Source organism: Acinetobacter sp. YH12252 (assembly GCF_013417365.1).
In the GTDB taxonomy this organism is placed as follows: Bacteria; Pseudomonadota; Gammaproteobacteria; order Pseudomonadales; family Moraxellaceae; genus Acinetobacter; species Acinetobacter towneri.
Map to the genome: position 1 here is coordinate 1 of NZ_VPEA01000011.1, position 57,671 is coordinate 57,671.

General features: G+C 40.2%; 48 protein-coding genes, 1 rRNA gene and 5 pseudogenes (1 of these 54 running past the window's edge). 35 read left to right on the forward strand and 19 right to left on the reverse strand.

Annotation, left to right across the window (positions count from 1 at the left end):
- The first annotated feature begins 4 nt into the window (after positions 1-4).
- A 5S ribosomal RNA gene (gene rrf / locus FTV28_RS10680) occupies positions 5-119 on the forward strand.
- Between the two features lie 158 nt (positions 120-277).
- Here the strand turns inward: rrf and FTV28_RS10685 are convergent.
- Positions 278-829, reverse strand: a complete 552-nt coding sequence (locus FTV28_RS10685; RefSeq protein WP_096902336.1) for a lytic transglycosylase domain-containing protein — start codon at positions 827-829, stop codon at positions 278-280.
- A 324-nt stretch (positions 830-1,153) separates the two neighbouring features.
- Between FTV28_RS10685 and FTV28_RS10690 the strand changes: the two genes are divergently transcribed.
- The 7 genes from FTV28_RS10690 (at position 1,154) to FTV28_RS10720 (ending at position 6,621) form a co-directional block, all read left to right on the forward strand.
- A complete protein-coding gene (locus FTV28_RS10690) occupies positions 1,154-2,746 on the forward strand; it encodes a Na/Pi symporter (protein WP_179990432.1) in 1,593 nt (530 codons plus the stop codon).
- Positions 2,747-2,863: 117 nt separating this feature from the next.
- Positions 2,864-3,331: a Cys-tRNA(Pro) deacylase gene (gene ybaK, locus FTV28_RS10695; RefSeq protein ID WP_004973860.1), complete on the forward strand. Its 468-nt coding sequence runs from the start codon at positions 2,864-2,866 to the stop codon at positions 3,329-3,331.
- Positions 3,332-3,570: 239 nt separating this feature from the next.
- The gene (locus tag FTV28_RS10700) at positions 3,571-3,744 is read left to right on the forward strand and encodes a hypothetical protein (RefSeq protein WP_179990434.1); all 174 of its coding nucleotides are present in this window, start codon (positions 3,571-3,573) and stop codon (positions 3,742-3,744) included.
- A gap of 250 nt (positions 3,745-3,994) precedes the next feature.
- Positions 3,995-4,411, forward strand: a complete 417-nt coding sequence (locus tag FTV28_RS10705) for a YeeE/YedE family protein (RefSeq protein WP_004973854.1) — start codon at positions 3,995-3,997, stop codon at positions 4,409-4,411.
- Entirely contained in the window at positions 4,412-4,828 is a 417-nt protein-coding gene (locus FTV28_RS10710; RefSeq protein ID WP_004973852.1) for a DUF6691 family protein, read from the forward strand.
- Position 4,829: 1 nt separating this feature from the next.
- Positions 4,830-5,696 carry an MBL fold metallo-hydrolase gene (locus FTV28_RS10715; protein WP_004973849.1) on the forward strand — a complete coding sequence of 289 codons (867 nt, stop codon included), beginning with the start codon at positions 4,830-4,832 and terminating at the stop codon, positions 5,694-5,696.
- 163 nt (positions 5,697-5,859) lie between these two features.
- Positions 5,860-6,621, forward strand: a complete 762-nt coding sequence (locus tag FTV28_RS10720) for an alpha/beta fold hydrolase (protein ID WP_104851942.1) — start codon at positions 5,860-5,862, stop codon at positions 6,619-6,621.
- A gap of 206 nt (positions 6,622-6,827) precedes the next feature.
- Here the strand turns inward: FTV28_RS10720 and accC are convergent, their stop codons facing one another.
- The 5 genes from accC to FTV28_RS10745 form a co-directional block, all read right to left on the reverse strand.
- A complete protein-coding gene (gene accC / locus FTV28_RS10725) occupies positions 6,828-8,195 on the reverse strand; it encodes an acetyl-CoA carboxylase biotin carboxylase subunit (RefSeq protein WP_004973841.1) in 1,368 nt (455 codons plus the stop codon).
- A gap of 17 nt (positions 8,196-8,212) precedes the next feature.
- Complete coding sequence (gene accB / locus FTV28_RS10730) at positions 8,213-8,635, reverse strand: acetyl-CoA carboxylase biotin carboxyl carrier protein (RefSeq protein ID WP_004973838.1); 423 nt, start codon at positions 8,633-8,635, stop codon at positions 8,213-8,215.
- Positions 8,636-8,651: 16 nt separating this feature from the next.
- Positions 8,652-9,107 (reverse strand): type II 3-dehydroquinate dehydratase, encoded by a 456-nt coding sequence (aroQ, locus tag FTV28_RS10735; protein WP_096902340.1) that lies wholly within the window; start codon positions 9,105-9,107, stop codon positions 8,652-8,654.
- Between the two features lie 966 nt (positions 9,108-10,073).
- The gene (locus FTV28_RS10740; RefSeq protein WP_104851943.1) at positions 10,074-11,480 is read right to left on the reverse strand and encodes an ATP-binding protein; all 1,407 of its coding nucleotides are present in this window, start codon (positions 11,478-11,480) and stop codon (positions 10,074-10,076) included.
- A complete protein-coding gene (locus tag FTV28_RS10745; protein ID WP_004973833.1) occupies positions 11,477-12,145 on the reverse strand; it encodes a response regulator transcription factor in 669 nt (222 codons plus the stop codon). The genes FTV28_RS10740 and FTV28_RS10745 overlap by 4 nt, the downstream gene beginning before the upstream one ends.
- A gap of 170 nt (positions 12,146-12,315) precedes the next feature.
- Between FTV28_RS10745 and dsbD the strand changes: the two genes are divergently transcribed.
- From dsbD to dsbG, 3 genes are read left to right on the forward strand one after another with little or no spacing between them, the layout of a single operon-like run.
- Complete coding sequence (gene dsbD / locus FTV28_RS10750; protein WP_179990436.1) at positions 12,316-14,379, forward strand: protein-disulfide reductase DsbD; 2,064 nt, start codon at positions 12,316-12,318, stop codon at positions 14,377-14,379.
- A complete protein-coding gene (locus FTV28_RS10755) occupies positions 14,376-15,206 on the forward strand; it encodes a TlpA disulfide reductase family protein (RefSeq protein WP_104851946.1) in 831 nt (276 codons plus the stop codon). The genes dsbD and FTV28_RS10755 overlap by 4 nt, the downstream gene beginning before the upstream one ends.
- A 60-nt stretch (positions 15,207-15,266) precedes the next feature.
- The gene (gene dsbG, locus FTV28_RS10760) at positions 15,267-16,025 is read left to right on the forward strand and encodes a thiol:disulfide interchange protein DsbG (protein ID WP_004973828.1); all 759 of its coding nucleotides are present in this window, start codon (positions 15,267-15,269) and stop codon (positions 16,023-16,025) included.
- Between the two features lie 109 nt (positions 16,026-16,134).
- Here the strand turns inward: dsbG and FTV28_RS10765 are convergent, their stop codons facing one another.
- Positions 16,135-16,764, reverse strand: a complete 630-nt coding sequence (locus tag FTV28_RS10765; RefSeq protein ID WP_179990438.1) for a class I SAM-dependent methyltransferase — start codon at positions 16,762-16,764, stop codon at positions 16,135-16,137.
- Between the two features lie 30 nt (positions 16,765-16,794).
- Positions 16,795-17,142 carry a carboxymuconolactone decarboxylase family protein gene (locus FTV28_RS10770; RefSeq protein ID WP_004973824.1) on the reverse strand — a complete coding sequence of 116 codons (348 nt, stop codon included), beginning with the start codon at positions 17,140-17,142 and terminating at the stop codon, positions 16,795-16,797.
- A gap of 295 nt (positions 17,143-17,437) precedes the next feature.
- Here FTV28_RS10770 and FTV28_RS10775 point away from each other — a divergent pair, with 295 nt between their 5' ends.
- The gene (locus FTV28_RS10775) at positions 17,438-19,645 is read left to right on the forward strand and encodes an OsmC domain/YcaO domain-containing protein (RefSeq protein ID WP_179990440.1); all 2,208 of its coding nucleotides are present in this window, start codon (positions 17,438-17,440) and stop codon (positions 19,643-19,645) included.
- A 180-nt stretch (positions 19,646-19,825) separates the two neighbouring features.
- Here the strand turns inward: FTV28_RS10775 and FTV28_RS10780 are convergent, their stop codons facing one another.
- The 3 genes from FTV28_RS10780 to FTV28_RS10790 form a co-directional block, all read right to left on the reverse strand.
- Positions 19,826-20,140 (reverse strand): DNA-binding transcriptional regulator, encoded by a 315-nt coding sequence (locus FTV28_RS10780; RefSeq protein ID WP_179990442.1) that lies wholly within the window; start codon positions 20,138-20,140, stop codon positions 19,826-19,828.
- A gap of 415 nt (positions 20,141-20,555) precedes the next feature.
- Positions 20,556-21,851: a Y-family DNA polymerase gene (locus tag FTV28_RS10785; protein WP_167846009.1), complete on the reverse strand. Its 1,296-nt coding sequence runs from the start codon at positions 21,849-21,851 to the stop codon at positions 20,556-20,558.
- Positions 21,852-21,893: 42 nt separating this feature from the next.
- Entirely contained in the window at positions 21,894-22,508 is a 615-nt protein-coding gene (locus FTV28_RS10790; protein ID WP_179990444.1) for a LexA family transcriptional regulator, read from the reverse strand.
- Between the two features lie 198 nt (positions 22,509-22,706).
- Between FTV28_RS10790 and FTV28_RS10795 the strand changes: the two genes are divergently transcribed.
- From FTV28_RS10795 to FTV28_RS10805, 3 genes are all read left to right on the forward strand, one after another.
- Positions 22,707-23,288: a hypothetical protein gene (locus FTV28_RS10795; protein WP_179990446.1), complete on the forward strand. Its 582-nt coding sequence runs from the start codon at positions 22,707-22,709 to the stop codon at positions 23,286-23,288.
- Positions 23,289-23,380: 92 nt separating this feature from the next.
- Positions 23,381-24,568, forward strand: a complete 1,188-nt coding sequence (locus FTV28_RS10800; RefSeq protein ID WP_179990448.1) for a phosphotransferase enzyme family protein — start codon at positions 23,381-23,383, stop codon at positions 24,566-24,568.
- A gap of 54 nt (positions 24,569-24,622) precedes the next feature.
- Complete coding sequence (locus tag FTV28_RS10805; protein WP_179990450.1) at positions 24,623-24,904, forward strand: hypothetical protein; 282 nt, start codon at positions 24,623-24,625, stop codon at positions 24,902-24,904.
- Between the two features lie 311 nt (positions 24,905-25,215).
- Here the strand turns inward: FTV28_RS10805 and FTV28_RS10810 are convergent, their stop codons facing one another.
- Positions 25,216-26,220, reverse strand: a complete 1,005-nt coding sequence (locus FTV28_RS10810) for an ABC transporter substrate-binding protein (protein WP_179990452.1) — start codon at positions 26,218-26,220, stop codon at positions 25,216-25,218.
- A gap of 10 nt (positions 26,221-26,230) precedes the next feature.
- A complete protein-coding gene (locus tag FTV28_RS10815) occupies positions 26,231-26,809 on the reverse strand; it encodes an ANTAR domain-containing response regulator (RefSeq protein WP_070154220.1) in 579 nt (192 codons plus the stop codon).
- A gap of 503 nt (positions 26,810-27,312) precedes the next feature.
- On the opposite strand from FTV28_RS10815, the gene nirB reads away from it, so the two are divergent.
- The 5 genes and pseudogenes from nirB to FTV28_RS13610 all read left to right on the forward strand — a co-directional run.
- Entirely contained in the window at positions 27,313-29,859 is a 2,547-nt protein-coding gene (gene nirB / locus FTV28_RS10820; RefSeq protein WP_218944942.1) for a nitrite reductase large subunit NirB, read from the forward strand.
- A gap of 24 nt (positions 29,860-29,883) precedes the next feature.
- Positions 29,884-31,494 carry a nitrite reductase small subunit NirD gene (nirD, locus tag FTV28_RS10825; protein ID WP_179990454.1) on the forward strand — a complete coding sequence of 537 codons (1,611 nt, stop codon included), beginning with the start codon at positions 29,884-29,886 and terminating at the stop codon, positions 31,492-31,494.
- 179 nt (positions 31,495-31,673) lie between these two features.
- Positions 31,674-32,570, forward strand: a pseudogene (locus FTV28_RS10830) (molybdopterin-dependent oxidoreductase); the annotation flags it as partial.
- A gap of 2 nt (positions 32,571-32,572) precedes the next feature.
- A pseudogene (locus FTV28_RS13605) lies at positions 32,573-32,653 on the forward strand (hypothetical protein); the annotation flags it as partial.
- Between the two features lie 126 nt (positions 32,654-32,779).
- Positions 32,780-33,028, forward strand: a pseudogene (locus FTV28_RS13610) (integrase core domain-containing protein); the annotation flags it as partial.
- Positions 33,029-33,075: 47 nt separating this feature from the next.
- On the opposite strand, the gene cynS reads toward FTV28_RS13610, so the two are convergent.
- Positions 33,076-33,525: a cyanase gene (gene cynS, locus FTV28_RS10840; protein ID WP_096902358.1), complete on the reverse strand. Its 450-nt coding sequence runs from the start codon at positions 33,523-33,525 to the stop codon at positions 33,076-33,078.
- Positions 33,526-33,809: 284 nt separating this feature from the next.
- Here cynS and FTV28_RS10845 point away from each other — a divergent pair, with 284 nt between their 5' ends.
- Positions 33,810-34,619, forward strand: coding sequence for a formate/nitrite transporter family protein (locus tag FTV28_RS10845; RefSeq protein WP_008303564.1), 810 nt, complete (start codon positions 33,810-33,812; stop codon positions 34,617-34,619).
- A 51-nt stretch (positions 34,620-34,670) separates the two neighbouring features.
- On the forward strand, positions 34,671-36,395 hold the full coding sequence (locus tag FTV28_RS10850; RefSeq protein WP_179990458.1) for a bifunctional protein-serine/threonine kinase/phosphatase: 1,725 nt from the start codon (positions 34,671-34,673) through the stop codon (positions 36,393-36,395).
- Between the two features lie 204 nt (positions 36,396-36,599).
- Here the strand turns inward: FTV28_RS10850 and FTV28_RS10855 are convergent.
- Positions 36,600-36,788, reverse strand: a pseudogene (locus tag FTV28_RS10855) (IS110 family transposase); the annotation flags it as partial.
- Between the two features lie 203 nt (positions 36,789-36,991).
- Between FTV28_RS10855 and FTV28_RS10860 the strand changes: the two are divergent.
- Positions 36,992-38,167 carry a Fic family protein gene (locus FTV28_RS10860; protein WP_104851951.1) on the forward strand — a complete coding sequence of 392 codons (1,176 nt, stop codon included), beginning with the start codon at positions 36,992-36,994 and terminating at the stop codon, positions 38,165-38,167.
- Positions 38,168-38,308: 141 nt separating this feature from the next.
- Here the strand turns inward: FTV28_RS10860 and FTV28_RS10865 are convergent.
- A pseudogene (locus FTV28_RS10865) lies at positions 38,309-39,366 on the reverse strand (transcriptional regulator).
- 233 nt (positions 39,367-39,599) lie between these two features.
- Positions 39,600-40,574 carry a lipoyl synthase gene (gene lipA, locus FTV28_RS10870; RefSeq protein WP_131261973.1) on the reverse strand — a complete coding sequence of 325 codons (975 nt, stop codon included), beginning with the start codon at positions 40,572-40,574 and terminating at the stop codon, positions 39,600-39,602.
- 342 nt (positions 40,575-40,916) lie between these two features.
- Between lipA and FTV28_RS10875 the strand changes: the two genes are divergently transcribed.
- The 6 genes from FTV28_RS10875 to FTV28_RS10900 are packed head-to-tail and all read left to right on the forward strand — an operon-like array spanning position 40,917 to position 47,740.
- Positions 40,917-41,879, forward strand: coding sequence for a thiamine pyrophosphate-dependent dehydrogenase E1 component subunit alpha (locus FTV28_RS10875; RefSeq protein ID WP_131261972.1), 963 nt, complete (start codon positions 40,917-40,919; stop codon positions 41,877-41,879).
- A gap of 15 nt (positions 41,880-41,894) precedes the next feature.
- Entirely contained in the window at positions 41,895-42,914 is a 1,020-nt protein-coding gene (locus FTV28_RS10880; RefSeq protein WP_131261971.1) for an alpha-ketoacid dehydrogenase subunit beta, read from the forward strand.
- Position 42,915: 1 nt separating this feature from the next.
- Complete coding sequence (locus FTV28_RS10885; RefSeq protein WP_131261970.1) at positions 42,916-44,451, forward strand: 2-oxo acid dehydrogenase subunit E2; 1,536 nt, start codon at positions 42,916-42,918, stop codon at positions 44,449-44,451.
- An 11-nt stretch (positions 44,452-44,462) separates the two neighbouring features.
- Positions 44,463-45,863: a dihydrolipoyl dehydrogenase gene (gene lpdA, locus FTV28_RS10890; RefSeq protein WP_131261969.1), complete on the forward strand. Its 1,401-nt coding sequence runs from the start codon at positions 44,463-44,465 to the stop codon at positions 45,861-45,863.
- 11 nt (positions 45,864-45,874) lie between these two features.
- The gene (locus FTV28_RS10895) at positions 45,875-46,660 is read left to right on the forward strand and encodes an acetoin reductase (protein ID WP_075166716.1); all 786 of its coding nucleotides are present in this window, start codon (positions 45,875-45,877) and stop codon (positions 46,658-46,660) included.
- 21 nt (positions 46,661-46,681) lie between these two features.
- Positions 46,682-47,740 (forward strand): 2,3-butanediol dehydrogenase, encoded by a 1,059-nt coding sequence (locus tag FTV28_RS10900; RefSeq protein ID WP_004281883.1) that lies wholly within the window; start codon positions 46,682-46,684, stop codon positions 47,738-47,740.
- A gap of 310 nt (positions 47,741-48,050) precedes the next feature.
- Here the strand turns inward: FTV28_RS10900 and FTV28_RS10905 are convergent, their stop codons facing one another.
- On the reverse strand, positions 48,051-48,287 hold the full coding sequence (locus FTV28_RS10905) for a VF530 family DNA-binding protein (protein WP_003651786.1): 237 nt from the start codon (positions 48,285-48,287) through the stop codon (positions 48,051-48,053).
- A 466-nt stretch (positions 48,288-48,753) separates the two neighbouring features.
- Between FTV28_RS10905 and FTV28_RS10910 the strand changes: the two genes are divergently transcribed.
- On the forward strand, positions 48,754-50,079 hold the full coding sequence (locus FTV28_RS10910; protein ID WP_179990460.1) for an ISNCY family transposase: 1,326 nt from the start codon (positions 48,754-48,756) through the stop codon (positions 50,077-50,079).
- A 147-nt stretch (positions 50,080-50,226) separates the two neighbouring features.
- Entirely contained in the window at positions 50,227-51,561 is a 1,335-nt protein-coding gene (locus FTV28_RS10915) for an ISNCY family transposase (RefSeq protein WP_179990462.1), read from the forward strand.
- Positions 51,562-51,751: 190 nt separating this feature from the next.
- On the opposite strand, the gene FTV28_RS10920 is transcribed toward FTV28_RS10915, so the two are convergent.
- Positions 51,752-52,210 carry a DUF2147 domain-containing protein gene (locus tag FTV28_RS10920; RefSeq protein ID WP_096902547.1) on the reverse strand — a complete coding sequence of 153 codons (459 nt, stop codon included), beginning with the start codon at positions 52,208-52,210 and terminating at the stop codon, positions 51,752-51,754.
- Positions 52,211-52,630: 420 nt separating this feature from the next.
- On the opposite strand from FTV28_RS10920, the gene FTV28_RS10925 reads away from it, so the two are divergent.
- The 4 genes from FTV28_RS10925 to FTV28_RS10940 form a co-directional block, all read left to right on the forward strand.
- A complete protein-coding gene (locus tag FTV28_RS10925; protein ID WP_131261380.1) occupies positions 52,631-54,490 on the forward strand; it encodes an ABC transporter ATP-binding protein in 1,860 nt (619 codons plus the stop codon).
- Positions 54,491-54,717: 227 nt separating this feature from the next.
- On the forward strand, positions 54,718-55,746 hold the full coding sequence (locus FTV28_RS10930; RefSeq protein WP_096902549.1) for an AraC family transcriptional regulator: 1,029 nt from the start codon (positions 54,718-54,720) through the stop codon (positions 55,744-55,746).
- 71 nt (positions 55,747-55,817) lie between these two features.
- Positions 55,818-56,192: a glycine cleavage system protein GcvH gene (gcvH, locus tag FTV28_RS10935; protein ID WP_104851960.1), complete on the forward strand. Its 375-nt coding sequence runs from the start codon at positions 55,818-55,820 to the stop codon at positions 56,190-56,192.
- A gap of 294 nt (positions 56,193-56,486) precedes the next feature.
- Positions 56,487-57,671 carry the 5' portion of an MFS transporter gene (locus FTV28_RS10940; RefSeq protein WP_131261381.1) on the forward strand. It continues 6 nt past the right edge of the window, so the window shows 1,185 of its 1,191 coding nt (coding positions 1-1,185); the start codon lies at positions 56,487-56,489; its stop codon lies beyond the right edge, outside the window.

Here is a 57,671-nt window from a genome sequence, read left to right on the forward strand (position 1 = left end):
TTGTGCTGGCGACCATAGCAAGAGTGAACCACCTGATCCCTTCCCGAACTCAGAAGTGAAACCTCTTCGCGCTGATGGTAGTGTGGGGTTACCCATGTGAGAGTAAGTCATCGCCAGCTCATTATTCGAAACACCCTCAACTAGCGTTGGGGGTGTTTTTTTATGTAGAAAAGAAAATATTAAGAAGAAAAGTAGAAAAAGAAAGGAAAATAAAACCATCTGAGGATGGCTTTAATTCAACGGGTATTGGCTACTTTATTAAGCTAGTAAGTCAAAATTAAAGTGCATCTTTTAAGTTTTTTTGGTGCTGTTTGACTTGTTTTGCGTAGCGTTTACCTTGCTTTTTCATTTTTCGATTACTATTGTAGCCAGTAGGTCCCACATTGTAATAGGCCAAAGCTTTAGGCCATTTACCCGACTGATTTTTATAATGATTTAAAATAAATGTACCACAGTTGATATTGGTATGTTCATGGAATAAATCGCCAGGACAAGTCTGCTGCCAATAACGTGGAATAATTTGTGTGAACCCAACTGCACCTGAAGGTGAAACAGCATAGGCACGATAATTCGATTCTTGTCTAATAACTGCAGCGACAAGCAGAGGATCAACATTATGTTGTTCTGCACTTTGTACAATGATTGGTGCTACACGATTTGCTGTATCAGGATGCACAGCATAAGCCTTTTGGATCCCTGTAGAAAGTTTAGCTGAGCGTTTTGCAAGAGAACCACCTCCTAGTGGAGAGCAAGCTGCTAGCGTTAAAACAGTACAACCAATACTGAATATTTTTATAGATGGATATTTTCTAAAAGTATTAAAAATCATATTAAAACTATATCTGTCATTTTGGCGTATGTGAGTATATATACTGATTTTGAGGTGAGCGATTGACCTAGTCAAGCCATTCACAGATTTGAATTGTATCGTGTCAGCATAATACAGAGGTTTCGTTTTGTTTTATCGAATGATTGGATAAACCAATGGAGTCCGATCTATCCTTAGGTTTAATAATATGTCAAATTGATGACAAGTTTTTTATTTAATATAAACTATTGGAATAGAACAAATAAACTGCAATTTTAAGATAAAAGTACGTACAATATCGGCTTTTTAGCACTTTGAAAATTGCTTATTGCACAGGGAGTAAGTGTGTTAGAAGTCTTTGTACAATTATGTGGTGGTATTGGTCTATTTTTGATTGGTATGACCATGATGACAGACAGCTTAAAAAATATGGCAGGGGAAACTTTGCGTATTTGGTTGTCTAAATTTACAGGCTCACCCATTAAAGCTGTGCTTTCAGGCATCGGTTTAACCTTAATTGTACAATCTTCTACAGCAACGACTTTAGCCACAATTGGTTTTGTCAGTGCGGGTATTCTTACTTTTGCTCAGGCAATTGGTGTCATTATTGGCGCGAATATTGGCACAACCAGTACGGGTTGGATGGTGGCATTTTTAGGTGTTAAATTTTCCATCACCAGTTTTGCATTACCTTTGCTGGGTTTGGGTGCAATGCTCAAATTATTTAGTCAGGGGCGAGTTGCATTATTTGGAATGACATTGGCAGGTTTTAGTCTGATTTTCCTTGGCATTGATATGTTGCAAGTTGCCATGTCAGGTTTTGCTGAACGTGTCGATTTATCAGTGTTTTCAAGTAGATCTTTGATTGCGCAACTCAGTTTGATTTTGGTCGGTATTATCATGACCATTCTGTTGCAATCTTCAAGTGCTGCAATTACCGCGACCTTAGCAGCATTGGCCAGTGGTGCGATTGATTTGCAACAGGCTTTAGGTTTGGTGATTGGACAGAATATTGGTACGGTGGCGACAGCCATTATTGCTGCAATTGGTTCAACTGCAAATGCCAAACGTACTGCAGCGGTTCATGTGATTTTTAACATCATTTCAGCCATTTTTGCTTTTATTATTTTAAAACCGTTATTTCTTGAGCTAACACAAAATCAACGTCTTATGGCAACATGGGACAATGTGGTGATTGTTGCTGCATTTCATACAGCATTCAGTATTTCTGGTACTTTGATTATTTTGCCTTTTATCCGTCAGTTCGAAAAACTGATTATGAAAATTATCCCAGATCAAACTCAATCGGTTTTATGTTATCTCGATCAAGCGAGTTTATCTGTGCCCGCCTTGGCTATTCATGCTGCATCAAAGGTGATTTACCATAGTTTGTATGACGTTTTGGTGATGCTAAAACTGGCTATCCAAGAGGGAAGATTACCTTCAAAAGTACGTTTATTACATCTAGATGAAGTACTCATTCAAGTCCAACGCTATTTGGAAGAAATGTCGATTTCAGAAAATGAAGCCGATCAACAGCGTTTAATGGCGATGCTTCGTTTGATGGTGTATTTACGTGTTTTACGAAGTGATTTGGAAAATATTACTTTAGCAAAAGAAATACGCACCCAACCTGCAATTTATCAAGTTGGCTTAGATTTTGTACAAATTCTTGATGAACATCTAAAAGAAATGGATGATTTTGATGTGCATAAACATGTACTAAGTCTAAATACCGAATTATCTAATTTGAAAAAATGGACAGAAGATCAACGTGCCGAAAACCGTGAAAAAGTGCTGCAATATATTGCCGTGAATCAGCTCAATGCTGCGACAGGTTTAGAGTTGTTGGCGGCACAACGTTGGTTGGATCGCGTGATTGCGCATGCACAGCGCTTAGCTAACGTGTTAGTTGAAAATTCACGTAAACCAAGTTAATGATTCTAGGCTATTTTTTCGATAGTTACTTTTATATTTAAAAATGGCCTAAGCGAATTCACTTTTAATCTCAATCAAGCGTATAATTTGAGCATCGTTTTTTACAGTATTTTTTCAATGACTCCAGCAGCTAAACTTTTAAAAGCCAAGAAAATTCAATTTTCTATGCATGAATATGAACATGATCATAATGCTAAAAGTTTTGGTTTAGAAGCTGCGGAGAAGTTAGGCTTAGATGTCACAGAAGTATTTAAAACTTTATTGGTCAGTGATGATAAGCATTATTTTGTGGCGATTTTACCTGTCCATTACCAATTAAATCTTAAAAAAGTTGCGGCTGCTTTTCAGTGTAAAAAAGTACACATGGCTGATCCTAAAGATGCTGAGCGTTTGACAGGTTATTTGGTTGGGGGCATTAGTCCAATTGGGCAGAAGAAACAACTGAAAACAGTGATTGATGCATCCGCTCAACAGCTTGCAACTATGTATGTGAGTGGAGGGAAGCGGGGATTAGATATTGGTTTAACACCAAGCGATTTGGCAAAAGTTTTAAATGCTAATTTTGTAGATATTGTAGATGCATGATATGTTGAACTTTATATTGTTTTGAGTCCAAAGCACACAGATGCTTGTTCTTGTATGAATGTAGCAACTATTCCTATTCGTTTCATCTCAGTGATTCTTGTTCTAAGCGACCATTTAATAACAAAAAAAGTTATCTTTAAGCAATAAATAGGGTAATTAAAAACTCGTATTGATGATTTTTTAACAAACTAAATTTTATGTTATATTAGTGAAAGTTAAGAAATTCTGAGAGGTGCAGTATGGGTAAGCGTCTTAAAGACTACACAATCGAAGATCGAAAAGCTCGTCCAATGTGTCCAGCTAAACCCATTGACTTTGGTGATGATGAGACTACCAATCGCATTATGTTAGATGCTGCTAAACGTGTAATTCGTAGGCATAAAAAAGAACTTATTGCGCTTGCTCAAAAATGAGTCTAATGACCTCAACTTTTGTCGTTGCTGTCTATTTTGATATATCTTTATTACGTTATGAGGCAGTCATTTAGAATGACTAAATTTTCTGCCTCATGACTTAATATCAGCCAAAAACTTGCGAGATATATCTCTCACGTCGCAAACATAGACGAATAGTCGGATGAACTTTACAAAACTTACAAGAGAATAGTTGAATAATAATTACAATAATATATTATAAAAACATATATTGTTTTGGGTGTTCAAAATGCATGATTATCTGCTGGCATTAATCGGTGGTGGATTACTTGGTCTTGCAGTCGTGGGCTATTTATATGTTCATGGTCGTATTGCAGGCATTAGTGGTTTACTGGCTCAAGTGTTAAATCCGCAAACGCTGTTCAAAACGCCTGCATTGTGGTTTGTGTTAGGTATTTTCATTGTGCCTTTTTTCTATGGCATCGTGGCTCAACCTAAAGTTGAATTGAATGCAAGCCCATTGATGATGATTGTGGCGGGATTATTGGTTGGTTTCGGTACTCGTTTGGGTTCGGGTTGTACCAGTGGTCATGGTATTTGTGGCATGAGTCGTTTATCTAAGCGTTCCATTGCAGCAACAGCTACCTTTATGTTAGCTGGCTTTATTACCGTTTATGTTATCCGCCATATCACAGGAGCATTCTAAATGAAAAATTTCTTAGCCTTTGTTTTCGGTGGTATTTTTTCAGCTGGATTGATTCTTTCTGGTATGTCGAATCCTGAAAAAGTTTTAAACTTCCTCGATCTTTTCGGTACATGGGATGCAAGTCTGGCATTTGTTATGATGGGTGCAATTGCGGTTGCCTTTATTCCATTCCAAAGAATTATGCGCCAAGCTGAACCAAAAACCATTTTAAATGAACCAATTGATTTGCCTAAACAAACTCAAATTGACTCTAAACTGATCACAGGTAGTTTTATTTTTGGTATCGGTTGGGGCGTTGCAGGAATTTGTCCAGCGCCAAGTCTAACCTTGATTGGTTTAGGTTATTATCAAGCAATCTATTTCATTGTTGCAATGTTGGTGGGGATTCTCATTCATCGTAAGGTTGCAGGAGCATAAGATGCACGCAGATATTCAGCATTTTTTTGATGAAAATACTAATACATTCAGTTATGTGGTAAGTGATCCTGTAACGCGTCAATGTGCCATTATTGACAGCGTGTTGGATTATGACCCTGCATCTGCGACTACTTCAACAATTCATGCCGATGAAATCATTGCTTACATCCAAAAAAATGAATTAACGGTTGAATGGATTTTAGAAACGCATGTGCATGCCGATCACCTGACAGCTTCTCAATATTTAAAAGAGCAGTTGGGTGGTAAAATTGCCATGAGCCATAAAATTTCGATTGTGCAAGAAACATTTAGTGCTATCTATAACTTGGATATCAAGTATTTCAATTCACATCAATCATTTGATTATCTGTTTGACGATCATGAAACTTTTACGATTGGTGAATTACAAGCCTATAACATCCCTACACCGGGGCATACGCCTGCTTGTTTAAGCTATGTGATCGGTGATGCTGTATTTGTAGGTGATACTTTGTTTATGCCTGATTATGGTACGGCACGTTGTGATTTCCCGAAAGGCAGTGCAGGGCAGTTGTACGATTCTGTGCAAACGCTATACGCATTGCCTGAAGAAACACGAGTGTTCTTATGCCATGATTATCTACCAGAATCACGTGAACAATATGAACATGAAACACTGCTCAAAACTCAAAAAGAGCAGAATATTCATATTCATACAGGGGTAAGCAAAGCTGAATTTATTGAGATGAGAACTCAGCGTGATGCTACTTTAACGATGCCTAAATTGATTCTGCCATCAATTCAAATCAATATGGACGCAGGTAAGTTCCCACAACCTGAGGCCAACGGCATTCGTTATTTGAAGTTGCCTTTGAATTATTTTAAATAAAATTTTAAGAAAAGTTCATCTTGTATGTTATTGCTTAGGTTTATACAAATAGCCTAAGCAATATTATAAGTTTCACAATAAAAAGCACATATAAAATTTGATTTATAAACTCAAAACTCATTAAATAGATTAATCATTTGTATTCAAGTTTAGAGTCTATTTTATGTTATTAAATTATCAAATCACGCAAAATCAGCCTGAATCTACGTTGCCATCTTTGGTTTTTATTCATGGTTTATTTGGTAGTTTGAGTAATTTAGGCATGCTCGCACGTGCATTTCAAGAACAGCGCACCGTAATTCAATTAGATGTGCGCAATCATGGTAAGTCTGCGCATTGTGATGACATGAATTATGCAGCAATGGCACAAGATGTTTTAGAAACGTTGAACAGCTTGAATATCGAACAGTTTTCTGTGGTTGGGCATTCAATGGGCGGTAAAGTTGCAATGACTTTAGCTCCTCTGGCTGCTGGGCGTTTACAGCAATTGGTTTTATTGGATATTTGTCCTTTTGCTTATCCTGAAAATCGTCACGATCAAATTTTTACAGCCTTGTTTGCTGTGCAAGATGCACAAGTTGAAAGTCGCCAAGCGGCAATGGAAATTATGCGTGAGCATCTTCAAGAAGAAATGGTTGTGCAATTTTTGATGAAGTCATTTAGCAAAGGGCAATGGTTATTTAACTTAAATGCGCTACATGAACATTATGCCGAAATTTTGTCATGGCAGACGGTGCATAGTGATGTCAATACTTTGTTTATTCGTGGCGGTAATTCACCTTATATTGAGTTACCTGAGCATTATGCCGCTATTCAAGCACAGTTTCCTCACGCAAAAGTTGAAACAGTCGCTCATGCAGGGCATTGGTTGCATGCCGAAAAAACCGCAGAAGTATTGGCATTCATGACTGAGTTTTTAGATTAATCTTGTCTAGTATTTTGCATCATTCGATGATCTAAAATGATCTCAGTTTTTAAATCAATTTTTAAACCAATACTCCATTTGGAGTATTGGTTTTTTATTCATACTGATCTGCATAGATGAACGGTTTAGCTTTTATTCTCAACAATAAAAAAGAGCTGACGTTGAATCATCAGCTCTTTATTTTAAACTTAAGCAACCTTAATTACTTATGCTTTTTCTTCTTCATTGCCAGCAAGTTGCTTTAGCAAATGCTTTTCAAGATAGTGAATATCCATTGCTTGTTTGCAGAAGTTTTTATCTTGCAGAATCAAGTCTTTGTGCAAAGGAATGTTGGTTTTAATTCCTGTTAAGATAGTTTCATCCAAGGCTTGACGCATACGCGCAATACTGGTTTCACGATCTTTACCATGCACAATCAGTTTAGCAATCATTGAGTCGTAATACGGCGGAATGCTATAACCTTCGTAGATGTGTGAATCTACACGAACACCTGCACCACCTGGGGCATAGAAGTGTTCAATTTTACCTGGTGAAGGTACGAAGGTGGTTGGGTCTTCTGCGTTAATACGACATTCGATTGCGTGACCACGAATTTCAACCTGATCTTGCTCAATGTCTAAACCTAGACCTGCAGCAATACGCAATTGTTGTTCAATGATGTCGATACCTGTCACCATTTCAGTTACAGGGTGCTCAACTTGAACACGTGTATTCATTTCAATGAAGAAGTATTCGTCATCTTCAAATAAGAATTCGAAAGTACCTGCACCACGGTATTGCATTAACTTACATGCATTAACACACGCTTCTAAAATATCGGCACGTGCTTGTTCTGGTAAGTTAGGTGCTGGCGCTTCTTCAAGAACTTTTTGGTGACGACGTTGTAAAGAACAGTCGCGGTCATAAAGGTGAATCGCGTGACCATTACCATCAGCCAATACTTGTACTTCTACGTGACGTGGCTTTTGTAAGAAACGTTCCATATAGACCGTGTCATCACCAAACCACATTTCTGCATCACGTTGAGCCGCTTGAACTGATTCAAGCAGGGTGTCTACGCGCTCTACAATACGCATACCACGACCACCACCACCAGCAGCCGCTTTTACAATGAGCGGGAAACCAATTTCTTTGGCTTCAGCTAAAGCATTGTGTGGTGTAACGGCGTGTGCTGAACCTGGTACAGTTGGTACGCCAGCTTTACGCATTGCAGTAATTGCAGAAACTTTGTTACCCATTAAGCGAATATGCTCAGGGCGTGGACCAATGAAAATGAAACCTGAACTTTCTACAATTTCAGCAAATTCGGCATTTTCGGCAAGGAAACCATAACCAGGGTGAATGGCATCTGCACCTGTAATTTCTGCTGCAGTAATAATTGCAGGAATATTCAGATAACTTTCACTGCTCGCACCCGGACCAATACACACGGCTTCATCACAAAAGCGTAAGTGCATCAGGTCTTTATCGGCATCTGAATAGATACCCACGGTTTTGATCCCTAAAGTTTTGCAAGCTCGGGTGATGCGCAGGGCAATCTCACCACGGTTTGCAATTAAAACTTTTTGCAACATTGTGAATCCCCGAGGTCTTAAGCGCGGTAGCGGAAGAGTGGTTGACCAAATTGAATCACTTCGCCATTTTTAACTAGAATTTCTTCAATCACGCCACTTTGAGTTGCTTCAATTGGGTTCATGATTTTCATTGCTTCAATAATACCAAGCGTTTCACCAGCAGAAACAGTTTGACCCACTTTAATAAATGGTGCTTCACCTGGGCTTGGTGCTGCATAGAACACGCCAACCATTGGAGAAGTTTCAACTGCACCACGTGGTGAAGATTTAGGTGCAGATGGTACTTCTGCAGAAGGTGCAGGCATTGCAGGAACTGCTGCCGCTACTACTGGACTGCGACGAGTTAATGCAATCGACTGATCGCCTTCTTTAACTTCAATCGCTTGTAAGTCAGATTCAATCATCAAGTCGATGAGTTTCTTGATTTTACGAATATCCATGGACAGTATTCCTAGTTTAAGATTGTGTAGTAGGTTGAATTTTTTCAAGAACAAAGTCGAGTGCTGCGGCATAGCCTTTTGCGCCTAAACCGCAAATCACACCAATGGCTTTGTCTGATAAATATGAATGATGTCTAAACGCCTCACGTGCATGCACATTCGACAAATGGACTTCAAGAAATGGAATAGCGACCCCTAACAAGGCATCACGTACCGCAACAGAGGTATGCGTTAATGCAGCAGGGTTAATAATGATATATTGTGTGCCATCTAACGCGGCTTGATGAATTCGGTCTACAATTGCGCCTTCCCAATTACTTTGGAAAGTATCTATAGAAATTGATGCTTTTTGCGCTTGTGAAATGAGCTGTTGATTTATATCCTCAAGAGTGAGGTAACCATAAACTTCGGGTTCACGCTTTCCTAGCAAATTTAGATTCGGTCCATGAATAACCAAAATGGTCGAACTCATTCCGCTTGCTCCAATAAATAATTGCAATAATACTTTGCAAGATGTCTGCAAAGTTTGCTAATTATGGCATAAAATTCCACATTTTTTTTGTAATTTGTTTAATTTGACGTAGAAAGCGTGTGCCAAAATGAGGCTCTATAATGAAAACTTTGCAGGGAATTCGCAATGTTAAAAAATTACATTTTTAGTTTTTTTTGCTGATTTTTATATTCTAAAACAACTGACCAAATCTATTCATTTGTTTTCTGTAACGACTGATCAAGCGAGTGACTTGAACTGGTTTGATTCGGAATGTCAAAGCCAGAAAACAACCAACATCAATATCGCATTTCTTTATAGCATGATATTTCGTTGCTGTTTATAAAAAATGGCGATTCCATTTTTTCAGTTCATTCAAAGTAGATGACCACACAAACTGCAGTGGATCATCTAATACGTTTTGTGATCATCGTTCAAGTGGTTATGGATTCGATAGAAAGATCATTTCGATAATAAGATATTTTAAAAATTCAACTTTATTTAAATAAAACATGAGCTTAAATGGAATGCTTTGATTGATATATTTATCTATATTTTAGTCTGGAATAGATGCTCCTACGCTGCGTATTATATTTTGAGTGGGGTGCTGTTGGTTTTATGTACACTTTAATTAAGTTGTAGATTGATCACAAGACCAAGCACATGCACGATCTGCACGGATATCTACCTCATTTAAAAATATGACGTGGTATCGAACAAAAAAACGGTGATGAAAGTTTCAGCAATTTTTTCTAGCCAATGTTCTTCTACTCAATAGCCCGCAGCATCTACATCATAGATAAAATTTTAGAACGCATTGACCTTTTATTTCAAAAATCACCTTAAAAATGGCGTTATCGTAAAGTAGAGCAATATGTTCGGTATTGGCAAAAGTTAAGTGATCTTGTTCTGAATCTTGCTTTATTTGCTGTTAAAGCTCAGAAAAGCTTAATCCGTCTGTTGTTTCTCTGTTGCAGAAGGTGCTGCATCAAAACTGACAATCACTTTTAAACCTTGCGGTTGGTTAGCCTGAAATTGAAGTAGGTAGCCATATTGCTCTAATAATACTTTGACTAGAGTTAGACCTAAGCCATAGCCTTGTTTATGCGCAGATTTACGCCAAAAACGCTGAGTCAGAATGGTAAAATCATCTTCATTCAGGCTTTTGCCTTGGTCTGCAATGATCAATTGCAGGTCTTGCATATAAATTTGAATGTTTGGCGCATCCTCTGCATGCAAATAAGCATTTTGAATCAAGTTTTTCAGTACCATGTGCAACGCAGGCGCTGGAATATTAATGTGTTGTGCTACCAAACTCGCCCAATCAATCTGTAATTTCGCTGATAAATTGGGATATTCCACAGTCAGTTCCGACAAGACTGTTTCTAATACGCTACGCATATCTGCATGGCTATGTGCCGCTTGAATACCTGCTTCAGTTTGACTGAGCAATAACAGTTGTTCCAAAAGTTGTTGATAACGTTGGATGCTGCGTTCTGCGTGTTTTAAATTGTCGATGACTTTGGCTGTATCTTGGGCAGATGCGGTTTGATTCAACATCAATTGGCTCAGTTGCACATGCGTTTTAATAGCCGTTAACGGCGTGCGCAGTTCATGCGCAGCAAATGCACTAAAGTTTTTTTCGTGTTCCAGACTTTTATGTAGGCGTTCAATCAGCATCAATAAGTTATCGACAAAAGGCTGAATTTCTTTAGGAATTTTTTGTGATCTCAGTTCAATTAAATAACGAGAAGCTTCATCTAAAGATTGTTTTTTCTGAATTAAGTGGCGGGTGATGTGATCGAGCGGTAAAAACTCCAGACGGATAATCCACAAAATTAGCAAAATACAAATAATCAAAGTAAGCAGTAAAGGAATCAGTACCGACTGTAAAATTTGTTTAAGTAGGTTTTGCCGTAACTGAATTTTTTCAGCCACCACCACCTGAACTTCACCTTCACGCAGTACATAACTACGCCATTGCAGTCCATTTTCTGTCCATGTGCTGAAACCGACTTGTTGGTTTTTTAAATTTTTCGGTGCGCCTTGAGTGCGTGCAATCACATGCTGTGGTAATGAAACATCGGCACGGAAAATAGAGACTTCACAAGCAATTAAACTATGTAGCAAGGCATTTTCTGATTCGGCATGCAAACTTTCTGTGAGTTGTTCTAGGGGCAGTTGCTGAATCAGGCGGGCGACCATACGGGCTGAGGTAGAAAGTCGTTCATCCAGCGTATTTTGTAAGCGTTGTTCCAAGTCATGGTAGAGCCATGCAAAGACAATCACCCACAGCAAAATAAATGCACAGCTGATGGTCGATACCAAACGCCATTTCAGACTGTAGTTTTTCATGTCAGCAGCTCAGGTTTAAAGATGTAGCCGACACCACGCACCGTTTGAATAAAATAGGGGTGGATTTTATGCCGTAAATGGTAGATATGCACATTTAAGGCATTGCTTTCGATACTGTCTTGAAAGCCATACACTTTATCTATCAGTTCTTCATTTTTTAAGATTTGGTTCGGATGCCGTAAAAAGGTTTCCAATAGGCTATATTCACGGCGTGAAAGCTGAATGTTTTGTGAATGCCAACTGACTTCTTGTGTATCGAGGTTCATGTGTAACTGACCACTTTGCAGTTGGTTCGATGAATAACCACGATGACGGCGGCTTAATGCATATACACGGGCAATCAGTTCATTTAATTCAAAAGGTTTAGTTAGGTAGTCATCTGCTCCTAAGTTGAGCGCCTGTACGCAGTCTTGAGTATGATTCCGCGCGGTTAATACCAATACTGGAATATGAATGGCATCTTTACGCCAGTTTTCGAGTAACTGTAAACCATCTTGGTCAGGCAGACCTAAATCGAGCAGGCACAGATCTACCGCACTATGACGTATGAAGTAATCGGCATCGCGCGCGTTATTCACGTGTTCGACTGAAATACTTAAAAATTCGAGTGCTGCCACAATACTTTGGGCAATATAAGGATCATCTTCCACCAAAACGACGAACATATTTGCTCCTATACCACAGTCAGCCCAATATATGACACATCTCGATCACGCCACAAATTTAGATTAGGCACCTACAATGCTCAAGTTTACAAAGAAAAATCTTTATTAATGTTCTCTTAATCTACACTTACCGATAATACAGTCAGTTTTTTAATTTTTAGTATAAATACATGATTTTTATTCGCGTCATTGCTTATTTTGTGTTGAGTCTGTGTGCGGTGTGGGTCAATGCTGCCAATGAATTTTTAGCGTCCGATCAAGCTTTTAAGTTTCAGGCGACGTCATTGTCTGAACAAACGGTTGAACTGAAATGGGATGTCGCACCGCATTACTATTTATATCACGATCAATTCAAAGTCAGTCAGGCTCAAAAGCCGCTTGCTTTTAAATTGCCTGCAGGGCAGGAAAAAGATGATCCGACTTTCGGGCTGACACGTGTGCATTATGGGCAAGTGACAACACAGATTCAGGTGAAGCCTAATCAGCAATATCAAATTACTTGGCAAGGCTGCGCTGAAGATGGTTTGTGTTATCCCGTACAGCGTAAAACGATTCAAACCGATGCCGATGGTTTATTGCCACAGCATAATTTAAGTGCGGGCAAAGGTAATTTACTTCAGCAACTCAATCAGAATAATCAGGCTGCTTTAAACACTAACTTAAATGATGCAGATAAGCATCAAGCCAATGGTTCTAGTACACAAAAACAAGTTACGACAACTGCAAATACTGTAACGACAAAAGAACTCAAACTTGAACAGCAAACGCTAGAAAACAAAGCACAGCTTGCTGAAAATGCGGTTGCTGTAACACAAGCTGATCCTAAACTTACCCCTGAACCAGTAGAAAACGTTGATTTAGCAAATTCCTTAGAGATTGAAAATACAGATATGGCGTTGACAGACAATACATTCGCTGCATCAGCCAATTCAAGCAATACGGAAACAGCCAGTAGTACGAGTCTGAATCAGCAATGGAACAATGATCAATTTTTCCTGAATTTATTGTCTGGGCAAGGGTTGTTACTGAATGCGTTTATCTTTTTAGGTTTTGGGGTATTACTGGCTTTTTTACCGTGTTCATTGCCGCTGATTCCAATTCTTTCTGGCATTTTGGTGCAGCGCAATACAGGCTATAAAGCGGCAGCAATTGCGATCACCTTTATCGTCAGTATGGCGCTAGTCTATGGCTTGATGGGCGTTGTTGCGTCACACATTGGTTATAGCGTACAGCGTTGGTTCCAAAATCCCGTAGTGATTGCAGTTTTTGCTATGTTGTTTGTGCTCTTTGCTTTAAACCTGTTTGGACTGTATCAGTTGTCATTACCACAAGCAGTGTTACAGCGTTTAGATCGTATTCAGCAATATCAAAAAGGCGGTACTTTATTGGGTGCGGGCGTTATGGGGGTGATTTCTGCACTGATTGTCGGGCCATGTATGAGTGCGCCTTTAGCGGGAGCATTGCTGTACGTCTCACATTTGGATCAAGCAGCATTGGGTGGTTTATATTTGTTCCTGCTCGGTTTAGGTATGGGAATTCCTTTACTTATTACCAGCGTGTTTGGCGCGAAATATTTGCCAAAGCCAGGTTTGTGGATGGAACGGCTAAAATTTAGCTTTGGTTTTATCATGTTGGCAATGGCTTTGTATTTTGCTCGTCCGCTATTTTCTGTGACTTGGTACTATGTTGCTTTTGCTGTGGTGTTATTTGCCTTCGCTGCATATTTAATTGCAATTTTGCGCCACGTGTTACATCGTCCACAGCGTTTTTCGTTATTGGCTTTGGCGGCAATAATCGCCAGTAGTGGAATTTGGCATGTCAATCAGAGTATTGCCAGTGTCAATGCGCAGGTACAAGCAGACCAATTACAGCCATGGATCAAAGTACGCACAGAACAAGAGTTGAATGCAGCTTTGGCCGCACATGCTCATCAAAAGATTGTGATTGATGTCTATGCCGATTGGTGTGTGGCGTGTCAGCCGATTGAGCGTGATGTGATTCCTCGTACCGATGTGCAAGATGCTTTAAAGCATGTGGTGTGGATTAAACTCGACTTAACTGAACAACATCCCTCACAAGACGCCTTATTGATAAAATGGCAGATTTTAGGGCCGCCAACGTTGTTATTTTTGGCAGATCCACAACGGGAACAACGTGAATTGCGTCTAACAGGTGCTTATAACGCAGCGCAATTGATTCAAAATATTCATCAACTGCAAGAGGCTGCGCCATGATTCAATCCGCAGTCTTGCAGTTAGGCATGTTGATGATTCCATGGCCATTGGTGTTTTTATTGCTAGGACTGATTGTCGTCTTTGCAATGGGTAAATTTTTTCAGCGTCGTTATACATGGAATGCACAGACTTGGACAGGTTATCAGGATGCATTATGGAATGCGCTGTGGATTGGTGCTTTAGTTGGGCGGGCAGTTTTTGTGTTGCAGCATTATGAGCTGTACTTTGCCAACCCGATTGATATTTTAAAAATTCAGGACAAAGGCTTTCATCTGATTGCCGCAGTTATGGCAGGTGTGGCGTGGTTTGTCTGGAAAAATCGCGCTATTCAACGTGTTGTTCTGGCATGGGCAGTTGCGCTCTTTATTACAGTACAAGTTGTAGGTTGGAGTCTTATCCAACCTTTGCAGACGCAGCATGCCTATCCCAATCTAGTATTGCACAACCTAGCGCAACAACCTCAAGATTTAGCTCAATTTTCAGGGCAGCCCACGGTGATTAATCTCTGGGCGACTTGGTGTCCAGTTTGTCATCGTGAAATGCCTGTTATGCAACAAGCACAGCAAGATTTCCCTGAGGTCAATTTTGTATTTGCCAATCAAGGCGAATTTGCAGCAGAGATTCAAGCCTATTTACAGAAACATCGATTTCAGTTTGAACACGTGTTATTAGACCCTGCAGCTCGTTTAGGACAACACTTCAATATGTTCGGTTTGCCAAGTACTTTGTTTTTTAATGCACAAGGAGAATTGGTCGATCATCACATGGGTGAATTGACCAAGCCGATGCTGCAGCATTATCTGAAAAAAATACAAGCGAATCCATAAACGCGCTCTTAACGATTTGAAAGAAAACCCGCCGTGAAGCCAAAATTAAGGACAATCAATATGACATCAAACATCAAAAATAACATGCTGAAACTGGCGATAGGTATGAGTCTTGCCAGTAGTGTGAGTATGCTGCAAGCACAGGACAACCTCAAACAGCACATTGAAAAAGAAGGTTTTAAGTTTGTGCAACAAATTCAAGCACCTGCACAAATGACAGGTTGGGCAGGGCATATTGAACAAAGTCCTGCGACAGTGTTTATTTCCAATGATCAGAAATACTATATTGTAGGCACTTTGTTTGATGCACAAGGCAATAATTTAACCGTCGATGCTTTAGACCGTTATGTGAAAAAGTCGGTACTTGAAGATGTGTGGCAAAGTCTGGAACACGCTACTTGGATTCAGGATGGGCAAACCAGTGCTGAAAAAATTGTCTACGTGTTTTCAGACCCGAATTGTCCGTATTGCCATACCTTTTGGAAGCAGGCACGTCCGTGGGTAGAATCTGGCAAAGTTCAGTTAAGACATATTATTGTGGCGGTGATCCGACCTGAAAGCAAAGGGCAGGCCGCGACTTTATTAATGGCGAAAAACCCACAGCAGACCTTTAATGCGTTCCATCGTCAATACGGACAAAAAAAGCTGATCGAGCAAAAAACTGTGCCTGTACATGTAGAAAAAACCTTAGAACAGAATCAGGCACTGATGGATAAATACGAGTTCTTTGCCACACCTGTTGTGCTTTGGAAAAATAAACAGGGCGAATTACAGTCGGTACAAGGAATGCCAAAATCTATGAAAGATGTGTTTGAGTGATTTTAAAAATTTCCGAGCAAATATCTAACTGAATATTCAAATCTAAAGCGCAAAAAAGCTTGCTCTAATTGCATTGGAGCAAGCTTTTTGATGTAAAAGATTCAGTCTTTTATTTCTGAATACGAATCGCAAATTGAATGACGTGGGATTTGCCCTGATGCAGTTTGCCTTCTGAGCGTTCTACATCGCCCACAAAGAAATGAATCAGATGATCGTGTTTAAAATGGCTTAAAAACTCGATAGGATCGTACAGCATTTCTACTGCACGTGGGCCGCCCGTTTTATATTCTAGCTGACGAGTAGAATACAGCTCACCAACAAATAAACCGCCGTTGACCAAAGTTTCGCGCACGCCATTCAATACTTTTTGCTGTGTTTCAGGGTTAAAGTGACCAAATACACAAATCACGTTGTCATATTGATTGGCTTGCCAATCCACCTGACTTAAATCTTGCTTTCGTGTATTTAGGCTTAAACCACGTTGCTGTGCATAGCCTTGAGCCTTATCTAAAGCAACTTGCGAGTAGTCCCATAAATCTGCTTCAAATGCTTGCTCATTGGCTTGTGCCAAAGCGGCCAAATATAACAAGTTACGACCTTCACCTTCGGCCAAGCCCAAAGTTTTGCCGTGAATAGACAGTTTTTGCGTAATGTCCTGAATGAACGCATTGGCTTGTTCACCATAAATATGGTCATGTTGGCTGTAGCGTTCATCCCATTCATTATGGATATTTAACATAGTTTCGACTCGGTAAATAATTTGATGCTGTTATTCGGCTGTAGATGGAGAAAACTCTTTAAATGCTGCCACGGCGTTTGCGGCATACATGAGTGATGGGCCACCGCCCATATAAACAGCAATACCTAAAATTTCATTCAATTCTTCAAAAGTCATGCCCATTTTGACCAAAGTTCTGACGTGAAAACCGATACAACCATCACAGCGTTGTGCCACACCAATTGCAAGCGCAATAAACTCTTTGGTTTTGGCATCAATTACGCCGTCTTTCATTGCAACTTGTGATAGGGCATTAAAGCTTTTAAGTAAATCGGGAGATTGTTCTTTAATGGATTTGATATTAGACGAAATTTCAGCAGTGAGTTCGGTATATTTCATGTTGTTTCACCATCAAGCAGATTAGAACCTAAAGACAATATACCATACATTTAAATATATTATGTTTGTATATATTAATTTAGCAACTTTGCTTAAATTCAGTAAATCTGTATTTATAGCATTATCAATTCACCTAAATCACTTTATAATGTTGCCGCATATTCTGGAGTCGCTGTTAAATAGTTGCGATGACTTCAAACCTCATTTTTTAAGTCTTATTCTCCCTCTTGATTCGGCTTATAAATCAATATTTTATAATTTTGTGTCTGAGTAGGCACATACAATAGGTGCCTGCATGGAAATTAAAGTCAATTATTTAGACAACTTGCGTCTTGAAGCTAAATTTGACGATTTTACCGTCATTGCCGATCAGCCCATCCGTTATAAAGGCGATGGTTCTGCGCCAGGCCCATTTGATTATTTCCTTGCGTCATCTGCATTGTGTGCTGCGTATTTCGTGAAGGTTTATTGCCAATCACGTGATATTCCAACCGATAATATCCGCTTATCTCAAAACAATATTGTCGATCCTGAAAACCGTTATAAACAGATTTTTAAAATTCAGGTGGAATTGCCTGCAGATATTTCTGAAAAAGACCGTCAGGGGATTTTACGTTCTATTGACCGTTGTACCGTAAAGAAAGTCGTGCAAACAGGCCCTGAGTTTGTGATTGAGCAAGTCGAAAGCATTGATGCCGATGCACAAGCTTTGCTGATGCCGAACTTGACTTCATCTCAAGCGACTTTTATTGCTGGTAAAGATTTACCGCTTGAAGAAACTATTGCCAATATGTCGGGTATTTTGGCAGGTTTGGGCATGAAAATTGAGATTGCCTCATGGCGTAATATCGTGCCAAATGTCTGGTCATTACATATTCGTGATGCGCAATCGCCAATGTGTTTTACCAATGGTAAAGGCGCAACCAAAGAAAGTGCATTAGCATCTGCTTTGGGTGAATTCATTGAACGTTTGAACTGTAACTTCTTCTATAACGATCAGTTCTGGGGTGAAGAGATTGCCAATGCCGAATTTGTGCATTATCCAAATGAAAAATGGTTTAAGCCTGGCCCAAATGGTGAATTGCCTAAAGAAATTTTAGATGAATATTGCTTAGAAATTTATGATCCTGAAGATGAGTTGCTGGGCACACATTTATATGACACCAACTCAGGCAATACTGAACGTGGTATTTGTTCATTGCCATTTGTGCGTCAATCCGATGGTGAAACGGTATATTTCCCATCAAATTTAATTGAAAACTTATATTTAAGTAACGGGATGAGTGCAGGTAACACGCTTGCAGAAGCTCAAGTGCAGTGTTTATCTGAAATTTTTGAACGTGCAGTGAAGCGTGAAATTATTCAGGAAGAAATGAGCCTGCCTGATGTACCGCAAGAAGTTTTGGCAAAATATCCAAGTATTGTGGCAGGTATTCAGGCTTTAGAAGAACAAGGTTTCCCAGTATTGGTGAAAGATGCGTCTTTAGGCGGTCAATTCCCTGTCATGTGTGTGACCTTAATGAACCCGCGTACAGGCGGTGTTTTTGCTTCGTTTGGTGCACATCCAAACTTTAAAGTCGCTTTAGAGCGCAGCTTAACTGAACTATTGCAAGGGCGTAGTTTTGAAGGTTTAAATGATTTACCACAGCCGACCTTTAGCACGAATGCGGTAACTGAGCCGAATAACTATGTTGAACACTTTATTGATTCTAGTGGTGTGGTGTCTTGGCGTTTCTTTAGTGCGCAGGCAGACCATGAATTTGTAGAGTGGGATTTCACCAACAATGGTCAATATAGCAATGTCGAAGAAGCTGAGGCTTTATTTGCGATTTTAGAAGAAATGGGCAAAGAATCTTATATGGCGATTTATGAACATTTAGGTGCGATTGCTTGCCGAATTTTAGTCCCTGATTATTCAGAAGTGTATTTGGTAGAAGACCTGATTTGGGATAATACCAATAAAGCTTTGCTGTACCGTGAAGACATTTTAAATCTGCACCGTTTGGATGATGAGCAACTTGAAGCTTTAGTTGAGCGTTTGGAAGAATGTGAGCTAGATGACTATACCGAAATCAAAACCTTAATTGGCATTGAATTTGATGACAATACCGTTTGGGGGCAGCTCACCATCCTCGAATTAAAATTGTTGATTTATTTGGCATTAGAACAGTTTGAAGAAGCTAAAGATTTAGTCGAAGCATTCTTACAATACAACACCAATACCGTAGAACGTGGCTTGTTCTATCAATGTATGAATGTCGTGCTTGAAGTTATTTTAGATGATGAAATGGATATTGCCGATTATGCTGTCAATTTCCGCCGTATGTTTGGCAATGAACGTATGGATGCAGTCATGGGTTCTGTTGAAGGCACAGTACGTTTCTATGGTCTAGCCGAAACCAATATGCAGCTTGAAGGTTTAGATCGTCATTTACGTTTAATCGACAGCTACAAAAAACTGCATAAAGCACGTGCCAAGTTTGTTGGGCTGAATAAAGACTAATCTTGCAGAAGTAGAACGCTGTTCTGATTTGAATCACCGTCCAAGAAAAAGACTCGGCTTTAAAAGTCCGAGTCAGGTATTATGGCAACAACATGGTGTTGCATTTCAAATGCTATCTAAGATTTGCTGTTGCTATAGGAAAGGCAAAATAATAACCCTCGTTGTTGAGGGCTATTTCATTTAAGCGAGATGGTCACGAACAAATTGAGGATCTAAAATAAACAATTTAATCAGTGATTGAGCTGCTCCTGAAGGTCTTCTAACACCTTGCTCCCAAGATTCCAATGTACGTTTAGAGATACCTAAAATTTTAGCAAATTGATCTTGAGTGAGTTCAGACTTTCTTCGTGCTAAAGCAACATCTGTTTCATTGATCACAGTTTTTCTTGCTGCATTATTAGCAAGCATTTGTTTAACGCCTTCTAATAATTCAACATTTAAGTCTCGTTTTGCTTCTCGAGCTTCCAATCCTTTGTCACTTAATAAACGACTCATTTCAGTAACTCCGCTAATTGTCTAAGTGTCTTTTTCTCAAGTTGGGTAATTGTGTCTTTACTATATAAGGTCAATAACCAAATTTCGCCATTTGCTAAACGGTTGTAATAAATTACACGAACACCACCTTGTTTACCTTTACTCTTTCCACCCCATCGAATTTTACGAACGCCGCCAGTACCAGGTTCTACATCTCCTGCTGTAGGGTTCTCGGCAATGAAAATTTTAAAGTCATTGTATTGTTCTTCAGTCCAATAGTAGGGATATTCATTGGTAAAAAAGTAGTCTCACAGATGGTATACATCAAACACCTTTATACTACTTTGTAGTGTTTAATTGTATACTACTTTGTAGTACTTTTAAGCATTAAATTAGGTCTCATATTGTGAGCTTTTTTAGCCCAATCAAATAACTGCTAATCACCAAGCGCCAATAAACCTTCCCAGCTAAAATAATTCGGGCTTAAATGGCTGCGCTGCATCGCCCAAGTTCGATCTTGCAATTTACATGCTCCAATGGCGAGTTTTTGCACACCAAATTTATTTTTCACGGTATCCAACACTTGCTGTAATTGTTCCTGTTTTTCAATGGCGTCAGTATCTGTAAGCAGGTCGTGAATATAGCTTTGTTTGGGTTCAAGTCCCGTTAAAATCACACCACATTTTTTAAAGGCAATCCCTTCCTGAAATAGCGTTGTCACATGCTTCATCATGGCTTTGTTCATGAGCAAAGCAGAATCTGTTGGCTCATTGAAAGCAATAGTGACCGATTGATTGTAAAAAACTTGGCGCGGATCAAAACGGTTAGATTGCGCAAAAATGATCATACAACCACATAAACTTTTTTCAGCTCTGAGCCTTTGCACAGCAGATTGTAAATAATCGCTCAAAGCTTCTGAAAGCGCATGAATATCTGTTACACGCTGCCCAAAAGAACGTGAGCTGATGATTTGCTGCTTACTTACGGTATTGTGCTCCAGTTCAATACATGCTGTACCTGTGAGTTCAAGAATGGTTTTTTTCATCAAAATAGAAAATTGGCGCTCCATTTGGTCTGGATTGCTTGTTGCTAGATCAAATACAGAACGGATACCCAATGATTGTAATTTTTTAGCGTTTTTGCGTCCCACACCCCAGACTTCAGCGGCATCAATGTGTTGAAACAAGGCTTCTTTGCTGCATAAATCCATATCCAGTAAATTACATACGCCGTTGAAATAGCGGTTTCGCTTAGCAAGATGATTGGCTAGTTTGGCTTCAGTTTTACTTTGACCAATACCAACACAAACAGGAAGAGCCAGCCATTTCCACAAGGTTGTTTTAATTTCCTGTGCAAGTGCGTTTAAATCGCGCTGAGAATATGAACTCAACTCAATAAAAGTTTCATCAATCGAATAAATTTCAACATCTTTGGCACTGACAAATTCTTGAATAATATTATTAAAACGTCTGGACATTTCTGCATAGAGCGCATAATTACTTGAAAAGACCGCAACATCATGTTGTTGAATTAATTCTTGAACTTGGTAAAAGGGCACAGCCATTTTAATGCCAAGTCGTTTGGCTTCTTCGGAACGTGACACCACGCAGCCATCGTTATTGGAAAGCACCACCACAGGACGATGATTCAGGTGTGGTTGAAACAACCGCTCACAGCTCACATAACAATTATTAATGTCAATGAGCGCAAAAACTTGCTCTAAAGCTTTCATGACTATTCTACTTATTCGGCTTTTTTATGCGTTATTGTGGGTTTAAACCATCAGGTTTTTTAAATTCCACGTGACCACGGCAAACACTTCAAAAGTTTGCCCATCTTTCAGGTAAATGCTGTCGTAGTCGGGGCTTTCTGCCTTGAGCCAAGCTTCGGGCAAAGTGGCAGGGTCGTAGTCTTCACCAAAATGTTCGGCCAATTCACTTTTAGACATTTTGGCTGTAATCATCAAGCGTTTAATAGTCAGGTCTTTTTGGTCGATTAATGCAACCACAATGCTGCGGTGTTTGGCTTCTTTACTGCGATCTACCAGTACAATATCGCCGTATTCAAGCCCTGCATTCACCATAGAGGTGGTGCGAACTACATTTAAAAAGGTCGCATTTTCATTAGAAATAAGATATTCATTCAGATCAATATTTTTATCAATATAGTCTTGAGCAGGCGAAGGAAAACCTGCAGGAATGGATTCTATCGTTACGGGAAGATGCAGTGTTTTTCTTTTAGCAAGCGCTTGAAAATCATGCTGATTCAGCAATTCAATTTGTTCAAGCAGGGCATTCAGGCTAGGGCTGGGTTTACCATCCGCACCCATGATTTTTTGTAATGACGCCCAAGCAGCGTCAGAGAAGTAAATAGGTAACTTCTTAGACATGAGATTACTCCTACGCAACGAGGCGTGTTTGAAGTGAAATTTGATGTTTTTATAGCATAGCTGAAAATGTGATTAAGATTCAATCTACGTGGATAATTGATTGCTAGATATAGATCACACTCTACGATTGCATAGCTATACAAACACAAGCCTTTCCGTTAGGATTTTTCTATCGCAGCAGCATATTTAGAGATTGGCATGCATATTGTTGAAGACATTTATTTAACGAAAGAAGAAGTTGAATCTTTACTGTTGGGATTAATTAATTCACAACTTGAACCTGAGTTTTTAATGAAGGATTTCATTAAACATCAGGTTTGGTCTTTGGCTGAATATTTTAAGCAAAATACTGAACATGAAATTGACTTTGCGCAAATCAGTTGCCCGATTAAAGTCAAAGCGGAATATCAAAATCATCGTTTAAAACGTCATTTTCTGGTTGAGTTTCATCTGACCACCACACCTTTTTTTAATTATGAGCCAGAAGAAAATAGCGTGGCTTACTCCTACATGATGAAAGATTTTTATCTGACCGATATTATTTTTTATGATGCCTATACGGGTGAAAATTTGCAGGCTTGGATGCAAAGAAGATTCGTGATTTTGCAGGGTGAACGTGAAATAGAAGTGAATTCATTGTCATGGTATGCAGATTACAATTTACCGCAAGTTACGCAAAATATGGTGTCTTTTGTGAGTGAAGCCGCTTATGACACGGGTTTAGATCAGATTGTAGATGAAGTCAATTTACGTTTACGACAAGCCAAAACAGTTAATTAAATAGATAATATTCATCTAAAAAATGGTTGTTTGAGATGGATGATGGGAAATATACGATTACACAATACTGATCAAGTTAAGGAATATCTAAAATGACCACAATCACACATGATTTAGGTCATGGCATGGGGAATGACTGGGAACATAAAGATTGGGCACATCTGACTGTCTCAGAATTACACAACCTGCAACCGTATTACCCATGTTTGCAAGGGAATATTCAAATTTTGTGGTGCAGTCCGCGCCCATTTTCATCTGCCGCAGTGATTGATGTCACGCAGGATGCAGTCAGTACAGATAAAATAGGAAGTCGCTCGTATTTCATTAAACGCAGTCATCGTTCATTTCGTAATGCGCAAGATATTTTGCAAGAGCATGCTTTTTTGCGACATTTAGCCAGTAAAAACATTCCTGTTGCGACATTAATTGCCTCGAATTGCGGACTGACCGCTTTAGAAATGGGCGACTGGACTTATGAAGTCTACGAAAAAGCAGCAGGTTTTGACTTATATGTCGATCAGCAATCTTGGACGCCGTTTTTCTATACAGAACATGCTGCAAAAGTGGGAAGTTTGCTTGCCAAATTGCATGTCGCCATGCAGGATTTTCCTGAGTTACATGGCAGATCGGCGCGTTATTTGGTATCGAATCAGCAGCTTTTAGAAAGTGAAAATATTGTAACGGCTATTCAGCAACGTATTCAAAATAGCCCTGAATTGAGCCGTTATTTTGCCGATAAAAACTTAGACGCCGTTTTTTTAGAGCGTGTATCTCAGACGCATCATAAAATTAAGCATATATTGCAGCAGACCACTAAAATTTGGACGCATAATGATTTGCATGCTTCCAATCTGTTTTGGTCTGCGCAAAGTGCCGATGCCAATATTACAGCGGTAATTGATTTTGGTTTATCAGATCGAAATTCAGCGCTTTATGACCTTGCGGTCACGATTGAGCGTAACTTTATAGATTGGCTGGCTTTAGAACATACATCACAAATCAATATTGACGAAGCGGGTTTAAGCGCGTTTTTACAAGCGTATTTTGCAGAAATACATCCACAACAAGACTTTAGTATTTTGCCAGAGTTGCTAAAAATTGTGCATTTGGATTTCGCATTTTCAGAGCTTGAATATTTTGTCGGAATTACCCAAAACCTGAAACATGCCGATACTGCTTATTATGATTGGATTGTTGGGCATGTAAATTGGTTTTTTGCAGAGCAAGGACAGCAATTTACCCAGACTTTTACTCGATTAATTCAACGCGAATTGTCATAATCTGCACAACTAAATGCCTCAAGCATCACTACTTATTTTAATGCAAGGTTTCGTATGTACAATCGTAAATTCAAACAGAATGTATTAACTGCGTTTTTAAAAACCATCATTCTGTCACCGCTGTGTTGGGCACCTTTGGTTTATGCAGAAAATGGCGTTCAACAACTTGATACGATTGTCATTACAGCCAATGAAACAACGCCGTACTTAAGTTCTACAGTAAAGACTGAGGGCTTGGGTACAGATCGTCTACAAAAAGCGCCTGCCTCTATTTCTGTTATTACTGCAGATGCGATTGTCGATCAATTTAATTTATGGTTTGAATGTACAACATAGCTCTGCTGCTGGAACAGGAGTACATTTAGAAATATTTCAACTGCCAATCATCACTATAACTGCTGAAAAGCAGGATGAACGTCATTCTCCATCTCAAGCGATTACACAGTTCAACCACAATTGACTAGGTCTTAATTGAGAAGTGTCCGTTTTAATTGGGGGCTATTACACAACATCAATTCACTGACAACCTAAGTGTTAATGCTAACTGAACCGTACTGGGTTTACAACAGGCATTCAGCTAAATAAAACGTTAAATCTAAAAGACCCAAAATTTTTCTGGGTCTTTTTTTATGAGAATAGATAATATTTTAAACAACGGTCACTTCTTGCTGATAAATACAGGATTGCGCAATCTGTTTTTTTTTGGCTGCGGTCATTTCAATATTTTCCCATTTATCCATCTGCTGCAGGAGCCAGATAAAATCATCGACTTTCGGTTCGGCACTTTCCCCAACAAAATTCCGGATGATATTCTTAATCTTATAAAAGTCATAGACATGCCGCTGGGCGGAACATTCAAACTGAATAATCTGATAGTCTACCAGCATGTCCCATACTTCTGATAAATCACTGCACTGCTTTAAATCATCCTGCGCTTTTTGTACTGCCTTGACCACTGCCTCTACGGTAAATGGATGCTGTTCTGCCCATTCCTGGGTCATGGCTAAGACTTTATCGGCAACTTTTGGAATGACATTCTGGCTCGCCGCAACGATAAAACTATAGCCTTCAAGTTTGGCCTGAATATTCCAGGGTTCTCCCACGCAAAAACCATCAAATACCTGTTCTGCGATTCCTTTTACCATGGAAGGCGGTGGAGAGGTCATCAGCTGGATATTCTTGGCCAGTTGTAGATCGGTTAGCGCCAACCATTCTTTTAAGCAGTAATGGTGAATCGAATATTTATAGACATAGGCCAGATTGATGGGATGATCCTGTTGTAAAGCCAGTACCAGTTTCCTTGAGGTACTTTTTTCATCATCCCCTGGCTGGATGCCGAGTTCATAACACAGATCTTGGCGCAGGCTAATAAAAGCCTGATTCACGCTCAGTACTAGAGGGGTTTGCAAAGTTACCTGTAACTGGTCTGTGCCCAAGGCAGCAGCGGGCAACATGGCGGACAGACAATGTGCAGCATCCAGAAAGCCATAGGCCAGACGGTCACGCAAACTTGACCAGGAGGCTTCACGGATTAAATTGATGGTTAATCCTTGCTCGGAAAAATACCCCTGTTTTTCGGCCCAGAGAATGGCAACACAATCAAGTAAAGGAATATAGCCAATATTGAGTTCAGTTTTTTCTAATGTGGACATATGCTTTTCCTTATTGGCCCAATAACAGCTTCTGTGCATCCAGTAAGCGTCTAGCCATTTCACCAATGGTAATCCGGTGACTCATGGCATTTTTACGCAATAAAGCAAAGGCTTGTTCTTCCGTTAAGGCATGTAGCTGGATGAGCAGTGCTTTGGCTTTATCAATATCTTTACGATCAATCAGCTTGTCCTGGGTTTCTTTTAAATCATTCAGCAGCTTTTTATGCTTGCGAAACTGTTCAATTGAAATTTCCAGAATGCTTTCTAGTTTGGTGGGATCAATACCATCGACAATATAGGCCGTGATTCCGGCATCAATCGCACTCTTGATGGTGTCTTTATTGGAGTTCTGGGTAAACAGCACGGTCGGGAGTTCATATTGGCTGACACAACTTTCAATAATATCCCGATGCGGATGATCCATATTCAACAGGATCACATCTGCATGAATGCCTTTGACATGTACCATATTCAGGTCATTCAGGATTAAGCAGGCCACCACCTGAAAATCATGTAAAAGCAGGGATTCCTGGATGAATTGGGCACGCTCCAGATCATCATCAATAAGAGCAATTCGTAATTTGGACATGGAATATTTTCAAGTAAGGCCTAAGGAATATTCAAGCAGGATTAAAGCAAAAAACATGCCATTAAATTGGTGCATAAAATTTCGTTTTTCTGTTCAATTTAGTGCACAGCTTTAGGGATTTCAGCTGATAGCTGATCAAAATGAAGCATTTAGGTAGATCATCTGCCTGAAACAAGGCATTTTTCTATTAAAAAAGTTGGCACGGTTTCTGCATTTATTAAATCGTCAAAGATGACTTTCAATACTAACAACGGCCAACGATGTCCGTTCTGATCGTAATTGCATTTTCAAAAAATGTGATTGGTATTTCGTTCAGCACAGGATAAATGACATGGTCAGTTGTTCAGCAATACAAAACGCACAAGCGTTTCAACCCTTCCTCCAGCATTACAAAGTGCTGGGTCGCGGTATTTACAACATATTCAATCAGCAGACATATCAATGCCTAGACGTGATATGTGGCTTTTTATCATCTTTAAAAAAACAATAGTTGGAGTGCAGATATGAAAATTCTCATGATTGGGCATGGCATGGTGGGGCATAAATTCATCGAATCTGTACTGGAACAGGCCGGTGATGACATTGAGCTGACCATTTTGGCAGAAGAGCCACATTTAGCTTATGACCGGGTACATTTGACCGAATATTTCAGCGGCAAGTCGGTCAAGGATTTGAGTCTGTGTCGTAGTGATTTTGCCGATGCTTATGGCATTGATTTGCGACTTAATACTAAAGCGGTTGAAATTGATCAGCTCCATAAAACCGTCACCACCAGCCAGGGTGATGTGCTGAGTTTTGACAAGTTGATTCTCGCTACCGGTTCTTATGCCTTTGTGCCACCAATCCCGGGCAATGACCGTCAGAATTGCTTTGTTTATCGTACCATTGAAGATCTGGATGCCATTCGTGCAGCCAGTCTGAATGCCAAAACTGGCGTAGTGATTGGCGGCGGCTTGCTAGGGCTGGAAGCAGCGAAAGCCCTGCGAGATCTGAATCTGGAAACCCATGTCGTAGAATTTGCTCCGCGTCTGATGGCGGTGCAGATTGATGATCTGGGCGGCCAGATACTGCGCTCTAAAATTGAAGACCTGGGTGTCAAGGTACATACTCAAAAGGCCACGTCAAGTATTGAAGATGGTGACAGCACTCAGCATGTAATGAAGTTCGGAGATGGTTCGGTGCTTGAAACCGATATCATCCTGTTCTCGGCCGGCATTCGTCCGCGTGATGAACTGGCGCGCCAAAGTGGTTTACTGATTGGTGAGCGTGGCGGCATTATCATTAATGATTATTGCCAGACCTCACATCCGGACATTTATGCCATTGGTGAATGTGCACTTTGGGACAATAAAATTTATGGTCTGGTTGCACCAGGCTATGACATGGCGCGGATCGCGGCAAAACATGTCCTAGGCCAAGAAAGTCATGCATTCGCTGGTGCGGACATGAGTACCAAGCTCAAACTGATGGGCGTGGATGTTGCTTCTATTGGTGATGCACATGCCATGTCCCCAGGTGCTTTGAGCTATTTCTATGCTGATGAAACCGCGCAGGTTTATAAAAAAATCGTGGTGTCAGCAGATAAGACCAGGCTGCTGGGCGCGGTGCTGGTGGGCTGTGCCAAAGAATATAGTGATCTCCTGCAAATGATGCTGAATGGTCTGGCTGTACCGGAGCAACCGGAAAGCCTGATCATGCCGGGCTTTGATCAGTCAACCTCCAAATCAGGTGGCAGTGGCATCGATTTATTGCCTGACAGTGCGACCATCTGTTCATGTAATAACGTTTCTAAAGCTGATATCTGTTCAGCCATTGATGGCGGTGCAACTTCATTGGGTGCATTGAAAAAATGCACGCAGGCTGCAACTGCGTGCGGTGGCTGTGCGCCACTGGTAACGCAGGTTCTCAAATCTGAATTACAGCGTCAGGGTGTCACGGTGAACAATCACCTGTGTGAACACTTTGCCTATTCACGTCAGGAACTGTATCACCTGGTACGCGTGCATGAGATCAAGACATTCTCTGACCTGATTCAGCAACATGGGCACGGCATGGGCTGTGATATCTGCAAACCGACTGTAGCCAATATTCTGGCATCCTGTTGGAATGACTTTGTCCTAAAACCTAGCCATGCCGGTTTGCAGGATAGCAACGACTACTATCTCGGCAATATCCAGAAAGATGGTTCTTATTCGATTGTGCCACGTGTGGCAGGCGGCGAAATTACCCCGGATGGCCTAATTACCATCGGTCAGATCGCCAAAGATTATGGTCTATATACCAAAATCACAGGCGGACAACGAATTGACATGTTTGGTGCACAGGTACATCAGCTGCCTGAAATCTGGGAAAAACTGATCAATGCCGGTTTCGAGTCCGGACATGCCTACGGCAAATCCTTACGTACGGTGAAATCTTGTGTGGGTAGTACCTGGTGCCGTTTCGGAGTCGATGATTCTGTCGGCTTGGCGATTTTCCTGGAGAATCGTTATAAAGGCCTGCGTTCACCACATAAAACCAAAATGGCAGTATCTGGCTGTACCCGTGAATGTGCAGAAGCACAGAGCAAGGATGTCGGTGTCATTGCCACCGAAAAAGGCTGGAATCTATATGTATGTGGCAATGGCGGTATGAAACCGCGCCATGCTGAACTACTCGCCTCGGATCTGGATACTTCCACACTGATCAAATATATCGACCGCTTCTTTATGTTCTATATCCAGACAGCAGATCGTCTGCAACGCACCAGCGTATGGCGTGACAATATGGAAGGTGGGCTGGACTATCTGAAAGATGTCATTGTGCATGATTCACTGGGTATTGCTGCTGAACTGGAAAGCCGTATGCAGCATGTGATTGGCACTTATCAGGATGAATGGCGCACCGCGATTGAAGATCCTGAAGTACGCAAACGCTTTAAGACTTTTATCAATGCCAAAGCAGCTGAGCAGAATGACCCGAATATTCAGTTTGCGCCTGTACGTGGCCAGATTCGTCCAAAGACAGAAGCTGAACGTGATTTAAACCGTATTCCAGTGGTTGAAGCCTAAATACCACAGTCAGGGAGAATGAAAATGACAATTTTAAAAGACATAAACGAACTGAACTGGTACGAAGTCTGCAATCTGGATGAGATTACCCCGAATACCGGTGTGGCAGCCCTGATTGAAGATCAGCAGATTGCAATTTTTCGCGTGGGTCAGGAACAGCGGGTGTATGCGCTCAGCAATCAAGATCCATTTAGTCTGGCCAATGTCATGGCACGTGGCATTCTGGGTGATCTGCAAGGTGAGCGTGTAGTCGCATCCCCAATTTATAAGCAGCATTTCAGTCTGGTGACCGGCCGTTGTCTGGAAGAGCAAGACCAGAAATTACTGGTATTTCCAACCCGAATTGAAAATGGCAAAGTTCTGGTGAGTCCGACTCCACAAAAGACCTATATTTCCAGTAATGGTCAGAACACAGAGCGTTTAAAACTGGTACTGGTCGGAAATGGGCTGGCGGGCATGCGCTGTCTGGAAGACTTGCTGGATATGGCGCCAGATCGTTATGACATTACCGTGATTGGGGAAGAGCCATGGGGCAATTACAATCGGATCATGTTGTCACCGGTATTGTCTGGTGAGAAAAGCTTTGCAGAAATTATGCTGCATTCAGCCGACTGGTATGCCGAAAAAGGCATTCGATTCATCGCTGGAGATGCTGCCAGCTCTATCGACCGTTCACGTAAGCAGGTTCATACCGAAAAAGGTGAAATCGTTGCTTATGATCGTCTGATCCTCGCTACTGGTTCCAAACCCTTTATACCACCAATTTCAGGTGCTGAACTTGAAGGCGTGATTAGCTTCCGGGATATTCAGGATGTTAACCACATGCTGGATTACTGCAAAACCAAGCAAAATGCCGTCGTGATTGGAGGTGGGTTGCTGGGTCTAGAAGCAGCTTATGGACTGAAGCAGCAGGGGATGAATGTAACTGTGCTGCATCTGATGGACCGTATTATGGATCGTCAACTGGATATGAAAGCCAGTCAAATGCTGAAAAAATCAATTGAAGATAAAGGCATCCGAATCATCACTGAAGCCAACACCGAAGAGCTGCTCGGTATAGACGGCCACGTGACTCAACTGCGTTTAAAAGACGGGACAGTGCTGGATGCTGATTTGGTAGTTTTTGCCGTCGGGATTCGACCAAATAAAACTCTGGCTGAACAGGCTGGCTTGCGCTGCAATCGTGGAGTACTGGTGAATGACACCATGCAAACCTATGACCCGAGTATTTATGCAGTGGGTGAATGTATTGAGCATCGTGGTCAGACCTTTGGATTGGTTGAACCCCTATGGGGACAAGCCTTTATCTGTGCGACGCATCTGGCTGAACATGGCCGACTGACCTTTAAGGCACCGACTGTTCCGACCCAACTCAAGGTCAGTGGATGTGATGTCTTCTCGGCCGGAAATTTTGAACCTCAGGATGATTTTGAAGATATCGTGCTGAATGATGAAAAACGTCAGATTTATAAACGGATCATCATCCAGCAGGAAAAAGTCATTGGTGCGGTGCTATTTGGCGATACTGAAGATGGGGCTTGGTATGCAGAACTGATTGCGGACCAGACACCAATTAGCAATATCCGCAGCAAACTGCTTTTTGGTCGGGATTTTGCATTCAAAAAGGCAGGGTAATCGGATAAATCTCCTCCAACTCCTCTTGGATAAAGGGAACCTCCCTCCTTTGCTAAAGGAGGGTTGGGGAGAATTAAAGCATTTGAGACATAGAAAAAATTTAAATCAAACCTGTAAAAGCTAGATATCAGAGATTTGGTGAAACAAGTGAATTTGGATGATTAAGGAGCACAGCAGCAATGAATAGTATTCCGGTTATGGAACTACATAGCTCTACTGAATCCCAAATAAAAACTACTCAGACGACCTGTCCTTATTGTGGGGTAGGCTGTGGCGTCATTGCGCACGTAAGCCAAACCCCGACGGGTGAAAAGGTTGAGATTGAAGGCGATGTTCAGCATCCGGCGAACTTGGGCAAGTTGTGTATTAAAGGCAGTCATCTTGCCGATACACTTAGCCTAAAAACCCGGCTTCTGCATCCGATGACAGGTCGAAATGAACAGCGGCAAATAAGTACTTGGGATCATACCATTTCAAGTATTGCCAATAAATTTCAGCAATGTATTGATCAGTATGGGCGCGACAGCATCGCCTTTTATGTCTCCGGCCAGCTTTTGACTGAAGACTATTATGTGGTGAACAAATTTGTAAAAGGTTATCTCGGTACTGCCAATATTGATACCAATTCAAGGCTGTGCATGTCATCTGCTGTGGCAGCACATACCAGCTACACAGACTTTGAGCAGACAGAAATGGTGGTTCTGGTGGGTTCCAATACTGCCTGGTGCCATCTGGTGCTTTATCAGCGCATCATGAAAGCCAAAGAAGAGCGGGATTTATTTGTAGTGGTGATTGATCCACGCTTTACTGCAACCTGTGAAGCGGCAGATTTACACTTACCCATTTTACCAGGTCAGGATGTCGCGCTGTTTAATGGCTTGTTGCAATATCTTCAGCAAAATAGCTATACCGATCTGGATTTTATTACCCAACATACTCAAGGTCTGGAGCAGGCACTTGCCAGCAGCTCAACAGAGTCATCGATTGAAAGCGTGGCTCAACGAACCGGGATTACTATTGAAAAATTAACCTTATTTTTTCAGAAATTTGCCCAGATCGAAAAAATCATGAGCCTGCTATGAGCCGCACTGGATTATCTGCCCATCTCAGTACACATCGTGCCGAACCGTATTGTGAAATTCATTCGAATGATGCACTGAAATACGGGATTCAGGATGGTGAGCTGGTCGAAGTTCGTTCTGAATGGGGACAATGTAATGGCCTGCACAACGTATCAACTTCTGAAGCCTTGTTGCTTTGTGAAAGGTGGCATTATCCTTATAGGGTATGTCCTTCTATGACAGATGGCGCACTTGCGAAACAGTGTTTCTCATACCAGAATGCATTAGCAGAGCGGATTAATGGAATATTAAAGCAGGAGTTTTTAACTACACGATGTCAAACCATGAAGGAGTTAGATCACTTAATTGCGGAATCTATCATGATTTATAATTGCTATAGACCAGATTTAAGTTTAAATATGAATACCCCGAATCAGACGTATGAGCAAACTAAAACCGAGCTAATTGCTTAACTCGGTTTGAAGTGGAATACTGTCAATCTATTTCAGGACAAGACAAATTAATAGGTTTTATAAGGTAAAAACTTGCCAGACAATACGACATTTACCCGGTCACCATTCGGATTTTCTTCGCGTTGGATATCCATACTAAAATCAATAGCACTCATGATCCCATCTCCGAATTCTTCATGAATCAGTTCTTTAATGGTCGAACCATAAACACTCACTACTTCATACCAGCGATAAATTAAGGGATCAGTAGGCACGCTGGTCGGCAATGAACCTTTGTATGGCACGATTTGTAGCCATGCGACAGCTTCATTACTTAAGCCAAAAATCTGACCGATTTTTTCTGCCTGTTCTTTATTAAAAGCCATCTGACCTAAACATGCAGCGGTTACCCATTCTTTAGAAAGTTCTATTTCTTTGGCGACATCTGACCATTTAATTGATTTTAAAACTTTCGCTGAAATGATCATGTCAGTTACTTGTTGACGATGGGTAATCATAATCCTCTCCAAATGATTCTTAAACAAATTGTTATGCGGAGTAGATGATGCAGATATCATGCCAATTATCATTTTAAAATTTATGCTCAATAAGATAGTGAATAATTAAAAGATTAATAATTTTTTATGGCATAGATTTTGCTTGTACTTTGAGATATATGGCAATGACGCCATTCACCATTAACTGTTCAAGCATTTAAGGCAACGGCGCCTAAGGTCTTCATTGATCTTAGGCGTCTTTTTTTTGAAAAACAGGTCTGTATATTGAAAAAGAGGACGACAACATGGCATATCTTGCTCCTGCAGAGTTTGCAAAAAAAGTGGTAGATGCGGGTGAATCCAAATTGCATATGGCAACCCGTGATGTATTGATTCGTGCCTTTATGGCAGGGGCCATTCTGGCCTTGGCAGCGGTATTTGCCATTACCATAGCCGTGCAAACAGGATCACCATTGATTGGTGCGCTCCTCTTTCCAGTTGGTTTTTGTATGTTGTATTTATTGGGCTATGACCTATTAACTGGGGTGTTTGTACTTACGCCGCTGGCATGGCTAGATAAACGCCCAGGGGTGACATGGGGACGTATTCTAAAAAACTGGGGCTTGGTGTTTGTAGGGAACTTTACAGGCTGTTTAGTCGTTGCGGTGCTCATGGCAGCGGTTTATACCATGGGTTTTGCAGCGGATCCAAACCCTGTCGGCGTAAAAATTGCGCATATTGGCGAGGAGCGGACATTAGGTTATGCCGAATACGGATTCGCCGGCTGGATGACTATTTTTATCCGTGGCATGCTGTGTAACTGGATGGTGTCATTAGGTGTCATTGGCGCGATGATGTCTACTACGGTGAGTGGCAAATTTATTGCCATGTGGATGCCAATTATGCTGTTCTTTGCCATGGGCTTTGAGCACTCTGTCGTGAACATGTTCCTGTTCCCATTTGCCATGATGATGGGCGGTGACTTCTCGATTGCTGACTACTTCCTATGGAATGAACTGCCGGTTGCTTTAGGTAATCTGGTGGGTGGTTTGGCATTAACAGGTCTGGCACTTTATACCACCCATGTCCGTACTGGTGTTAAAAAAGAATTTTAACATTCATCATTTTATAAAGGGATCATATAGATCCCTTTTTGAGCTTTCAGCATGAAAAAAACATTAAAAGTCAGTATTGGGCAATATTCTACTGCCGGAGTTAAACAACAGAACCAGGATTTCCATGGAGTATATCTGCCCGAAGGACATATGCTGAAACAGAAAGGTATTGCATGTGTTATAGCGGATGGAATCGGTAGCAGTAATGTCAGTCATCTTGCAGCAGAAACAGCCGTTGGTAGTTTTTTATCTGATTATTATTCTACTTCAGATGCCTGGAGTACACAGACTTCAGCAGAACGAGTGATCCGCGCGACCAATTCATGGCTTTATGCACAGACTCAACAAAGTCAAGGACGTTTTGATAAAGACCGAGGGTATGTCTGTACCTTATCTGCACTGATTTTAAAACAGCAACAAGCCCATGTTTTTCATGTTGGTGATAGTCGTATTTACCGCATTCGCGATCATGAAATTGAATTACTAACCCATGATCATCGTGTCTGGTTGTCTTCCAAAGAGCATTATCTTAGTCGAGCCTTAGGTGCGGATTATCGTATTGAAATTGATTATCGAAATATTGAACTCAAAGAAAAAGATATTTTTTTACTAATGACCGATGGGGTCTATGAATTTGTCACAGATCAACAATTATTAGATTTAACTTTAATAGATGCAGATTTAAATCAACTTGCCAAAGGATTAGTTGAAAAAGCTTTAGAACAGGGCAGTGATGATAACTTAAGTTTCCAGGTGATCCGTGTAGAACAGTTGCCTGAACTGAATCAGTTTCATATTCAGCAGGATTATGTATTTCCACAACAGCTCAGTAAAGGTGAAGTTTTTGAAGGCTATGTGATTGATAAGATTTTGCACCAAAATCATCGCAGTTGCCTGTATTTGGCACACGATACTCAGCAGCAGCCTTTGGTTATAAAAACTTTGGGGGTAGATTTACAGCAAGATAAGTATGCCGTAGAGCAATTTCAACTCGAAGATTGGGTATCAAAACGTCTGAAGCATGACAACCTGATGCAGTGTTATCCACATAACACTGAGAAAAAATATTTATTCCAATGTTATGAATATTTACAGGGTGAAACTTTGGCTCAATGGCTGCATCTCCAGGAAAAGCCTTTAAATCTCGATGAGATTTTACCAATTTTGCAACAAACAGCTTTGGCTTTAAATGCAATGCACCGGCTGGAGATGCTGCATCAGGATATACGGCCAAAAAACATCATTGTTTTAAATACAGAAAGTGCCATGAAAATTAAACTGATTGATTATGGTTCAACAGCAGTAAGAGGCCTGGTCGAAATTAATCCTAAAAATGCGAATCGACCACTCGGAACCTTAGCATTTATGGCACCGGAGTATTTTATTGATCATTCGCCATCTGTACATTCAGACCAATTTTCTTTGGCGGTAATGGCCTATTATTTACTGACCAAACAATTACCTTATGGGACAGATTTAGCTCGCTGTAACAGTTTAAAGCAGCTTAAAAAAGTTCAATACTATTCCATCAGGAAATATCGGCCTGATTTACCTATATGGTTAGATAAAATTTTAGGCCAAGCGCTGAGTATTGAACCGACCCATCGTTTTGAGGCCTTATCTGAACTCATTCATAATCTAATGCATCCTTCCAAAGAATTATTAAACTCTAAACCACCAGCAATCATTGAACGAGATCCTTTGCGTTTTTGGCAAATTAGTTGCACCGTATTAGGGCTATTATTTTTACTGAGTATTGCATGGCCATTTATTTGAAAAGAGAGAATCAAACCATGCTTAAAATTGAAGGTACATAGATAAGTTTTTATTCAAACTAGACTATGAGATTGACTGTCAAAAGCGCAGCAATCAATCCACAACTAGATAAAACAAGAACCCTATAGTGAACCGTACCAGGTTTGTCGGAGACTCAATATTCTGAGATGAGATAGCGTCTTGGTAGTCAATCAGGTTTTGATATTATTCGACCAATAAATAATCTCTTTGATAGGCAGTCTGATGTTTTAAAACGCCATAACACAGATGTATAAGCTTGCGCATTGCAGCACCTAAAGCACACATTTTATTTTTAACCTGGCTTAATAATCGTTGATATAAAGCTTCAATGTGTGGATTATATTTAATCGCTGTTAATGCTGACATAACCAACCTAATGGCTAAAAGAAGTAAATGAGCCGAATAACCTGTATATTTGGCTCATTATATGAGCTGTTTAAGCCAATTATTCGGCTCACAATCTAGGTTTTATTAGGTCAATAGTCATAAATGAGCTGAATAACTGAATTAATAGCTCCTCACTAAATGAGCCGAATAGGTGTTACAATAGACTCATGCAGTAGGGGGGAATGCTTATGAAAAAATGGGTATGGCAAAAAGCAAACTGGACTAAATTTAAATGGGATGAAGCACTTGTCACAGTAAAATTACGTTTAATTCATAAGAAGATAGGTCAATTAGTCGGAGAGAGCAAAGTATCACCAGAAGCTGAGGCATTACCATTAGATACACTGCTCACAAATCTAGTCGCATCCTCACTCATTGAAGATGAGAAGTTGAATGTTCGTTCACTCAAATCCTCATTAGCTCGGCGTTTAGGGGTAACAGAAGAAAATCCTGCACCCATTCAAGATAAAAATGAAGGTTTAGCCAATATCATGATGGATGCAGTGAGCAATCATAATGCGCCATTAACAATGGAGCGCTTATTACAATGGCATAACTGGCTTTTTCAAACTATAGAACGCTTTGATTATGCTGCGCAAAAAATCAAAGTAGGAGAAATTCGTGATAACGAGGCACCAATGCAGGTTGTTGGTGGTTCTCTTTATGGTACTACTACCAAGGTTTACTTTGAAGCACCTGAGGGTGGAGAGCATTTACAGGGACTAATGAATGAATTTATAGAATGGTTCAATAGTTCTAGAGAAGATGTAATGCTTGATCCGTTATTGCGAGCTGCACTTGCTCATTTTTGGTTTGTGACATTACATCCATTTGAAGATGGTAATGGTCGTATTACGCGTGTTATTACAGATTTAGCATTAGCTCAAATGGATCACCAAAGTATCCGTTTATATGCTATGTCCGTGGCCATTCATGAAAATCGTAGTAGTTATTATGAGGTTCTTGAGAAATGCCAGAATGATACTTATACAATTAATGAGTGGTTGGTCTGGTTTTTAAACACCTTAGAAAAAAGTATCGATAGGTCTTTACTACGACTTGATCGAACGATCACTAAAGCGAAATTTTGGAGCACTTATTCTCATATCGAATTCAATGAAGCCCAGAATAAAGTTTTAAATCGCTTACTCAATGGCGAAGAGAATGATTTCCCTCTAGGAATTAATGCTTCACAGTATCAAAAGCTCACTGGAGTAAGTAAGGCTACAGCAACACGTCACCTAACCGAGCTTTTGGAAAACGATGTGCTGTATAAACTGGAAGGTGGTGGGCGTAATACCCGCTACGTGCTGAAAATTGATAAAGAAAAGTTTACTCAAAAAGAGGTGGTCTCACTTGTTTGAACAACTAAAAGCTTATTTATAAGCGATATTCTGTATTAGTTCAGACTTGATCGTACATTCTCATTAAAGGAGTATGAAAATCAAGCTTCCTTTTCAATCTGTTTCACAATAAAACTTTAGAGTTGAAGCAACAGATCAAATCTAAATCATATTTGAAAAATAATTACGGTGGATACTGTCCTGTGGTAATAACTCTAATAAACGCTGTACCGCATCAATTCGGTCATGTGTTTGTCCAATAATTCTTAATAATTGATCGATATCCTTTATTTGATAGATCAACTGGCTCAAACGGGCATCAAAACAATGTCTCCAAGTGCTGAGTAAAGGGCTTTCTGATTTAGAGAGAAAGCTACCTTTATATAGTGAGAATGTACTGGAAATAAGATTTGCATTTAATGATTGTTCAGCACGTAAAAAATCACATTGGACTTCACAGCTAAGCCTATAAATGCGAGCTTCAATTGAATGAGGTAATAGGCTACGAAGTTGTGAAAGCTCAGCCTTTAGGGTTTTTAGGCTGACACTACGCTCACCATAAAGGGTATAGTGTAACTCTTCTAAGCCAATTCCATGGGGATTCAAAGCTAAAATGCAAAGTATTTCAATTTGACGGTGACTCAAGTTTAAAGTTTGCCCATTAAATTGAACCCAAGGTGAACCTAGCGCTTTAATGTACAAAAAATTTTGCTGCTCAAATTTTATGGCACGCTGTATTAAATCTGCACAGCGTTCAACTGCGAGCAACCCTAAAGGCGTATGTTTTTTATATTTTGTAGAAAGGTTAATAATGCCGTGAAATTGTCCCGATGTTGGGTCCCAAATCGGTGCGGCATAACAAACCCAATCTCTAACACTGTCCATTTGGTTTTCATGAGAATAGACGCAACTTGATATTTGGCTGTTTAACACCATACCAATCGCATTGGTTCCAACTGCCTGTGTAGACCAATGTCCGCCCTCAATAAAATGAACTTGTTCAGCAGAAGAAAGCATCGCTGAACTACTCCATGTCCACAAGAGAGTCCCGTGATGATCTGTAAGACCAATCGCCATATCTGAATCATTTGCTATTTTGAGTAAATCTGCATAATTATGCTGAATAGAAATGCTAAAACAGGGGCAGCATGCACAGTAGTTTGATTAATTAAATGGGTTGTTTGCAGCTTTTTTGCAGGTGCTGTATTGAACAGGTTCATATCATATTCCTTTATGATGAGACTGTAATATTTTTAAATTTTAGAAATGAGTTTCCAAATTTATAGTCATTTACGTCATTTCTTCTTGCTTCAATTTTAAATGCTTTTATCTTTGCTTGGTTAAATCATATCTTATGGCTTTACCAGTCCTTGAGTTACTTTAAAAGTGTTCTTATGAGCTGAAAATGGCTATTTCCATCTGAAATGTTAATAAACGTAAATAGGATGAAAATTCATTCGCTCATGTAAGGGCTAGGCACAGCTTCACCATGATACTGACGGTCTGCAAAATAACTTGATCGTACTAATGGCGCACTCCAAATATTTTTAAACGCTAAGCGCTCTCTATGTGTTTGATAATGCTTAAACTCTTGCAACGTAACAAAACGATGAATTGGCGCATGAGATTTAGATGGCTGTAAGTATTGACCGATTGTGACATAGTCCACTTGATAATCTTTCAAATCATTTAATAACACAATAACCTCAGCCTCGACTTCTCCTAAACCGACCATCAAACCGCATTTGGTTGGAATGTCGGGACAGTAGTGTTTAAATTTTTTGAGTAAATTCAATGAATGCTGATAGTCAGCGCCTGGTCGCATGGCTTTATACAGGCGTGGCACGGTTTCAATATTGTGATTAAAGACATCGGGTGGGTTTTGGCTCAGAATTTTAAGTGCAATATCTGCGCGACCACGAAAATCAGGAACCAAAACTTCAATCAAAGTGTCTGGACTAGTTTGACGAATTTCTCGAATGCAATCTGCAAAATGCTGTGCACCGCCATCTTTTAAGTCGTCTCGATCAACAGAAGTAATCACAACATACTTTAAGTTTAGATTCTTGACTGTTTCAGCCAGATGCTTTGGCTCATTAGGATCTAGGATATTAGGACGGCCATGCGAGACATCACAGAATGGACAGCGTCGAGTACAGATATCTCCCATAATCATGAATGTTGCTGTTCCACTACCGAAACATTGCGGCAAGTTAGGACAAGCTGCTTCTTCGCAAACGGTATGTAGTTTTTGTTGTCTTAATAAATCCTTAATGATTTGGACTTCCTCAGGTCGACTAATTTTAGTCCGGATCCATTCTGGCTTTTTCGGTATCGTTTCCGTTGGAACAACTTTAATTGGAATACGCGCCATTTTTTTAGCGCCACGTAGCTTCTTTCCAGTTAATACTGGGTTATTTAAATCCATTTCAAACACTCCGTCGTTTAAAATAATTAATATTGAGCCTGATATTAAATAAGCTGCTTTAAATGCATTAATAATATTAAAACAGGGCAAAAAACTTATCATATAAAACAAAGGTTGGTTAAAGGTTTGTTTTTGTATATAGCTGAATAATATTAAAAAATTTACAAATTTCTTAATTTTATAAACCATTGTTTTTAATGTTTATCTTATGTTTTTATGCATTATATTTTTTTAGTCTAATATGAAATTAAATGAAAATATTCTTATATAAATATACGATTTAAAAATCCAGTTATTCAATTTGGGATTTTCTTTTAAGCGTGGTAAATAAGGAACAAAGATATGCAATTAACGGAAGAGCAATTGCTAGCAGCATACAAAAGAATGCGCGACATTCGTGAATTTGAGGATAGACTTCACGATGAAAACAATACAGGTGATATCCCAGGTTTCATCCATCTTTATAGCGGTGAGGAAGCTGTTGCCGTAGGGATCTGTGAAAATTTAACAGATAAGGACTTCATTACCTCAACACATCGTGGTCACGGACATTGTATTGCAAAGGGCTGTGACATTCACGCCATGATGCTAGAAATTTTTGGCAAAGATGATGGTTTGTGTCGTGGTAAAGGCGGCTCAATGCACATTGCGGATTTAGATAAAGGCATGCTCGGTGCAAACGGTATTGTAGGTGGTGGTCCACCTTTGGCTATTGGGGCAGCTTTAAGTGCTAAAACACTCAAAAATGGTGGGATTGGTCTATCTTTTACTGGTGACGGCGGTTCAAATCAGGGCTTAACTTTTGAAGCCATTAATATGGCTGTTGTGTTAAAGCTTCCTGTCATTTTTGTTTTTGAAAATAACGGTTTTGGTGAAGGTACTGCACATGATTATGCCGTAGGCAGTAAAGACATTGCAGGCCGAGCAGCAGGTTTTGGCTTACCCGCTGAAAAAGTAGATGGAACAGACTTTTTTGCTGTGTATGAAGTTGCACAAAAAGCCATTGAACGTGCCCGCCGTGGTGAAGGCCCGAGTGTGATTGAAACAGTAACCAACCGTTTTTATGGACATTTTGAAGGTGATCCGGGGCTTATTCGTTCCAAAGAAGAACTGGATTATGTCAAAGAACATAAAGACCCATTGAAAATATTCCGTGAAAAAGTCAAGGATAAAATTGACGAAGCCAAAATGGATGCGATTGATGCCCAGTCTAAAGCCAATGTAGACGATGCCGTTGCAAAAGCACGTGCAGCTAAGTACCCAGAAGTCTCTCAGTTACTTACTGATGTTTACGTCTCTTACTAAAGGAATAGTAGAAAAATGCCAAATAAAAGTTATCGAAATGCGATTAAAGAAGCAATTGAATTAGAAATGCGCCGAGACTCAAGTGTCATTGTGGTCGGTGAAGATGTTCGTGGTGGGCATGGTGGCAAAAATACCGATGACAATAAACTGGAAGGTTTTGGCGGTGTACTTGGTGTAACCAAAGGCTTATGGACTGAATTTGGTTCTGAACGAGTCATTGATACGCCAATTACAGAATCAGCGATTATTGGTATGGCGGCAGGTGCTGCTGCAACGGGTTTAAGACCTGTGGCAGATTTAATGTTCATGGATTTTTACGGCGTGTGTTATGACATGCTGTATAACCAAGCGGCTAAATTCCGCTATATGTTTGGTGGCAAAGCCAAAGCGCCACTCGTTGTACGAGGCATGATCGGTGCAGGTTTTTCCGCAGCAGCGCAGCATTCTCAGTCGCCATATAACGTGTTTGCCTCAGTGCCTGGTTTAAAAGTGGTGGTGCCTTCAAGTGCCTATGATGTGAAAGGGTTGTTGATTCAAGCCATTCGAGATGACGATCCAGTAGTCTTTTGTGAGCACAAGTTGTTGTACGACATTAAGGGCGAAGTGCCAGATGAGGCCTACACTATTCCTTTTGGTGTCGCAAATTACACCCGTGAGGGCACAGATATCACCATTATTGCCTTAAGCTTGATGGTGCATCGTGCTAATGACGTTGCTGACAAGCTCGCAAAAGAAGGAATTTCGGTTGAAGTGGTTGACCCTAGAACCATTTCTCCATTGGATGAAGACGGTATTTTAGAGTCAGTGGCTTCAACAGGCCGTGTGGTGATTGTAGATGAATCTGCAGCGCGTTGTGGTTTCGGACATGATGTGGCTGCACTCATTGCACAGAAAGGCTTTCATTTTCTTAAAGCACCAATCGAGTTAGTCACTCCACCACACTCACCCGTACCATTTTCACCCGTATTAGAAAAAGAATGGCTACCTAGTGTAGAACGCATCGAACAAGCTGTACGTAAGACGTTGGAGGCTTAGGATGAGCGAAATTAAAACCTTAGAAATCCCAAAATGGGGTTTGTCCATGGAAGAGGGCACGATTGCCCAATGGCTGATTCAGGAAGGTACGCAATTTAGTAAAGGACAGGAAATTTGTGAAATTGAAACCACAAAAATCGTCAATGTTCTAGAAGCGCCTTTCGATGGCTTGCTACGAAAAATTATTGCTAAAGATGGTGATACCCTTGTCGTAGGAGGAGTCATTGCAATTTGTGCAGACGCCCAAGTTTCCGATGCAGAAGTTGAAGCATTTGCACAGTCCTTAGGTGGAACACCTGCTGTAACTGAAAATAAAGCGGTAGCAGCGGTTCCTGAAAAAGTCGATGTGGCTCAAGTTGAAACCAAAGTACAAGCTGCTCCTAAACAGAACAGTGTTGGTAATGGATCAAAAGCGGTGACTCAGGGCGGATATTCTATTCCTGATGAGTTACAAGGCTACCAACAAAGCGATGATATTTTTGCAACGCCACATGCCTTGAAATTGGCTGAAAAGCATAATGTAAACTTGGCTCAGATTACAGGTTCTGGACGTGAAGGCCGTATCAGTGTTCAAGATATTCAGGCCGCAGTTCATGCTGCTGGTGGTTCTTGGCCAGATGTACGTCATCAAGCCAGCACGAAAGCCGCGAAATCTAAAGCAGATGATAGTGATGTTCTAGCAACACCTGTTGCTCGCCGTTTGGCAAAACAATGGGGCATTAATTTGCATGATTGTCGTGTATCGGGTTCACGTGGACGAGTCTGTAAGGAAGATGTTGAAGCTGTATATCAACGTGAAAACCCTGTACAAGCTCAACATACTGAGTATGCGTATCCAACAGAGTCAGCAAAATTCACCACCGTAGCTATGAATGGTATGCGTAAAGCAATCGCTGCACGGCTACAAGCGGCAAAACGCAATGCACCACATTTTCGCTTAACGATAGACTTAAATGTTGAGTCGGTTCAGGCTTTGCGTCAGCAAATTAACAGTACTGTACCGCAAGTCAAACTGTCCATTAACGATATGCTGATTAAAGCTGCTGCTGCTGCACTGATTAAAGTTCCACAAGTTAATGTTCAGTTTGATGAAGAGAATCAGCAGATTTTACAGTTTGAACAGGCTGATATTTCGGTTGCTGTAGCCATCGAAAATGGACTGATCACGCCAATTATTAAAGCAGCGAACCGTAAATCTTTGGCGCAAATTTCCAATGATATGCGTGATCTGGTGACACGTGCCAAAACTGGAAAATTGGCACCTGATGAGTTTCAAGGGGGCAGTTTCAGTATTTCCAATTTAGGCATGCTTGGTATTCAACAGTTTGATGCCATTATTAACCCGCCTCAAGGTGCAATTCTAGCCTTAGGTGCAGCAGAGAAACGTGCTGTCGTTGAAAATGATGAGGTTGTTGTTCGTGAAATGGTGACCGCAACATTGTCTTGTGATCATCGTGTCATTGATGGTGCGTTGGGTGCTCAATTCTTATCGGCATTGAAGCAGTTTGTCGAAAATCCTGCATTAATTTTGGTGTAGGAGGAATAGCCATGTCAGATACACAATTTGATCTTGTGGTTATTGGTGCTGGTCCTGGAGGATATGTCGCTGCGATTCGCGCAGCGCAACTGGGATTAAAAACTGCAATCGTTGAAAAACAACACTTAGGCGGAGTGTGTCTTAATTGGGGATGCATTCCAACAAAGGCATTATTGAGCGGGGCTGCGCTTGCACAGCAGTTCAAACATGCAGGGCAGTTTGGCTTTACTCTTAACGCGATTGATTTTGACATTCAAAAACTGGTCCATCATAGCAGACAGGTTTCTGAGCAACTGGTGCAAGGTATCGGTCAACTATTGAAAAAAAATCAAATCACTGTTTTTAACGCAGCAGCCCAGTTTATTGCCAAAGAGCAATTAGAGCTTTCAGATGCGAATGGTCAAAAACAGCAGATTTCTGCACCGCATATTATTGTCGCAACAGGCGCACGTGCGGCCAATTTGCCTCATATTCCTGTAGATGGCTATCAGGTCTGGAGTTATAAAGAGGCTTTAGTTCCAGAACAATTACCAAAATCTTTACTAGTCATTGGTTCGGGTGCTATAGGCAGTGAGTTTGCAAGCCTATACCAAGACTTAGGCTGCCAAGTCACCTTGGTTGATATTGCAAAGCAGATTCTTCCTAGCGAAGACATTGAGGTTGCGAAGTATGTACAAAAGCAATTTGAACAGCAGGGTATGCAGGTTTTAACCGAAGCGACTGTAAAAAAAATAGAAACTGATCAGGCTCAAGTACATTGTCATATTGAAACTGCCACAGGTGTACAAATCATTACTGTTGAAAAGGTGCTTTCAGCTATTGGCGTGAAACCAAATGCTGAAAATCTTGGCCTAGAAGCTTTGGGAATTGAATTTGAGAATGGTTTTATTAAAGTCGACTCATGGTGTAAAACCAATGTAGTGGGCATTTATGCAATTGGTGATGTCGCAGGCGCACCGTGTTTGGCACACAAAGCCAGTCATGAAGCCATTCTTTGTGTGGAGAAAATTGCAGGCCTAAGTCATGTACATGCTTTAGATCGTACACAAATTCCGGGCTGTATTTTTACCCATCCGCAAGTGGCCAGTATTGGTTTGACAGAACAGAAAGCGAAAGCTGCGGGCTTGAATATCAATGTGGGTAAGTTTCCTTTGCAAGCCAATGGTAAGGCATTGGCTTTGGGCGATAGCGCAGGATTTGTTAAAACCATTTTTAGTCAGGAAACAGGTGAATTGTTGGGTGCTCACATGGTTGGGCATGAAGTCACCGAACACATCCAAGGTTTTGCGATCGCAAAATATCTAGAAGCAACCGATGAAAGCTTAGCACAGGTCATTTTCCCTCATCCTACTTTATCTGAGGCGATGCATGAGTCGGTCTTGTCTGCGATGCAACGTGCAATTCATATCTAAGGAGTCGCAACATGCCTAGAGGTTTAAACAATAAAGTTGCATTAATTACGGGTGCGGCACAAGGTATTGGACGCGGTATTGCCTTACGTTTAGCACAAGAAGGTGTTCATATTGGATTGGTCGATCTTCACCAAGAAAAGTTAAATACTGTTCAACAAGAGGTTGAAGCCTTTGGCGTAAAAGCCACCACATTTATTGCGGATATTTCAGATCCAATACAAATTAGTGACGCTATTAATCATGCAGAATCGACACTTAATGGCTTTGATATCATGATTAATAATGCAGGTATTGCACAAGTCAAAGCTTTGGCAGAAGTAACGCCGAGTGAATTTAACCAAATTATGAACATCAATGTCGGTGGTGTACTTTGGGGGATTCAAGCCGCAGCAAATAAATTTAAACAACGCCAACAGGCTGGAAAAATTATTAATGCATGCTCAATAGCAGGTCATGAAGGTTTTGCTTTGCTCGGTGTTTATTCGGCAACTAAATTTGCAGTTCGTGCATTGACGCAAGCTGCGGCTAAAGAATATGCCAGTGCTAAAATTACTGTAAATAGTTATTGTCCGGGTGTTGTTGGTACAGACATGTGGGTCGAAATAGATCAGCGGTTCTCTGAAATTACAGGTGCACCAATTGGTCAAACGTATAAAAAATATGTAGATGGTATTGCTTTAGGACGTGCTGAAACACCAGATGACGTGGCTGCATTAGTTGCATTTTTAGCCAGCGAGGATGCAAACTATATTACAGGTCAGTCTATTTTGACAGATGGTGGAATGGTTTACCGTTAATATCAACATAAGGAATACACAATGAAAGCAGCTCGTTTTTATGACCGAGGGGATATTCGAATTGAAGATATCCCTGAACCGAAAGTACTTCCAGGCACAGTTGGAATTCAAGTTGCGTGGTGTGGTATTTGCGGTACAGATTTACATGAATTCATGGAAGGCCCTATTTTTATTCCACCTTGTGGTCACCCACACCCAATTTCGGGAGAATCTGCACCTGTAACAATGGGACATGAATTTTCAGGCGTAGTTTATGCAGTTGGTGAGGGTGTAGACGATATCCAAATTGGACAACATGTCGTAGTTGAACCCTATATTATTGCGGATGATGTCCCGACTGGCCCAAATGATAAGTATCATTTATCAAAAAATATGAACTTTATTGGTTTAGGCGGACGCGGTGGTGGTCTTTCTGAAAAAATTGCAGTTCAGCGGCGTTGGGTACATCCTATTTCAAATGATATTCCTTTAGACCAAGCAGCATTGATAGAACCTTTATCTGTCGGTCATCATGCCTATGTCAGAAGCGGCGCAAAAGCTGGCGATATCGCACTGGTTGGTGGAGCAGGCCCAATAGGCTTACTTTTATCTGCTATTTTAAAGGCTAAAGGTCTCACGGTTATCATTACTGAACTGAGTGCAAAACGTAAAGAAAAAGCGATAGAAGCGGGTGTTGCCGATTATGTACTAGACCCATCTAAGGTTGATGTAGTTGCTGAGGTAATGAAAATTACAGAAGACCGCGGTGTAGATGTCGCTTTTGAATGTAGTAGTGTCAATAAAGTCATGGATACACTCGTTGCAGCAATGAAACCAACTGGTGTAGTCGTTATCGTTTCTATTTGGAGCCATCCTGCCACAATTAATGTGCATAGTGTGGTCATGAAAGAGCTCGATATTCGTGGAACGATTGCTTATGTCAATGACCATCAGGAAACCATCCGTTTAGTCGAGCAAGGTAAGATTAATCTAGAACCTTTTATTACCCAACGTATTGCATTAGATGATCTTGTTTCTAAAGGCTTTGAAACGCTGATTCATAATAATGAGTCTGCTGTAAAAATTATTGTTCATCCATAGTAAAGCCTAATTTGAATAAGCTAGAAATAAACTCTATGTAGCTATTTCTAATATCTTTATCGATAGAGAATGAGTCTGTACGTACAGATTCATTCTCAAATTTACAGTGTTGAGTGCCAGTATGATTTTGATCATACAGCCTAGTAAAGATAGAAAATAAGTTTTTAAATAAACCATAGGGATATAGACTAAATTTTGCCAGGAGAGTGGTGGCAGTCCACCACTAATTAAAAGATGTCTACAAAATCATTGGCTATTCAATAAGTTTAATTTACTGTTTGGTATAAAATATTATGCTGAGTTTTGATAGCTACGATTTTTGTTTGGCTTTTTGACGTAAGACATACAAATATAAGCTTTCAACTTTTTCACGTGCCCATGGTGTGGTACGTAAAAACCGTAATGATGACTTAACACTTGGATCTATACAAAAACATCTAATTTCAATTTTACGACTTAAGCCTTCAAAGCCACCATAGTAATCCAATAACTCATCCAAAATGTCAGCAAGTTTTTTGCCGTGTAGAGGATCATTGGAGGCATTCATAATAGATAAACCATATTTTTGGAGGCCATCATTATAACCTGAGCTAGTTGAAAAATGGGAGGGTTGAAATTTAAACATAATTAACATTGATGTGTGCTGAAATAGCAGGAGACATTCACTTGTGAGATTCTAGTCAGCCGACTTGTAAAAATCTTCTGCCATTTGATTTAGTGTCTTAAAATGTAGACCTTTCTTTTTATAGAATAAGACCTTAAAGAAAACCTATTTAACTGAAGCAAACATAAAAGTGCATTACTAATTTGACAGATAATAAAACCTGATTTAATCTATATCAGAAATAATGAACAAATTAGCAGGTGTTATTTATTTAACATAATATAGATTATGCGCAATGGTATTGTAACTCCAAAATAGAAATGTCCGGTTTCTCCAAAGTAAAAATGTCCGCTTTTAGAATATGCACTTTTGCAATTTCGTTAGCGGACGGTTTGATATGTTGGTGTCTATGTCGGATAAAGAACTTAAACGATTGTCGGTCTTGCAGGAAATCTGCGATCAACGCATAACTCAATCCCAGGCTGCTCAGCTACTTCATATTTCAGAACGTCAGATCAGACGCTTACTGCAGAAATACAAAGCTCAAGGTCCCGCTGCATTAGCCCATGCCGGTCGTGGCCAAATCAGCAATTCCAAACTTCCTGAAGAACTCAGACTCAAGTGCCTCAATATTGTTTCTGACCAACTCCATGGTTTCGGACCCACTTTAGCGCATGAAAAGCTCACCACCGTACATGGATTCGATCTTTCAGTAGAAACCCTGCGTTCCTGGATGATTGCAGCTGACTTATGGATTCCTCGATCCAAGCGCCTGAAACGCCCGTATCAGCCTCGTTACAACCGGGATTGCTTTGGTGAACTGATCCAAATTGATGGCTCATATCATGACTGGTTTGAAGGACGCGCTGCTAAATGCTGTCTGCTGGTGTTTATCGATGATGCTACAGGAAAATTGCAGCATTTACGCTTCTGTGAATCAGAATCAGCCTTTGATTATATGATTTCAACACGCTTGTATGTTGAGCAGCATGGTAAGCCGTTGGCATTTTACAGCGACAAACATTCAGTCTTCAGGGTGAATCAAAGCAGCAAGAAAGACACCAAGATTACCCAGTTTGGACGCGTACTCAGTACCCTGAATATCGATATCATCTTCGCCAATTCACCACAGGCCAAAGGCCGTGTGGAACGTGCCAACAGAACCCTTCAGGACCGTCTGATCAAGGAGATGCGTCTGGAAGGTATCAGCTCGATTGAGCAAGCTAATGCCTGGCTACCCTGCTTCATTGAGCAGTTCAATCAGAAGTTCGCCAAGATGGCTTTTAATCCTAAGGATCTACATCGGCCTATCACTGAAACAGCCGAAGAATTAGATGATATTTTTACTTGGCGTGAACCCCGCAGAGTCACGAATAGCCTGACGATTACTTATGATAAATGCGTATATCTCCTGGAAAACACCGAAGAAAATCAAAGGTTGATCGGTAAGTATCTTGAGTTCCTGGAATACCCGGATGGTAATGTAGCCCTCATGCATGATGGCCGAAAGATCAATTACAGCCTCTTCGATAAATTAAGTCAGCTGAATCAGCGAGAGATTGTTGAGAATAAACGGTTGGGTGCTGTTCTGAATCATATCCAACAACAGCATGAAGAACTGGAACAACAAAACAAACGCAATCGTTCTCAAAAGATGCCAAGCAGACGTGCACAGAAAATAGCAATCAAAGAACGAAATCTAAATCCTGTGCTTGACTTGGAATTGTCCATATAGGACATTTCTATTTGGTTATTAGGTAGGACATTTCTACTTAGGAATAACAGGTATTGTTAGAAACCATTTAAAGTGTCTGTATTCTCACCAATAAAAATGTCTGGTCTATGATGCGCATCAACATCATGGACTGGATATAAACTTGAGATGCTGATCACTATGTCTGACAAGGAAATACAACGTCTTGCAGTCCTGCAAGATGTTCGAGATCAACGTATTACACAAGTCCGTGCTGCAGAAATTCTGAATCTTTCAACACGCCAAATTACTCGATTATTGCACAAGCTCAATCAAGACGGTGTTTCAGGTCTGGCACATGCCAGTCGTGGTCAACCGGGTCATCGTCGTCATGATGACTTGTTAAAATCAAAGTGCCTTTCCATTATTTCTGAACATCTGCTGGGCTTTGGTCCCACCTTGGCGCATGAGAAACTCAACAGCATGTTTGACCTGAATATCCCTGTAGAAACGCTTCGGCGCTGGATGACTGCAAATGGTCTCTGGATTCCGCGATCCAAGCGCCAGAAACGTCCATATCAACCTCGATATAACCGCGATTGCTTTGGTGAGCTAATCCAGATTGATGGCTCATATCACGATTGGTTTGAAGGACGTGACGCTAAATGCTGCTTGTTGGTTTATATTGATGATGCCACTGGAAAGCTGTTGCATCTGCGCTTTTGTGAGGCCGAAACGACCTTTGATTATATGCTTTCAACCCGAGCCTACATTGAGCAATACGGCAAGCCTTTGGCCTTTTATAGCGATAAACACTCAGTATTTCGAGTCAATCAGAAATCCAAGCAAGACAGCCAGATCACGCAATTTGGCAGGATTCTCAACGAATTAAACATCGATATTATCTTTGCCAACTCACCACAGGCCAAAGGACGTGTGGAACGCGCCAACAGAACTCTGCAGGATCGCCTGATCAAGGAAATGCGTTTGGAAGGCATCTGCTCAATTACCGAGGCCAATGCTTGGCTGCCCTGCTTCATTGAGCAGTTCAATCAGAAGTTTGCCAAATGTGCGAGAAACTCGAAGAACTTGCATCGACCTTTAACGGAATCTGATGCTGAGCTAGAGGATATTTTTACCTGGCAGGAACCGCGTAAGGTCACGAAGAATCTGACTATCACGTATGACAAGTGTATTTATATGCTTGAGCCAACACCACTGAACCACAAACTTGTTGGGCAATACATAACATTTTTAGAGTATCCAGATGGTACTGTGGCCATCATGCACGAAGGACGGAAGATCAACTACAGTATTTTCAATAAACTGGCTAGACTGCAGCAGATTGAAGTAGTTGAGAATAAAAGATTAGGTGCGGTTCTGGCCCATATCCAGCAACAACATGAAGAGTTGGAAAAACAAAATAAAAGTTCCCGTGCCAAGAAAAGTATGCCGAGTCGTAAAGCTCAGAAAGTTGTTATTGAACAAAGAAATTTAAATCCTGTTCTTGACTCTTGCAGTTAAAAACAGGACATTTTAAATGGTTTATCGCATAGACATTTTAATTGGTGAATAACAAATAAATATTAAGTAATTGATATGTATTAAGTTATTTTAAGTATTCGGTATCTCAATTTACCTTATCATTCACAAAAAGATAAAAAGCTACTCAATCTTTCAATCAAGTAGCTTCAAAAATACGCCGTACAATCTGTTAAAGTTTTTTCCAAGTCATCGTGCTAATCGCATTCGCGCTCTTGGCTTTGCCATATACTTTCATTTGATTATTCGCCGCATTTAATTGAGCATCAATTTTATAGACATAACCATCTTTCGGATTAATCCATTGTCCTTGCGAAAATTGTTTTGGATTTGAATTTGCTACCAAGCCTTCTAATGCCTGCATGCCTTTTATGGGCTGATTCTTTAAGTTGCCTTGGCATTTGCTACATACCTCTAATTGAGTTGTGCCTACCGACAATAAATTTCGAGTAATTACAGCACTATATTCCGAAGTTTTAGAGTTCTTACGAATCACAATTTCCGCAACATAATGCCCTGTATGATCATCAATGACTTTCCATGTACCAATCAATGGATCAAATGGCATGGCTTGAACAGGAAAAATAAATCCAAAATATAGTGCAATTGCACCTAAAAAGTTACGCATCATAAAAATATCAACTTAAAACCAATTTACAGCACGGTTGTGCTAAAAATGGGCGTGATTATAGCAATCAATGTTGAGTTTAAATAAATTTTTCATAAAAATTAAATATTTATATGCTATTGGTTCGATGAAATATCATTAAAAATGTGAACCAATACGCTTTTTATGGGTAGATGAATTTTGATGCGTTGCAGCTTTATGCATAAAAGTGAATCTTCGACATGGTTTTGTATGCAAATTAACCATCTATATTTCTTCTTTCAACATTTGCTGTGTTATGGCGTAAACTAGCTCTACAAGTTGGAGTGTTATTCGTTATGAAAATTCAGGTGAATACCCTTGGTTTTATCCCAAGCACTTGTTTTTAATTCTTTTAATTTTGTATGTCGTTAAATTTAAGTTTAGTCATCAAGGTAATATCGTATGCTCAAGTGGTTCGAGAAACTTATAGATCCTTATCCAAATAAAGGTTTGACCGAACCCTTGCCAACCACGTTTTTTGCCTTTGTTTGGCAAGCAGCTTCAGGTGTACGTCCATATTTATTGTTATTGGTTTTATGTACTGCAGGCGCTGCCAGCTTTGAAGCTTTGCTATATGCAAAAATTGGCGATTTAGTCACATGGCTTAGTCAAAGTCAGCCAGGTACTTTCCTTGCGCAACATCAGCAGAACCTTACTTTGCTGTTTTGTATTTTATTGGCCAATATCTTTTTTGCCAGTGCGCAGTCAATTGTGAAGCATCAAATGTTATACAGTGGTTTTCCAATGCGTTTGCGTTGGCGTTTCCACAATTTAATGTTGCAACAAAGTCTGGATTTTTTCCATAATGATTTTGCAGGAAGACTCTCTGCCAAAGTCATGCAAACCGCCTTAGCAGTACGTGAGTTTTGGGTCATTTTGGGCGATATGCTTGCCTATGTATTCATTTACTTTATTACGATTAGTCTGGTATTGGGCGCAATTTCTCCAATGCTCATTTTGCCGTTATTGCTATGGTTGGCTTTATTTATTCTTGCAGCAGCTTATTTTATTCCGCGTTTGAGCAAAGTATCTAATGAACAAGCCGATGCACGTGCAGTGATGACAGGACGTGTGACCGATGCTTATACCAATATCCAAACCGTAAAATTGTTTGCGCATGCAGGTCGTGAAAGCCAATACGCCAAAGCATCTATGCAAGAATTTATGGTGACGGTTTATAAACAAATGCGTTTGGGCGCTCAATATGAAATCAGCATCAATTTACTGAGCGTGGTGTTGTATGTAGGCGTTTTAGGTACTGCAATTTGGCTGTGGTTAAATGGTCGTGCAGAATTGGGGATTATTGCAGCCACCACAGCCATGATTCTTAAACTCAACAGTATTGCCGAGTTTATGATGTGGCAGACCTCTGCCCTGTTTGAAAATGTCGGCACCATTCAAGACGGTATGAAAACTCTTGGACGTCCAATTGCGATACAAGATAAAGCCGATGCGAAGCCATTACAAGTTACTCAAGGCGAAATTCAGTTTAAAGATGTAAGTTTTGCTTATAACAGTAAAAACGTGATTGACCAGTTTAATCTGCATATTGGTGCAGGCGAAAAAATTGGTATTGTGGGACGCTCAGGTGCAGGTAAATCGACCTTAATTCAAATGCTCTTGCATTTTTATGAACTCAAACACGGCTCAATTATGATTGATGGGCAAAATATTGAGGATGTGACCCAAGACAGTTTGCGTAAAAATATTGCACTTGTGACTCAAGATACTTCATTATTACATCGTACTGTGGCTGAAAATATTAAATATGGGCGACCTGACGCCACTGATGCAGAAATGTTTGAAGCAGTACGCAAAGCTAAAGCCGAGGAATTTATTCCACAATTGACCGATTTACGTGGCAAAAAAGGCTATGAAGCCTACGTGGGAGAACGAGGTGTTAAACTTTCAGGCGGACAACGTCAACGTATTGCCATTGCCCGTGTTTTCTTAAAAGATGCACCTATTTTAATTTTAGATGAAGCCACCAGTGCGCTCGACTCTGAGGTTGAAGCGGCAATTCAATCGAGCCTCGATGAACTCATGCAAGGTAAAACTGTAATCGCGATTGCACACAGACTATCTACCATTGCACAAATGGATCGTTTAATTGTGCTCGATCAAGGACGTATTGCAGAACAAGGTACGCATGATGAACTGGTGGCTATGAACGGAATTTATGCACAACTTTGGCAGCGTCAAACAGGTGGTTTTTTAATTGAACAAGATAAAATCGTAAAACCATCGACTGATAAAAATTAGCATCTCCAGCAACTTTGCTGTAACTCAGGCTTTGATGAAATGCAGATTTATCGCATATAGTCAAAGCCTGTTTTGTCTAACAATTTCCATAGAATTTCTTTAATTTTCATGCCAAGATGCAATATGTCATCTACGTTCTTATGTCGCCGTTTGGCAAACTAAGATATGCATAGATGACAGTCGCTAAGGCAAATTAAAATAAAATTAGCAAATGCAATGGAACATGCATGAAAACAATATCAGCACGTCAGGAACAAGGTGTTCCAGGGGTTTATGGCTTATTGGTTTTGGATGTTGTATCCCGTTGGGGTTATAACGCAGATACCTTATTTGCACCATTTCAACTCAATAGCGAAATGTTGGCAGACCCAGAATGTCGTATTCCTACACCTATTGCCAATGAGTTGGTTAAACATGCTTTAAAACTTACAGGCGAATCGACGCTCGGTTATCATCTTGGTACGCAAATGCGCATTTCCATTCATGGCTTTATTGGCTATGCGATTATGACTGCGCATGAAATTAGTGATGCGTTGATTTTAGCCAATCGTTTTATTCAACTGCGTATGCCCTTTTTACAATTGTTTTTCTCAACTTTTGGTGAAAAAGCCAGTCTGCAATTGCAGTGTGATATTCACATGGAACCTTTACGCACAGAAATCGCTATCGCTTTAATTATTGGCATGATCACCATGAGTAAAGCCATGACAGGTACAGAACACTTTACGGGCGAAGTCGATTTTGACTTCCCAAAACCTGCGGGTTTTGATCAATATTTTGCGAAATTTCCTTATCATCAATTCCGTTTTGATCAGCCGTATTTAGGTTTAAGTTTTGACAAGCAATATCTAGGCTTAAAAATGATTAATGCCGATCCTATTGCCAGTCAAATTGCGATTAATCAATGTGAAGCCGAACTTTCTGCTTTAGGTGAACGTCGCCGCATTTCTATGCGAGTACGTGATATTTTAACCCACGCAGAACAGCATTATTTAAGCATTGAAAATGTTGCCGACTATCTACACATGTCCGACCGCACACTCAAACGTCAACTGGCTGCAGAAGGTACTTCATTTTCAAACTTGGTCGATGAAGTACGTTATCGGCATGCAACTTCCCTGCTTTCCCGTACAGACTACACGCTAGAACAAATTGCCGATGAATTGGGTTATAGCGATGTGGCTAATTTTAGTCGTGCTTTTAAACGCTGGAGTGGACGCAGTCCGAGCAATTGGCGTAAAGATCCGTATTTATAAACTTTTGTTTTTGGCAAAAAGCATGTATAAAACATGGCAAAAAGATTCGATACAATTTAAGGAGTTATCAAATGAATCACCCTGCTGAATTAAAATATGCAAGAACACATGAATGGGTGCGTATTGAAGGTGATTTGATCGTCACAGGTATTTCAGACCATGCACAAGATGCTTTAGGCGATTTGGTCTATGTAGAAGCACCTGAAGTTGGTCAAAAAGTAATTGCGGGTGAACAAGCAGGTGTGGTTGAGTCTGTTAAAACAGCTTCAGATATTCACGCCCCTGTTTCAGGCGAAGTAGTTGAAGTGAATAGCAATTTAGAAGATGACCCTGATTTTGTGAATGATGAACCGTATGGCAAAGGCTGGATTTATAAAATCAAACCAGACAATATGGCAGATGTAGAACAGCTTTTATCAAGTGCAGACTATGAATCTGGCTTATAAGCCTTAAATTTGCAGCGTTTAATCGCTCAAATTCAAAGAAATCAGCTTCGGCTGATTTTTTTGTATTGCAACTTTAGAAAATAAACCTAATTATCTTTATTTGATAAAATAATTAAAATAATTTCATTAAAATCTAATTTTAAGTTTAATTTTATTGAATAGCTGTACTTTTCACATAAATGGGTTTATTATTTTTTGCATGATCTCGCGGTGTGATGACTTCCAATAACAAAGCATCTGTATAACAAAGTACACATTGCACGCTACTCCACTCACCATATATAGGTTTAAGTTATGTCAGCTATAAATGTCGAACATTTATGGAATAAGTCGTTTATTCTCTGCTTATTCAATAACTTGTTCTTATTCATATTTTATTTTGCGCAAACGACAATTTTGCCTATTTATATTGTGAATGAGTTGGGTGGTAGCTTGTCACAGGCAGGTTTAGCCATGACTTTGTTTATGTTATCTGCAATCGCGATTCGCCCATTTAGCGGTTTGATTATTGAAAAATTTGGTGTAAAGAAAACCTTATATGTTTCTGAAATCATGTTTTGTCTGTGTAGCGTGGCATACATTTTTGTAGATAGTTTACTGTTTCTACTCGTACTGCGTTTTTTACATGGGATTTGGTTCAGCATTGTCACCACAGTTACCGTCCCTATTGCCAATAACTTTATTCCAGACAGTCGCAAAGGTGAAGGTATGGGCTATTTTTTGGTGTCAGTAAATTTAGGGATTGTATTGGGACCTTTAATTGGTTTAAGTCTGATTCAAAGTGTTTCTTATGCCAGTATTTCTACCTTACTATCCGTCAGTGTTTGGGTAGGTTTCGCCTTCTGTTTAATGATTCCAATTGCGACCCAAAAAGTAAAAACTGAAACAACACCTAAACGTAAATTAGGGCTTCAAGATTTTGTAGAGAAAAAAGCAATTCCTGTATCACTCATGGCGATGATGGTTTCTTTCGCGTATGCCAGTATTATGTCATTTATTTCCACCTTTGCAGAATCACGCAATATGCTGTCTTATGCGAGTTTATTCTTCGTGATATTTGCAGTTTCGATGATGATTTTGCGCCCAATTACAGGCAAAATTTATGATCGTAAAGGGGCGAGTTATGTGATTTATCCTGCAATTATATTATTTGCTTTAGGATTAATTGTCTTGAGTCAGGTACACAGTGTATTCGGTTTTATGTTGGCTGCTGCATTAATTGGTGTAGGGTTCGGGTCTGCCCAACCTTGCCTGCAAACCATTTCAATTCAACGCTCCCCTAAAGATCGTATTGGTCATGCCACATCTACGTATTTTTGTTGTTACGATATTGGTATCGCCTTAGGCGCGTTAATTCTAGGTTGGATTATTGCGGGTTATGACTATACCGCAGCGTATTTGCTCTGTGCTGTTGTGACCTTAATCAGTTTAATTTTCTATAAATTTGTTGTGGCTAAACAACCTAATGCAGATATTCAG

Coding starts and splice junctions, on each gene's coding strand:
- FTV28_RS10685 (WP_096902336.1), bottom strand. CDS start 829: ATGATTTTTAATACTTTTAGAAAATATCCATCTATAAAAATATTCAGT.
- ybaK (WP_004973860.1), top strand. CDS start 2,864: ATGACTCCAGCAGCTAAACTTTTAAAAGCCAAGAAAATTCAATTTTCT.
- FTV28_RS10700 (WP_179990434.1), top strand. CDS start 3,571: ATGGGTAAGCGTCTTAAAGACTACACAATCGAAGATCGAAAAGCTCGT.
- FTV28_RS10705 (WP_004973854.1), top strand. CDS start 3,995: ATGCATGATTATCTGCTGGCATTAATCGGTGGTGGATTACTTGGTCTT.
- FTV28_RS10710 (WP_004973852.1), top strand. CDS start 4,412: ATGAAAAATTTCTTAGCCTTTGTTTTCGGTGGTATTTTTTCAGCTGGA.
- FTV28_RS10715 (WP_004973849.1), top strand. CDS start 4,830: ATGCACGCAGATATTCAGCATTTTTTTGATGAAAATACTAATACATTC.
- FTV28_RS10720 (WP_104851942.1), top strand. CDS start 5,860: ATGTTATTAAATTATCAAATCACGCAAAATCAGCCTGAATCTACGTTG.
- accC (WP_004973841.1), bottom strand. CDS start 8,195: ATGTTGCAAAAAGTTTTAATTGCAAACCGTGGTGAGATTGCCCTGCGC.
- accB (WP_004973838.1), bottom strand. CDS start 8,635: ATGGATATTCGTAAAATCAAGAAACTCATCGACTTGATGATTGAATCT.
- aroQ (WP_096902340.1), bottom strand. CDS start 9,107: ATGAGTTCGACCATTTTGGTTATTCATGGACCGAATCTAAATTTGCTA.
- FTV28_RS10740 (WP_104851943.1), bottom strand. CDS start 11,480: ATGAAAAACTACAGTCTGAAATGGCGTTTGGTATCGACCATCAGCTGT.
- FTV28_RS10745 (WP_004973833.1), bottom strand. CDS start 12,145: ATGTTCGTCGTTTTGGTGGAAGATGATCCTTATATTGCCCAAAGTATT.
- dsbD (WP_179990436.1), top strand. CDS start 12,316: ATGATTTTTATTCGCGTCATTGCTTATTTTGTGTTGAGTCTGTGTGCG.
- FTV28_RS10755 (WP_104851946.1), top strand. CDS start 14,376: ATGATTCAATCCGCAGTCTTGCAGTTAGGCATGTTGATGATTCCATGG.
- dsbG (WP_004973828.1), top strand. CDS start 15,267: ATGACATCAAACATCAAAAATAACATGCTGAAACTGGCGATAGGTATG.
- FTV28_RS10765 (WP_179990438.1), bottom strand. CDS start 16,764: ATGTTAAATATCCATAATGAATGGGATGAACGCTACAGCCAACATGAC.
- FTV28_RS10770 (WP_004973824.1), bottom strand. CDS start 17,142: ATGAAATATACCGAACTCACTGCTGAAATTTCGTCTAATATCAAATCC.
- FTV28_RS10775 (WP_179990440.1), top strand. CDS start 17,438: ATGGAAATTAAAGTCAATTATTTAGACAACTTGCGTCTTGAAGCTAAA.
- FTV28_RS10780 (WP_179990442.1), bottom strand. CDS start 20,140: ATGAGTCGTTTATTAAGTGACAAAGGATTGGAAGCTCGAGAAGCAAAA.
- FTV28_RS10785 (WP_167846009.1), bottom strand. CDS start 21,851: ATGAAAGCTTTAGAGCAAGTTTTTGCGCTCATTGACATTAATAATTGT.
- FTV28_RS10790 (WP_179990444.1), bottom strand. CDS start 22,508: ATGTCTAAGAAGTTACCTATTTACTTCTCTGACGCTGCTTGGGCGTCA.
- FTV28_RS10795 (WP_179990446.1), top strand. CDS start 22,707: ATGCATATTGTTGAAGACATTTATTTAACGAAAGAAGAAGTTGAATCT.
- FTV28_RS10800 (WP_179990448.1), top strand. CDS start 23,381: ATGACCACAATCACACATGATTTAGGTCATGGCATGGGGAATGACTGG.
- FTV28_RS10805 (WP_179990450.1), top strand. CDS start 24,623: ATGTACAATCGTAAATTCAAACAGAATGTATTAACTGCGTTTTTAAAA.
- FTV28_RS10810 (WP_179990452.1), bottom strand. CDS start 26,220: ATGTCCACATTAGAAAAAACTGAACTCAATATTGGCTATATTCCTTTA.
- FTV28_RS10815 (WP_070154220.1), bottom strand. CDS start 26,809: ATGTCCAAATTACGAATTGCTCTTATTGATGATGATCTGGAGCGTGCC.
- nirB (WP_218944942.1), top strand. CDS start 27,313: ATGAAAATTCTCATGATTGGGCATGGCATGGTGGGGCATAAATTCATC.
- nirD (WP_179990454.1), top strand. CDS start 29,884: ATGACAATTTTAAAAGACATAAACGAACTGAACTGGTACGAAGTCTGC.
- cynS (WP_096902358.1), bottom strand. CDS start 33,525: ATGATTACCCATCGTCAACAAGTAACTGACATGATCATTTCAGCGAAA.
- FTV28_RS10845 (WP_008303564.1), top strand. CDS start 33,810: ATGGCATATCTTGCTCCTGCAGAGTTTGCAAAAAAAGTGGTAGATGCG.
- FTV28_RS10850 (WP_179990458.1), top strand. CDS start 34,671: ATGAAAAAAACATTAAAAGTCAGTATTGGGCAATATTCTACTGCCGGA.
- FTV28_RS10860 (WP_104851951.1), top strand. CDS start 36,992: ATGAAAAAATGGGTATGGCAAAAAGCAAACTGGACTAAATTTAAATGG.
- lipA (WP_131261973.1), bottom strand. CDS start 40,574: ATGGATTTAAATAACCCAGTATTAACTGGAAAGAAGCTACGTGGCGCT.
- FTV28_RS10875 (WP_131261972.1), top strand. CDS start 40,917: ATGCAATTAACGGAAGAGCAATTGCTAGCAGCATACAAAAGAATGCGC.
- FTV28_RS10880 (WP_131261971.1), top strand. CDS start 41,895: ATGCCAAATAAAAGTTATCGAAATGCGATTAAAGAAGCAATTGAATTA.
- FTV28_RS10885 (WP_131261970.1), top strand. CDS start 42,916: ATGAGCGAAATTAAAACCTTAGAAATCCCAAAATGGGGTTTGTCCATG.
- lpdA (WP_131261969.1), top strand. CDS start 44,463: ATGTCAGATACACAATTTGATCTTGTGGTTATTGGTGCTGGTCCTGGA.
- FTV28_RS10895 (WP_075166716.1), top strand. CDS start 45,875: ATGCCTAGAGGTTTAAACAATAAAGTTGCATTAATTACGGGTGCGGCA.
- FTV28_RS10900 (WP_004281883.1), top strand. CDS start 46,682: ATGAAAGCAGCTCGTTTTTATGACCGAGGGGATATTCGAATTGAAGAT.
- FTV28_RS10905 (WP_003651786.1), bottom strand. CDS start 48,287: ATGAATGCCTCCAATGATCCTCTACACGGCAAAAAACTTGCTGACATT.
- FTV28_RS10910 (WP_179990460.1), top strand. CDS start 48,754: ATGTCGGATAAAGAACTTAAACGATTGTCGGTCTTGCAGGAAATCTGC.
- FTV28_RS10915 (WP_179990462.1), top strand. CDS start 50,227: ATGCTGATCACTATGTCTGACAAGGAAATACAACGTCTTGCAGTCCTG.
- FTV28_RS10920 (WP_096902547.1), bottom strand. CDS start 52,210: ATGATGCGTAACTTTTTAGGTGCAATTGCACTATATTTTGGATTTATT.
- FTV28_RS10925 (WP_131261380.1), top strand. CDS start 52,631: ATGCTCAAGTGGTTCGAGAAACTTATAGATCCTTATCCAAATAAAGGT.
- FTV28_RS10930 (WP_096902549.1), top strand. CDS start 54,718: ATGAAAACAATATCAGCACGTCAGGAACAAGGTGTTCCAGGGGTTTAT.
- gcvH (WP_104851960.1), top strand. CDS start 55,818: ATGAATCACCCTGCTGAATTAAAATATGCAAGAACACATGAATGGGTG.